Consider the following 54,878-nt stretch of genomic DNA (forward strand, 5'->3'; position numbering starts at 1 on the left):
ATGGGTCATGCTACAACCGGGCGTGAATGCGCCAGGAACCGCGAATAGGACGACTTTTTTGCCGTCGAAGATTTCTGCAGTTGTGATGTCCACAGGGCCTTCCGCGCCCATGGTTTTCAATTTGCATGCTGGGATCGAATCGCCTACTTGAATGGTCATAGAGTACTCCTCAATTGTGAATGATAGTTGCCGCGGGATTGTAAATGATTTTCGTTCTCTGTTGCCGCCCTAGAGTGCATGATTCGACAACTTTTTCCAAGCTTACGTGTTTTTATGAGAGCTAGATCACAACTTAGTTTTACCTGCTTGTAATAAGTAACTAGACTTCATTGTTGAGTATCGACAGACTGGGGCAGTTAAACTTTGCGAAAAAGCGTTCACTTAAGGTTGCCTACGCAACCGGCAGCTCTTTGGCTGCTGGCGTTGTTGTGTACCCTAATGATGCTGAGCAATGAGGTTTATGCGCAGTCTGGTAGTGTTCGTCTCAGTCTCTCGCAGCTGAGCGAACCAATGGCAATTAAGCGTGATTGGCAGCGTCAGATTGGAGATTCACCAAGCTATGCTGCGGTAGATTACGATGACGCCAGCTGGGAACAGCTCCCCTTAAATGCAGTCTGGCCCAGAGGTGGATTTCCCGAATCCCAACAGACCGCGTGGTACCGCTTGACGGTCGATTTTGGACGGCAGGCGCGGCAAAATCCACAATTCTTAGGTAACTTGGGACTAAAGATAGGCCGAGTGTACAGCGCTTTTGAGCTTTATGCCGGCGGGAAGCTGATTGGATCGCGGGGACATCTGCCTCCGAATGCCTCGCCCGACTGGGATCGAGATTTGGTCGTGCGTGTGCCACCCGAGGCCGTAAGTACCGACGGATCTTTGGTGCTTGCGCTTCGTGTCTGGGGCGGCCCAGAGGCCGTAACGTCGCGTTGGGGGGGTGGCGTTTACGGTGACACGCTATGGTTAGGTGATTACTTCACCCTCGCTTCCGAGGACTTCAAAACTGCCTTGGCGCCGATGTTTATGGCCGCCTTGTTTCTCTTGAGCGCGCTGTTCTCATTTTACGTGTACAGCCGCAGTGCGAGTTTGCTGTCGTACCTGTGGTTTGCCTTACTGTCGAGCGCCCTGGCTCTGTATTGCTATTCACTGTCGGATTTGCGTTTCATGGTGCCGCTTGATTTTGTGACATACGAAAAAATCGAGTACGCCTCAGTGTGCTTCGTGGCGCCCTTGTTGGTGCGTACGGTATGGTCGATTCTGGATGTCGAACTCACAGCGTTCATGCGGGCCTTGACGATTGCTTGCGCAGGCTTGGGTGCCGCACTGGCCGTTGTGCCTGGCCTTGAAATTAATTTTGGTGCGATTGATATTTTTCGGGTCTTTGCCGCAGTGCTTGTTTATCAATATCTGCAAACGATCTACGGTGCATGGCGCGCAGGTGACGACAAGGCTTTTATCTTTATCGTCGGCAGTTTGGTCTTCATTACTACCTCGGTTCACGACCTGTTTGTGACTTTGCTCTTTGATGTTGCGCCGGGCAAGATGTTGTCAATGTATGGATTTTTCTCGTTGGTTGTCTGTATGGCTGTGCTGCTCAGCAGACAATATGCTGCGGTCTTGGATAATTTGGGCGAGTTGGTTAATGAGCGCACCCAGCAGTTGCGAGATGCCAATTCACGGCTGGCACGTCATGCCCGGGAAGATGCCTTGACGCAATTATTAAATCGGCGTGGGTTTCAAGAATCGGCTGAGCAAATAATCGCGAACGTGCAGGCACAGGGTTCGACGCTGAGTTTGATTCTGTGCGATGTCGATCACTTTAAGCGGATTAATGACCGCTATGGGCACGCCGTAGGGGATAGAGTGCTACAGCATTTGGCGCGACACTTGGGCCTGAATATTCGCGACGTTGATATTCTTGGCCGTTGGGGGGGCGAGGAGTTCATACTCGTGCTCCCCGATTTGAGTCTGTCAGGTGCACAGACGCTAGCGCAGCGTTTGTGCGATTCGTTACCCTCACAAATTTTTCGCATCGATGGCATTCGCTTAGGCTTAACCATGACGTTTGGCGTCGCCCAGTGGCGTCAGGGCGATACGCTCGAAAGCCTGATTGCGCGGGCCGATGTGGCGCTTTACGAGGGTAAAACTCGAGGGCGATGTCAGGTTGTGTCAGAGCGACCCAATGTCGCTCAGGGTGCCTTGTCATGATGAGACTGCTGGTGCTTCTATTCCTGGCACTTAGCGTTAAGACTAATGCCATGGACGTAGAGCGGGTCTTAGAGCACAGCATTGCCCTTAACGATGGTTGGGCATTTATGCCACAAGACGACTATCGCTATTCGGCGCTTGACTATGACCACGCCACCTGGCCGACACAAAATTTAACCGACCCATGGCCCAGCGCAGGCTATCCCGCGAGTGGTCATGTGATTTGGCTGCGCAAAGAATTACAGTTTGACCTACCGCTCGATTACGCCAGAGCGGCCCGTCTCGGCTTGCGGTTCGGCCCGATTAGGCAGGCCGCAGATGTTTACGCGGGTGGCATGAAACTGGGCTCAATTGGACAAGTTGAGGATGGGGGCGTCCCTGATTTTCGCAAGGTCAGTGTCTGGCGCATTCCGGTCGAAGCGATTACGACTGATGGTCGTTTGGTTATTGCCATTAGGGTTTGGGGTGAATCTTTACGTTTCAGTGACAATGCCGCTAAATTTGCTCCGCATTCTCAGCTCTTAGGCGATTACGTTGCGCTGAAGCGAGAATTGCGAGCGAGCAAGTTGCCCGCCTTATTCATCGCGTTCGTGCTGTTTCTTTTTTCTCTGTTCTCGTTTTACTTGTATCGGCGTGCACACGCTTTACGCAATTATTTCTGGTTCGGTGTGGTGACCTTGAGCACGAGTGTTTTTACGTTTGTTTTTCACGATTGGCGTGAGCTGTTTGGATGGTCGGTACAATTCTCTGAACGGCTGTTGTTTTTGTCTTTCACGGCCTTGGTGCTCGGGGGGCAGCGCTTGTTGTGGAGCTTACTTGTCGAGCCATTCCCGAAATGGCTTACTGTCTATCACCTCGTCACACTGGGCGCCTCTGTTGTGTTTGTGCTACAGCCTTCTCTCTCTGTGTTGCTGGGTGTAAGAGATGTGTTTTGGCTGGTGTTCTCTTTGTCGGTGCCTGCAGTTGCTACCTTGTTGTGGCAAAAATTGCGTGCCGGCGTAGGTGAAGCTAAGGTGGTTGTGGTGGCCGTTGTGCTATTTTTGCTCCTTGGTTGGCACGATATGGTGCGCGAGTTGTTTGCGTATCAGAGCACTTGGGCGGTTCTTTACCCCTACGGTTTTTTGATGTTGGCGGCCACCATGGCGATTTTAATTGCGAATCGATTTGGCGCACAGGTAGAGGTTTTGGAGGCCGCTGTTGCGGTTAAGCTGGCTGAGCTAGAGGATATCAATAGTAAGTTACGATCCTTGTCAGAGCGGGATAGTCTAACGCAGCTCGATAATCGTCGAGGTCTGGAGGACAAAGCGCGGTCCCTTTTGTCGCGTCCCGTCGATGTGAATAAGCCGGTGGTGGTCGCCCTGCTGGATATTGATCATTTTAAATTGCTCAACGACCAGCATGGTCATCAAGTAGGCGATCAGGTTTTGGCGGAGTTCGCTGAACGCCTGCGGGCATTTTGTCGCTCGCATGACTTGGTTGGGCGTTGGGGTGGTGAAGAATTCATGCTGATCCTAGAGGGTCTTGATCGTCAAGCTGCTCGAGCGCGAGTGCAAGAGTTGCATACGATGATTGGTTCTCGACCATTTTATTGCGAGGGCGAAGCGGCGCAGACCTTCTACGTCGACGTCACGGCAACTGTCGGTGTCGCATACTACCGTTCAGATGACACCTTCGATTCTGTGATCAGTCGCGCCGATCGCGCTCTGTATCGCGGCAAGGAGCAGGGCCGCAATCAAGTCGTTTATATCGATTAGCAGCCCTGCCAGTGACCTAGTGTAGACGTTTTTTATAATCTCGGTAGGCCAGCCCAGTCCAGCGACGAAATGCCCGATAAAACGAATTGGTCTCGTTGTAACCAAGCTCTGCTGCAAGACATTTTCCGGGTAGCCACTTTTTCGTGAGCATTTGTTCGCATCGATACTGCCTGACCCGATCACTTAAATGCGAGAAGCTGGTGTTGTCCTCTTTAAGTCTGCGCCTCATTGTGCTGGCGCTAATTCCCAGTGAACGAGCCACATGGGGCGCATCGCAAAAGCGCAGGTCATTATTCAGCAGTGCTTTAAGCACCGCTTGGGTTGTGTTATTAGCGTCGTAAGTACGTTTTACGTGTGGTGTGCGAATGATGGGTGCGGTGCTGCACAGAGTATCGCGCACACTTAAAGATAAACGCTGCATCGTAACCTCCTTGTCAACGATAGTGCGGTCTGGTGTTTAGGCTTCCTGCCTGTTGAACATGTTGCACTAAAATTCACTGGCCATGCAAGGGGGTGGATGAAATTGATGACTTTGCTTGGCTGTTATCGCGAATCGGGTAAACTGTTGTTAACCCAACAAGGAGCGGTGATATGGACTGGCTTACGCTATTGATTCCTCTAACGCTGACGGTCGTCGTTATTTGGTTGATTGCGACATACAACAACTTGGTCGCGCTCAAAAATCGTTACAAGAACGCTTTTGCGCAGATTGAGGTGCAGCTAAAGCGGCGGCACGATTTAATTCCCAATTTGGTTGAAACGGCGCGAGCTTATATGGCGCACGAGAGCGCTACTTTGGAAGCCGTAGTGGTAGCGCGTAATGAGGCCACGGCCGCACTCTCTGCCCTGACATCGGGTGGCGGTGTTGCGGCGCTAGCGGATGCTGAGTCGGTGCTTCAGTCCGCTTTGAGCAAGCTGAGTGTGACGATGGAGGCCTACCCCGATCTAAAGGCGTCGGCCAACATGCAGCAATTGACCGAAGAGCTCAGCAGTACCGAAAACCGGGTGGCCTTTGCCCGTCAGGGCTATAACGACAGTGTCCTCGCCTACAACACCTATCGCCAGGCCTTTCCCGCTGTACTTGTTGCCGCCAAGATAGGTCATGGCGTTGATGCAGAGCTATTGGTGTTTGCCGATTCCGCCGCAATTCAAGAGGCGCCGAAGGTCAGTTTTTAAAGTCTATGGATTTTTTTAAGGGTCAAGATCTGGCGCGACGTAATACTCGGTTGCTGGTGTTACTGTTTGTTGTTGCGTCTGCAGGTCTCATTCTGGCGGCGAATGTGTTTGTCTCGATCTTTGTGTTCATGGGATTGCCGAGTGGTTCGGCTGGTTGGGCAGACTATTTTACGACGCGTCAATTTTTGTTTGTAAGCGCTGCGATGATCATTTTAATTGGTATTGTGGTTCTGCTGCGTTGGACCCAGCTGTCGGCGGGCGGCGCGGCAGTTGCGGAAATGATGGGGGCTGTTCGTGTGCCACCCAATACCGGCGAGCCCAAATTGCGGCAATACCAAAATGTCGTAGCCGAAATTGCTCTGGCGGCAAATATGCCGGTGCCGGGTGTTTACTTGTTGCCTAGAGAGCGAGGTATGAATGCCTTTGCGGCTGGTATAGCACCGCGTGATGCGGTTATTTGTGTCACCGAGGGCCTGTTGGATCACTTGCGGCGCGACGAACTTCAGGCCGTTGTAGGGCATGAGTTTAGTCACATACTCGAGGGCGATATGCGGCTCAATATTCGTCTGGCCGCCACTTTGAAAGGAATTACCTTTATCGGTGACCTTGGGCGCATGTTAATGTGGTCGCGCCGCGGGTCGTATCGTTCACGGGAACGCAGCGCATTGCCATTTATTGGCCTCGGTTTGTGGGTAATAGGCGCCTTAGGGGTGGCTGTTGCGAGCTTGATACAGGCTGCGATATCGCGTCAGAGGGAGTTTCACGCCGATGCGAGCGCTGTGCAATTTACCCGTGACTCGGCTGCCGTGGCCGATGCCCTGAAAGTCATCGGTGGGTATTTACCGTCAACGCACGTGCAGCTACCCGAGGCGCGTGAGTTTGGGCACGCGTTTTTTGGTGCGGTAACACCTTCCTTTTGGTCTTGGACATCGACCCATCCGCCGATTGAGGAGCGAATAAGACGCATAAGTCCGCGCTGGGATGGGTGTTATCTAGAGCGTCCGATGATTCATTATCCTAAAGCGACAACGGGTGCCGATACGCCCGAGAAGGCGCGTATGGCGGCGGCAGCGCTGTTAGCAGGGGCGGATCCAGAGGTTGTATTGGCCGAGCGCTGGGAGGCGATGTCTGGCGACGCTCCCCCCGCCGATCCCGATAATTTTGCCGCCACAAATGAATCGCCACAGGTCTTGGGGGATGGTTTGGTTGAGCCATTGGTCGCGTGTGCTGCCTTAGTGGCCTTATTTTTGAGTCGAGACACCGAAGTGCGAGTTAAGCAGCTCGGTCTGGTTGCAGACGCTAACCTTGAGGGTTTGGCGTCTGAGCTGGTGCATATTGAGCGGCGTGTCACAACTCTGCCCAAGAATGACAGGTTGACGATGGTGGAGTTGGCGTGCGCTTCGGTTCGACAGTTATCTTACCCGCAGTACCAAAACTACAAGCTCTTATTAAAAGCGATCATTCGCGCTGATAGCGTGATCGATCTCACTGAGTGGGTATTGTTTCACCTGATTCTACATTACGTCGAGCCTGAATTCGTCAGGTCGGTGTCGAGGTCGCCCAGATACCGGCGACTACAGCAGGCTAGTAAGCAGGTGAGTTGCGTGTTGTCCTTGCTGGCTCATATGGGCAGAGGGGATCCGGAGCTCGCGTTCACCGCAGCGGCTCAAGACTTGGGGTTGCGCAACGCGAATCTATTGCCGCTTGCTGAGTGCTCGATCGCTGATTTCTCTAAAGCCGTTGACGATTTGAGCTTGTTATTTCCCCTTTTAAAGCCTCGCGTCTTGAAGGCGATGTCAATCGCCGCGCGTTGTGACGACGAGACTTCACCCTTAGAAAGGGAGCTTATCTACGCGGTTGCAGCAGTAATGGACTGTCCTGTTCCGATTCTGGAGCAATAAAAAATCAGATTGGATAGCCTCGAAAGGCTGAGAAAATGGAGCTGGCGAGAGGAATCGAACCCCCGACCGGCTGATTACAAATCAGCTGCTCTACCTACTGAGCTACGCCAGCCAAATGCGGATCGCAATGATAGGCAAAGCGGCCAAATGATGCAATCTTTCTGGATAAACTTTTTTAAGACTTTTTTGGTTGACAAACACCTGCGACGTCTGGAAAATGTGCCGCCTTTCGGAGGGGTTCCCGAGTGGCCAAAGGGATCAGACTGTAAATCTGACGCGAAAGCTTCGGTGGTTCGAATCCACCCCCCTCCACCAGATAAAAATTGTTTCGTTTTGCTGTGTGGTGGACCGGAACAGTGCGTGGAAGGTTAGTGTGGGGTCGAGCCACCTGGTTCGACCGAGCAGCCACTGAGGTGGTTGCGAAGGAGCGCCGCTTGCGGTGACCCGAAGGGCGAGAGCCGAAGGCTCGAGTAATCCACCCCCCTCCACCATATTCAGGCGTCTTGGTTTGCGCAGGCAAGTTCAGGACGTTGTAAAGTAATGCTGGTCGCGCAGCGACGGGTGTTGCAGAAAGCAAATTTGTTGTGCCCATGGCTTGGTAAATTTGAATAGACCCTGCCGTTGCTTCGGTGACCGCGGGGGTTGGTTGCAGATCAGCGAAAAGCTGTTCTGCAGCGGGAAACGGTAGTGCGGGTATAGTTCAATGGTAGAACCTCAGCCTTCCAAGCTGATGATGCGGGTTCGATTCCCGCTACCCGCTCCATAAGAATAGGAAGTTACAGGCTCATATAGCTCAGTAGGTAGAGCACTTCCTTGGTAAGGAAGAGGTCACCGGTTCAAATCCGGTTATGAGCTCCACTTCCGATAGAATGCAACGGTGGCGGTGCCAGCGTTGTTTTAACAGACGGTTTAGGCCGTTAAAACGTAGCTAGCAGCGCTGGTGCAAGATTTAGGAGACTGTCGTAATGGCAAAGGAAAAGTTTGAGCGTAGTAAGCCTCACGTAAACGTGGGCACAATTGGTCACGTAGACCATGGTAAAACGACTCTGACCGCGGCTCTGACTCGAGTTTGCGCAGAGGTATTTGGTGGACAAGCGGTTGCGTTTGACGGTATTGACAACGCACCGGAAGAGCGTGAGCGTGGTATTACGATTGCGACTTCACACGTAGAGTACGATTCATCGATTCGTCACTACGCGCACGTAGACTGCCCTGGGCACGCTGACTATGTTAAGAACATGATCACGGGTGCTGCACAGATGGACGGTGCGATCTTGGTATGTGGTGCGACTGACGGTCCAATGCCTCAGACTCGCGAGCACATTCTGTTGTCTCGTCAGGTAGGTGTACCTTACATCGTTGTGTTCTTGAACAAAGCTGACCTTCTTGCAGAAGACTGTGGTGGTGTTGGTACTGAAGAATACGAAGAGATGAAAGAGTTGGTTGAAATGGAACTTCGTGAGTTGTTGGACACTTACGACTTCCCAGGCGACGATACTCCAATCATCTGTGGTTCTGCGTTGATGGCCTTGAACGGCGAAGACGACAACGAGCTTGGCACGAGTGCCGTTAAAGCATTGGTTGAAGCTTTGGATACCTATATTCCTGAGCCAGAGCGTGCGATTGATCAGACGTTCTTGATGCCAGTAGAAGACGTATTCTCGATCTCAGGTCGTGGTACGGTGGTAACGGGCCGTGTTGAGCGTGGCGTGATCAAAGTGGGTGAAGAGATCGAGATCGTTGGTATCCGTGACACCACCAAGACAACTTGTACGGGCGTTGAGATGTTCCGTAAGTTGTTGGACGAGGGTCGTGCTGGAGAGAACGTTGGTGTTTTGTTGCGTGGTACTAAGCGTGAAGACGTAGAGCGTGGTCAGGTATTGGCGAAGCCCGGTAGCGTTAAGCCGCACACTAAGTTTGAAGCAGAAGTTTACGTATTGAGCAAAGATGAAGGTGGTCGTCACACGCCATTCTTTAAAGGTTACCGTCCTCAGTTTTACTTCCGTACGACGGACGTAACGGGTGCGTGTGAATTGCCTGATGGCGTAGAGATGGTAATGCCAGGTGACAACATTCAGATGGTTGTTACGTTGATTGCACCGATTGCGATGGAAGACGGTTTGCGATTTGCGATCCGTGAAGGTGGTCGTACGGTTGGTGCTGGCGTTGTAGCCAAAATCATCGAGTAATCGATACCAGCCCTGGGTTGGGGTGTTGCCCCAACCCGCTGAGCCGAATGGCTGCTTGCAGTTATTCGGCTTTGTTGTCTGATTTGATTGTGTCAGGCAGCGATAAGTCGCTTAGCCTTCTCGGCACTAAGAGAGGGTGTTAAGCGGTATCAAATTTGTCGTAGATGGCTGTTGCCCTCTACGCGAAGATGATAGGCCAGTAGCTCAATTGGCAGAGCGGCGGTCTCCAAAACCGCAGGTTGGGGGTTCGATTCCCTCCTGGCCTGCCATTTATGGCAGTTAATGTTTGGGTTTGACGGGAAATAAAATGAGTTCTGAAATCGCAACGTCAAGATTTGATGGGCTGAAGTGGGCGGCGGTGGCGCTGATCGTGGCGTTAGGCGTCTACGGTAATAGCTACTTTGCGGACCAGTCTCTGTTGTACCGTGTTCTCGGCCTGTTGGTCTTGGCAGCGGTGGCTCTAGCGATTGCCTTACAAACCGAAAAAGGGCACAGCGCTTGGTCTTTGATTCGCGGAGCCCGCACTGAAATTAGAAAAGTCGTTTGGCCGACGCGTCAAGAGACTGTGCAAACAACACTGATTGTTGTTGCTTTTGTGTTGGTGGTGGCGCTGATTCTGTGGGGTTTAGATTCCCTGTTGGGTTGGCTTGTGTCACTCGTCATCGCGTAATAAAACGAGGTAATTGGCAATGTCTATGCGTTGGTACGTGGTACATGCGTACTCAGGTTACGAGAAGAAAGTTGCGACCGCGTTAAAAGAGCGCATTGATCTGCACGCGATGGGCGATCGATTTGGCGACGTTTTGGTCCCCACGGAAGAAGTGGTAGAGATGAAAAACGGCCAAAAACGTAAGAGCGAGCGCAAATTCTTCCCAGGGTATGTTTTGGTTCAAATGGAATTGGACGACGACACTTGGCACCTGGTTAAAGAAACCCCCCGCGTTATGGGTTTTATTGGCGGTAAAGCGGATGCTCCAGCACCCATTACGGATGCTGAAGCCCAAGCAATTTTGCGTCGCGTCGAAGATGGTACTGAGAAGCCTCGTCCCAAGACCTTATTCGAGCCAGGCGAAATGGTGCGCGTTGTGGATGGTCCCTTCAACGACTTTAATGGCGTTGTTGAGGAAGTAAACTACGAGAAGAGCCGCCTAAACGTTGCGGTTTTGATATTTGGCCGGTCGACGCCGGTCGAGTTGGAATTTAGTCAGGTCGAAAAGACCTGACGAGGGTTGAATGCCCTTGCGCATTCAGGAACGCGGTTAACCGCACGAAAACGGGGAGCTTAAAGCCGCAAGGTGAGTACAGCGTTAACACCCAAGAGAGGAAACTATGGCAAAGAAAGTACAAGCCTACATCAAGCTGCAAGTCGCAGCCGGTCAGGCTAACCCAAGTCCACCGGTCGGCCCAGCGTTGGGTCAGCACGGTGTAAACATCATGGAATTCTGTAAGGCGTTTAACGCTGAAACCCAGGGTATGGAGCCAGGCTTGCCCATTCCGGTGGTTATTACTGTTTACAGCGATCGCTCGTTTACCTTTATCAAGAAAACCCCTCCAGCCGCGGTTTTGTTGCGCAAAGCGATCGGTATTCCAAAAGGATCAGCGACGCCCAATACCCACAAAGTAGGTAAGGCAACTCGCGCTCAACTGGAAGAGGTCGCGACTCAGAAGTGGCCCGATTTGACGGCTGCCGATATGGATGCCGCGGTTCGTACCATTGCTGGTAGCGCGCGTTCTGCCGGCATCGAAGTTGAGGAGGCGTAATCATGGCTAAGTTGTCAAAACGTCAAAAAATGATCCGTGAAAAAATTGATGCGGATAAAGTGTATTCAATCGAAGAAGCTGTTGCTTTGTTGAAAGAGTGCTCAGCCGTTAAGTTCGTTGAGTCGGTAGAAGTCGCGGTGAACTTGGGTGTTGATGCCCGTAAATCAGACCAAGCGGTTCGCGGTGCTACGACATTGCCTCACGGCACGGGTAGCGAAGTTCGCGTTGCGGTATTCACCCAGGGCGATGCTGCGGAAAAAGCTAAGGAAGCGGGTGCAGACTTCGTTGGTATGGAAGACCTGGCCGACCAAATCAAAGGCGGCATGATGGACTTCGACGTGGTTGTTGCATCTCCAGATGCGATGCGCGTTGTAGGTCAGTTGGGTCAAATTTTGGGTCCTCGCGGCCTGATGCCAAACCCTAAGACTGGCACCGTGACACCAGACGTTGTAACTGCGGTTAACAACGCGAAAGCCGGTCAGATGCGCTATCGTACTGATAAGAACGGGATTATCCACGGCGGTATCGGCAAGATTTCGTTTGACGCCGAAGCGATTCGCGGCAACTTGACCGCGGTCTTGGCGGATCTCAAGAAAGCCAAGCCTTCGTCAGCCAAAGGCGTTTACATGAAGAAAGTTACGCTGTCGACCACTATGGGTCCGGGCTTAACCATCGATCACGGTGCGTTAGATTTTTAAGGATGTAGTTCGCTGCAACCTTATGAAGCCTCAAGGATGAGGCGTGACGGGTTCGCCCGTCGACTTTGAGGTCTTTAGATACAGTAAGTAGGTTTAGCTGCTCACTGAAGACCATCAAAGACCGTAGGTGCCGAGCAGTTTTCGGTTTAAAGGCGTTGTCCGCCTACGCAGATGGTGGAAGTTTTCACCAAATATGGGGTTGTGCTTCGGCACAACAGTTAATGTAAGCCAGGAGAAAACCAGTGGCAATTAGACTCGAAGACAAAAAAGCGATCGTAGCTGAAGTTAACGAGACAGCCACCAGCGCGCTTTCATTGGTCATTGCGGATGCCCGCGGTGTCACAGTGGATGCGATGACAGCCCTGCGCAGTCAAGCACGTGAGAACGGCGTAACTCTACGAGTTGTTAGAAATACGTTGGCCAAGCGTGCGTTAGAAGGTACGGATTACGAGTGTGTGAATAGCACTTTGGTTGGTCCTTCATTGTTTGGATTTTCGATGGAAGATCCAGGCGCTGCAGCAAGATTGTTCAAAGACTTCGCTAAGGAGAATTCCAAATTCGAAGTTAAAGCGTTGGCGGTAAGCGGTCAGTTACTGGGTGCAGATCAATTGGATGTGTTGGCGAAACTACCGACCCGAGATCAAGCTCTATCAATGTTGATGAGCGTGATGAAGGCTCCGGTAACCAAGCTGGCTCAGACCATGAACGAAGTGCCTGGAAAACTGGTGCGTACGTTAGCAGCAGTCAAAGATCAAAAAGAAGCAGCGTAATTCGTTGTCTTTGAAAACTTTTAAGTAAACAGGAGAAAAGCAATGGCTTTATCTAAAGACGAAATCCTAGATGCAATTGCCGAAATGTCGGTAATGGACGTTGTTGAACTGATTTCAGCAATGGAAGAAAAATTTGGTGTTACTGCAGCGGCAGCTGTGGCTGTAGCGCCTGCGGCAGCTGGCGGTGACGCTGGTGCAGCGGCAGCGGCAGAGCAGACTGAGTTCGATGTAATCTTGACCTCAGGCGGCGAGAAGAAAGTTAACGTGATCAAGGTTGTTCGCGCGGTAACTGGCTTAGGCTTGAAAGAAGCGAAAGGTTTGGTTGACGGCGCTCCTGCCCCAGTCAAAGAAGGCGCGTCTAAAGACGAAGCTGAAGACATCAAGAAGCAGATTGAAGAAGCTGGCGGTACGGTCGAGCTTAAGTAAGTTTGTGACGAACCCTCGTATTAACAAGGGTTCGGATTGGGCTGGCAAGCGTTATAGGTTGCCGGCCTTTTCCTGCTTATAGCAGGACTATTTTGTGGGTGCGGCGATAGCGTGCACCGAAACGCCTGAAAAGGTGATCGCGAGCCGAATGTTCGGCCGCAGAGGCAAAGAGGCTGGAGAGTACTGATGGCTTACTCGTATACAGAGAAGAAACGTATTCGAAAAGAGTTTGGATCCCTTCCCAACGTGATGGATATTCCCTATCTGTTGGCGATCCAGTTGGATTCCTACAAAAAATTTACGCAGCAGGGTGTGCCGGTCGACCAGCGTGGCGACTACGGTTTACATGCTGCATTTCAGTCGGTATTCCCGATTGCGAGTTACAGTGGCAACGCAGCGTTAGAGTATGTCGACTACCAGCTTGGTGTCCCGGCATTTGACGTTGCCGAGTGTCAGCTGCGCGGCGTGACCTACGCCTGCGCCTTGCGCGTTAAAGTGCGTTTAATCATTTACGATAAGGACTCGTCCAGTAAAGCCATCAAAGACATCAAAGAGCAAGATGTCTATATGGGCGAAATCCCGCTAATGACCGAAAACGGTACCTTCGTCATCAACGGTACCGAGCGTGTTATTGTGTCGCAGTTACACCGCTCACCCGGTGTCTTCTTTGATCACGACAAAGGGAAGACCCACAGCTCAGGTAAGTTGCTGTACTCTGCGCGTATTATCCCTTACCGTGGTTCTTGGTTAGACTTTGAGTTTGACCCTAAAGATCAAGTCTTTGTGCGTATTGACCGCCGCCGTAAGCTACCTGCTACTGTATTGCTTCGTGCCTTGGGTTACAGCTCCGAAGAAATCTTGGATATGTTCTTTGACGTCAACGAGTTTCGCGTTAACAATGCGACCACGCTGACCATGGCGCTCATTCCCGAGCGTTTGCGTGGTGATGTTGCGAGCTTTGATATCAAGATCGGCAAAAAAGTCATCGTTGAGCAGGGGCGCCGTATCACCGCCAGACACATCCGTGAGTTGGAAAAAGGCGAGGTCTCGGAGCTGGAAATTCCAGTTGAGTATCTGTACGGTCGGGCGCTCGCTAAGAACTTCGTTGATGAGAAGACCGGAGAAGTCTTAGTTGAATGTAACACTGAGTTGTCGGCCGACACAGTGAAAATTATGTTGGATGCAGGCGCGACTAAGATCGAGACCCTGTATACCAACGACTTAGATTGCGGACCCTTCTTGAGTGACACTTTGCGCCAAGATGCGACTCGTAATGAGCTGGAGGCTCTGGTCGAAATCTACCGCATGATGCGTCCAGGCGAGCCGCCAACCAAAGAATCTGCCGAGAACCTATTCCAAAACTTGTTCTTCTCGCCTGACCGCTACGATTTGTCGACCGTAGGCCGCATGAAGTTCAATCGTCGTCTGGGTCGAGAGGATGTCATCGGTTCGGGCGTATTAGATCGCGATGATATCGTCGACGTATTGAAAATGCTGGTGTCTATCCGCAACGGTAAAGGCGTGGTGGATGATATCGATCACTTGGGTAACCGTCGTGTCCGTTCAGTCGGCGAAATGGCGGAAAACCAGTTCCGGGTTGGCTTGGTTCGCGTAGAACGTGCGGTGAAAGAGCGTTTGTCAATGGCGGAAAGCGAAGGCTTAATGCCCCAGGATCTTATTAACGCTAAACCTGTATCGGCTGCGGTTAAAGAATTCTTTGGTTCTAGCCAGTTATCGCAGTTTATGGACCAAAACAATCCGCTGTCTGAAGTCACTCACAAGCGCCGAGTGTCAGCCTTGGGCCCTGGTGGTCTAACGCGAGAGCGTGCGGGTTTTGAGGTTCGGGACGTGCACCCGACTCACTACGGTCGCGTGTGTCCCATTGAAACGCCTGAAGGCCCAAACATTGGTTTGATCAACTCGTTGGCGACCTATGCGCGCACCAATGAGTACGGCTTCTTGGAGTCGCCTTATCGTCGTGTGGTTGATGGTCAGGTCACTGATGATATCGAGTATTTGTCTGCCATTAACGAAGCCGAGCACGTGATTGCGCAGGCGTCGGCAACCGTTGACGAGAATGGACGCTTTACCGATGACTTAGTCGCGGTGCGTCACATGAACGAATTTACGGTGATGCCACCCGAGCGTATCGACTACATGGACGTATCGCCCAAGCAGGTTGTATCGATTGCGGCGGCTTTGATTCCGTTCCTTGAGCACGACGACGCTAACCGAGCTTTGATGGGTTCTAACATGCAGCGTCAGGCGGTCCCCACGTTGGTGAGTGATAAGCCCCTGGTTGGTACTGGTATGGAGCGCTACGTCGCTCGCGACTCTGGTGTGTGTGTGGTGGCGAAGCGAGCTGGCGTGGTCGATTCTGTCGACGCGAGCCGGATTGTGGTTCGAGCGAGTGCCGAAGAAGCTGACGGCAATGAAGCGCCAGTGGATATCTACAACTTAGTGAAGTACACCCGATCTAACCAGAATACCTGCATTAATCAGCGGGCCATCGTGAGTAAAGGCGATGTGGTTGAGCGCGGTGATATTTTGGCTGATGGTCCCTCCGTTGATATGGGTGACTTGGCGCTTGGGCAAAATATGCGTATCGCGTTCATGCCCTGGAATGGTTACAACTTCGAAGACTCGATCCTGGTATCTGAGCGTGTCGTTAAAGAAGATCGTTTCACATCGATTCATATCCAAGAACTGACCTGTATCGCCCGCGACACCAAGCTGGGATCCGAAGAAATTTCTGCCGATATTCCAAACGTTGGTGAAAGTGCGTTATCGAAGCTTGATGAGTCCGGTATCGTCTATATCGGTGCGGAAGTCGAGCCAGGTGACATCTTGGTGGGTAAGGTCACACCCAAAGGCGAGACTCAGCTAACACCAGAAGAAAAGCTGCTTCGTGCAATTTTCGGTGAGAAGGCATCAGACGTAAAAGATACGTCGCTGCGCGTACCCTCAAGCACCAAGGGAACCGTAATTGACGTTCAGGTCTTCACCCGCGATGGTTTGGAAAAAGACTCGCGAGCGCGCGAGATCGAAAACCACCAGTTGAACGAGTTCCGTAAGGATCTGAAAGAAGAGTATCGGATCTATGAGGAAGCGGTCTACGCTCGTTTGGCGTCTCAGTTAGTCGGTAAGAAGACACTTAGCGGTGCGGGTCTGAGCAAGGGCACAGTGTTGTCTGACGAGGTGCTTGCCGAGCTCGATCGCGAGCAGTGGTTCAAAATTAAGACCGATGACGCTGATGTCAATGCATTGATTGCCTCAGCAGAAAAGCAGTTAGAGGAAGAGAATCGTCAGTTAGAAGAGCGTTTCGAAGATAAGAAACGTAAGCTTCAAACTGGGGATGACCTGGCCCCTGGTGTTTTGAAAGTGGTCAAGGTTTACCTTGCGATCAAACGCCGTATTCAACCAGGCGATAAAATGGCAGGGCGTCATGGTAACAAGGGTGTTATCTCGGTGATCATGCCGGTAGAAGACATGCCCTACGACGCCAACGGTGAGCCCGTCGATATCGTTCTTAACCCACTCGGTGTGCCATCGCGCATGAACGTTGGGCAGATTTTAGAGACGCACTTAGGTATGGCGGCGCGCGGTCTTGGTGAAAAAATTAATACCATGATCGAAGAGCAGCGCGAAGTGGCTGAACTGCGTGAATTTTTGCACAAGATTTACAATAACGGCGCGGGTCGTTCGGAAGATCTTGATTCGTTAACAGACGACGAAATTCGCACTCTGGCCCAGAATCTACGCAAGGGTGTGCCGATGGCAACTCCGGTGTTTGATGGCGCGGCTGAAAGCGAGATCAAGGCCCTGTTAGCCTTAGCTGATATGCCTGAAAGTGGCCAGTTTACTCTGTTTGACGGTCGCACCGGTGACCAATTTGAGCGTCCTGTAACCGTCGGTTATATGTACATGCTGAAGTTGAACCACTTGGTGGATGATAAGATGCACGCGCGTTCAACAGGCTCGTATTCTTTGGTGACGCAGCAGCCTCTGGGCGGTAAAGCCCAATTCGGTGGTCAGCGCTTCGGAGAGATGGAGGTGTGGGCACTTGAGGCTTATGGTGCTGCATATACCTTGCAAGAAATGTTGACGGTTAAGTCTGACGATGTGGCTGGCCGTACCAAAATGTATAAAAACATCGTCGACGGTGATCATCGTATGGAGCCGGGCATGCCCGAGTCCTTTAACGTGTTGGTCAAAGAGATCCGCTCTTTGGGGATCGATATTGAGTTAGAAAACGACTAGTACGTTGAATTTGGGTGGGCGCGTAAGCGCCCCGGCACTAACACCCTCGTGGAGGAATAGCCTTGAGAGACTTACTTAACATATTAAAGTCACAGGGACAGACAGATGAGTTTGATGCAATCCGCATTGGCTTGGCGTCGTCTGAAATGGTTCGCTCTTGGTCTTATGGCGAAGTTAAAAAGCCCGAGACCATCAATTACCGTACGTTCAAGCCTGAGCGTGACGGTTTGTTCTGTGCCAAAATTTTTGGCCCAGTGAAAGATTACGAATGCTTATGTGGTAAATATAAGCGTTTGAAGCACCGCGGTGTCATTTGTGAGAAGTGTGGCGTTGAAGTTGCATTGGCGAAAGTACGTCGTGAGCGTATGGGACACATTGAGCTTGCAAGCCCGGTCGCTCACATCTGGTTTTTGAAGTCACTGCCCTCACGTATTGGCTTGCTGTTGGATATGACTCTGCGTGATATCGAACGTGTCCTATACTTTGAGTCATACATCGTCACTGACCCCGGTATGACGTCGTTAGAGTATGGCCAGCTGTTGTCGGATGAGCAGTACTACGAAGCCATGGAAGAATTCGGTGACGAGTTCGTCGCAAAAATGGGTGCTGAAGCCATCCAAGATATGATGAAGCAGCTAGATCTGGAGCGCGAAATTGCAAAATTGCGTGAGGAGATTCCTGCGACTAACTCCGAGACGAAAATTAAAAAGCTGTCTAAACGTCTTAAGTTAATGGAGGCGTTTGCTAGCTCGGGCAACAAGCCTGAGTGGATGGTCTTGAATGCGTTGCCAGTATTGCCGCCTGATCTGCGTCCGTTGGTGCCGCTAGAAGGTGGGCGGTTTGCAACGTCTGACTTGAATGATCTGTATCGTCGCGTCATTAACCGTAACAACCGTTTGAAGCGTCTATTGGATCTTAATGCGCCTGATATCATTGTTCGCAACGAAAAGCGTATGCTGCAGGAAGCGGTTGACGCTCTGTTAGATAACGGTCGTCGTGGTCGTGCTATTACCGGTTCGAACAAGCGCCCCTTGAAGTCGCTGGCCGACATGATCAAGGGTAAGCAGGGTCGTTTCCGTCAGAACTTGTTGGGCAAGCGCGTAGATTACTCGGGACGTTCGGTAATCGTGACAGGGCCCGCATTAAAGCTGCACCAATGTGGTCTGCCTAAGAAGATGGCATTAGAGCTGTTCAAGCCTTTCATTTTCGGCAAGCTTGAGCACCGTGGCTTGGCAACAACCATCAAAGCTGCGAAAAAGATGGTTGAGCGCGAGCCGCCAGAAGTTTGGGATATCTTGGCTGAGGTAATTCGTGAGCACCCAGTGCTACTGAACCGTGCGCCAACGCTTCACCGTTTGGGCATTCAGGCTTTCGAGCCAGTGCTGATTGAAGGTAAAGCGATTCAGTTGCACCCACTCGTGTGTGCGGCTTACAACGCTGACTTCGACGGGGACCAAATGGCGGTACACGTGCCGCTGACCATTGAGGCGCAGCTTGAAGCTCGCGCTTTGATGATGTCGACTAACAATATTTTGTCGCCTGCGAGTGGTGACCCAATTATCGTGCCGTCTCAGGACGTGGTGTTGGGCTTGTATTACATGACGCGTGACCGCATCAACGCCAAAGGCGAGGGTCGTATCTTTGCGAACGTGAGTGAAGTGCATCGCGCTTATCACAGCGGCGAAGTCGGTCTACAGGCGAAAGTAAAAGTGCGTATCCACGAATCTGTCGTTTCTGATGATGGTGATCGTAGCGAGCGTACCTTTATCGCTGACACCACCGTCGGCCGTGCGCTGTTGTGGGAAATCGTACCTGAGGGTATCGCCTACGAGATGGTGAACCAGCCCATGGTGAAGAAAGCGATTTCGCGCATCATTAACCGCTGCTACCGTGTGGTTGGTCTGAAAGCTACTGTAATCTTTGCTGACCAATTAATGTATACCGGCTATGAGTACTCGACTCGATCGGGCGCGTCGATCGGTGTGAACGACTTCGAAATTCCGGCGGAAAAAGCGCGTATCATTGAAGGCGCTGAGGCCGAAGTGAAAGAGATCGAAGATCAGTACGCCGCAGGTCTGGTGACTCAGGGCGAGAAATACAACAAAGTAATCGATATTTGGTCTCGTGCTAACGATTTGGTGTCAAAGTCGATGATGGACGGTTTGTCGAAAGAAACCGTGATCAACAAAGACGGCGAAGAGGAAGAGCAGGCGTCATTCAACTCAGTCTACATTTACGCCGACTCAGGTGCGCGTGGCTCACCAGCCCAGATTCGTCAGCTGGCGGGTATGCGTGGCTTGATGGCTAAACCCGATGGTTCGATTATTGAAACACCCATTACCGCGAACTTCCGTGAAGGTCTGAACGTACTGCAGTACTTTATTTCGACGCACGGCGCTCGTAAAGGTTTGGCGGATACCGCGTTGAAAACCGCAAACTCCGGTTACTTGACGCGTCGTTTGGTCGACGTGGCGCAAGATTTGGTTGTGACCGAAGACGATTGTGGCACCGACAAAGGCATCCTGATGACGCCTGTGATCGACGGTGGCGACATCATCGAAACCCTGGGTGATAGGGTCTTGGGTCGAATTGTTGCGCGCGATGTTATCCGTCCAGGAACGGATGACGGAATCGCTGTAACGGCGGGTACCATGCTGGATGAAGCTTGGATTCGTCGCTTAGAGGAAATGGGTATCGACGAAGTTGAGGTGCGCTCGCCGATTACTTGTGAAACTCGTCACGGTATTTGTTCGACCTGTTACGGTCGAGACTTGGCGCGCGGCCACAAAGTGAACATTGGTGAGGCGATCGGTGTTGTCGCGGCGCAGTCTATTGGTGAGCCTGGAACGCAGCTGACCATGCGTACCTTCCACATTGGTGGTGCGGCATCACGAGCTACTGCGGCGGATAACATTCGCGTGCTCAATGACGGTACGGTGCGGCTGCACAACCTTAAAACGGTACAGCGAGTCGATGGTTCATTGGTCGCTGTGTCGCGTTCAGGTGAGTTGTCGGTACTTGATACCAAAGGCCGCGAGAAGGAGCGCTACAAGTTACCTTACGGTGCCAATTTGGTCGTCAATGATCATGCCTCAATCACCGCGGGTGACGTGGTTGCAACTTGGGACCCTCACACACACCCAATCGTGACGGAAGTGGCAGGTACGGTTAAATTCGTGGGTATGGAAGACGGGATCACCGTTAAGCGTCAAACAGATGAGCTGACCGGTCTATCCAGTATCACCGTTATGGATGCAGGTGAGCGCCCAGCGGCGGGCAAAGACATTCGCCCGGCTGTCACCTTGATCGATGAAGAGGGTAACGAACTCTGCTTAGCCGGTACCAATGTGCCTGCACACTACTTCTTGCCCGCCGGTGCGTGGGTATCTTTGGAAGACGGTGTTCGCATTGAAATCGGTGACGTTATTGCTCGTATACCTCAGGAAGGTTCGAAAACACGCGACATCACTGGTGGTCTGCCACGTGTTGCCGACCTTTTCGAAGCGCGTCGTCCAAAAGAACCTGCGATCTTGGCAGAAATCAGCGGTACTGTGAGCTTTGGTAAAGAAACCAAGGGCAAGCGTCGTCTGATGATTACGCCGACCGATGGTTCTGTGATGCCTGATGGATCTACGCATTACGAAGCGTTAATTCCCAAGTGGCGCAACTTGTCGGTATTTGAAGGTGAGTTGGTCGAGAAAGGCGAAGTGGTATCAGAAGGGCCATTGAGCCCACATGACATCTTGCGTCTAAAAGGCATCGAAGAGCTTGCGAAGTATATCGTTAATGAGATCCAGGAAGTTTATCGCTTGCAGGGTGTAAAAATTAACGATAAGCACGTTGAAGTTATTGTGCGTCAGATGTTGCGTAAAGTGATCATTACGCATTCGGGTGACTCCACTCTGATTAAAGGTGAGCAGGTCGAGTACGTGACCTTGTTGGAAGAAAACGAGCGTCTGTTGGCTGATGGTCTCGTCCCCGCGTCTGGTGAGCGTGAGCTTTTGGGTATTACAAAGGCATCATTGGCCACCGAAAGCTTTATTTCAGCGGCCTCGTTCCAGGAGACGACCCGAGTGCTGACTGAAGCGGCGGTGACCGGTAAGCGCGACTATCTGCGTGGTCTGAAAGAGAACGTGGTCGTGGGGCGTTTGATCCCAGCGGGTACGGGCTTGGCCTACCACGAAGCGCGACGCAAGAAACGTGCGCAAGGCGATGAAATGCGCGTCAGTGCACAGGATATCGAAGCTGCATTAACCGAAGCCCTGCGGGCGGATGTTGGCGCTTCGGAAGATGAGCTTGAGTAACGAGAGTCACTGGGCTTGACGGTAAGAGGCGGCCTCTATAGAATGCCGCCTCCTTATTTTAGCTGCCCGTATTGGGCAACCAAGATCTGGCGAAAGTCAGAGCGAACAATCGGAGTTTTATTGCATGGCAACGATTAACCAGCTTGTGCGCAAGCCGCGCAAGCGTAAAGTGGTAAAGAGCGACGTACCTGCATTGCAGGCGTGTCCTCAACGTCGTGGAGTGTGTACTCGTGTATACACCACCACTCCTAAAAAACCTAACTCGGCGTTGCGTAAAGTATGTCGTGTTCGCTTGACCAACGGTTATGAAGTTTCTTCATACATCGGCGGTGAAGGTCACAACCTGCAAGAGCACAGCGTAGTGTTAATTCGTGGCGGTCGTGTAAAAGACTTGCCAGGTGTGCGCTATCACACCGTTCGCGGTAGCTTGGATACTTCAGGCGTAGCGAATCGTAAGCAAGCCCGTTCTAAGTACGGTGCGAAACGTCCTAAGTCATAGGACAGTAACAATCTGGTGCTACCCTGCAGGGTAGCGAAAAGTAAGGCCAAGTCTCTGCCTCTCCCACCTTAAATAAGTGGCAGGTCGGTACTTGGAATACCTGAAGAGAGAATAGTATGCCAAGAAGACGCGTTGTCGCAAAACGTGAAGTTTTGCCAGATCCCAAGTTTGGAAATGTCACCCTAGCTAAATTCATGAACCACGTCATGATTAGCGGTAAAAAATCGGTTGCCGAAAGTATCGTATACGGTGCTTTGGATATCGTTCAGCAAAAACTGAATAAAGATCCACTCGAAGCGTTTGATGAAGCATTAGAAAACATCGCGCCCATGGTGGAAGTTAAGTCTCGCCGCGTGGGTGGTGCGACCTATCAGGTGCCTGTCGAGGTTCGTCCAGCTCGCCGAACTGCGCTTTCTATGCGTTGGTTGGTAGAGTACGCACGTAACCGCGGTGAGAAGTCGATGCGTCAGCGTTTGGCTGGTGAAATCATTGACGCCTCTCAAGGTAAAGGTAATGCGGTTAAGAAGCGTGAAGACGTGCACCGTATGGCTGAAGCCAACAAGGCGTTCTCGCACTTCCGTTTCTAATACAAGCGGTTGTGTCATCGATTTTGGTGAGGATATATTGTGGCTCGTAAGACTCCCATAGCTCGCTATCGGAACATCGGTATTTGCGCTCACGTTGATGCGGGTAAAACCACAACAACGGAGCGCGTGCTTTTTTACACGGGTCTATCTCACAAAATCGGTGAGGTTCATGATGGCGCTGCCACTATGGACTGGATGGAGCAAGAGCAAGAGCGTGGTATCACGATTACCAGTGCTGCTACCACGTGCTTTTGGGCTGGTATGAACCAGCAATTTGACGAGCACCGCATTAATATTATTGATACGCCCGGACACGTCGATTTTACGATTGAAGTTGAGCGTTCGCTGCGCGTACTTGATGGTGCTGTGGTGGTCTTGTGTGGTTCCTCGGGCGTTCAGCCGCAGACGGAAACCGTTTGGCGTCAAGCCAACAAATACGAAGTGCCTCGCATGGTCTTTGTTAACAAAATGGACCGAGCAGGGGCGAGTTTTGAGCGCGTTGTGCAGCAGTTGCGCGACCGTCTGGGTGCCAATGCGGTGCCCCTCCAAATGACGATTGGGGCAGAAGACGAGTTCAAAGGCGTCGTCGACCTGATCAAGCGTAAAGCCATCATTTGGAATGAAGCCGACCAGGGTATGACTTTCGAATACCAAGATATTCCTGAGGATATGGTCGACGAGGTCGAAGAAATGCGAGAGTTCATGGTTGAAGCGGCCGCCGAGGCAAGCGACGACCTGATGAACAAATACCTCGAAGGCGAAGAGCTTAGCGAAGAAGAGATTAAGCAAGGTATCCGCGCTCGGACTTTGGCGAACGAAATCATTCCCGTGTTGGGTGGATCTGCCTTCAAGAATAAGGGTGTTCAAGCTGTCTTGGATGCTGTTGTTGAGTACATGCCATCGCCCACTGAGGTCAAAGCCATCGAAGGGACATTGGAAGATGGCGAAACGGTTGACACCCGCGAAGCTGACGATAGCGCACCTTTTGCAGCGCTGGCATTTAAAATCGCCACAGATCCTTTCGTCGGCACGCTGACTTTCTTCCGCGTGTATTCCGGTAAGTTGGAAAGCGGTACGGCTGTTTACAACTCAGTTAAAGAGAAAAAAGAGCGTGTCGGCCGCATGGTGCAAATGCATGCGAACAGCCGAGAAGAGATTAAAGAGTGTTTGGCGGGGGATATCGCCGCCGCAGTGGGTCTTAAAGATGTCACCACCGGTGACACCTTGTGCGCCATTGATAAACCGATTGTACTTGAGCGCATGGAGTTTCCTGAACCCGTGATTTCGGTGGCGGTGGAACCCAAGTCGAAGGCCGACCAAGAAAAAATGGGAGTTGCTCTCGGTAAGCTCGCCCAAGAGGATCCGTCATTCCGCGTTAAAACGGACGAAGAGACTGGTCAAACGATTATTTCTGGGATGGGTGAGTTGCACCTCGATATTATCGTTGACCGTATGCGTCGTGAGTTTAGCGTTGAAGCAAATATTGGCAAGCCGCAAGTCGCTTATCGCGAGCGCATCCGTAACAAGGCCGAGGTTGAGGGCAAATTTGTCCGCCAGTCTGGTGGTCGAGGTCAGTACGGGCATGTCTGGGTTCGATTCGAACCGGCAGAAGATCAAGGCGCTGATGGGCTAGAGTTTGTCAATGAAGTCGTCGGTGGGGTTGTGCCTCGCGAGTATATTCCGGCTGTGCAAAAAGGCATTGAGGAGCAGATGCAAAACGGCGTTTTGGCCGGTTACCCGTTGTTGGGCCTTAAGGCAACGTTATACGACGGTTCGTTTCACGATGTTGACTCGAATGAAATGGCATTTAAAATCGCCGCGTCGATGGCGACTAAGAAGTTAGCTCAAGTCGGTGGGGCGGCATTGCTCGAACCCATAATGAAGGTCGAAGTCGTAACGCCGGAAGAAAATATGGGCGACGTAGTGGGTGATCTTAATCGCCGTCGGGGTCTCATTTTGGGTATGGATGAAAGCGTAAGCGGTAAGGTGATCAACGCTGAGGTGCCTCTTGCAGAAATGTTTGGGTACGCGACGGATTTGCGATCAGCAACTCAGGGGCGGGCGACCTACACAATGGAGTTTGCAAAGTATTCGGAAGCGCCGAGTAATATTGCAGATGCCATCGTTGCGAAAAACGGGATTTATTAACTTAGCGAAAGCTATCAATTGAGAGGTGTTTTAAAGTGGCAAAGGAAAAGTTTGAGCGTAGTAAGCCTCACGTAAACGTGGGCACAATTGGTCACGTAGACCATGGTAAAACGACTCTGACCGCGGCTCTGACTCGAGTTTGCGCAGAGGTATTTGGTGGACAAGCGGTTGCGTTTGACGGTATTGACAACGCACCGGAAGAGCGTGAGCGTGGTATTACGATTGCGACTTCACACGTAGAGTACGATTCATCGATTCGTCACTACGCGCACGTAGACTGCCCTGGGCACGCTGACTATGTTAAGAACATGATCACGGGTGCTGCACAGATGGACGGTGCGATCTTGGTATGTGGTGCGACTGACGGTCCAATGCCTCAGACTCGCGAGCACATTCTGTTGTCTCGTCAGGTAGGTGTACCTTACATCGTTGTGTTCTTGAACAAAGCTGACCTTCTTGCAGAAGACTGTGGTGGTGTTGGTACTGAAGAATACGAAGAGATGAAAGAGTTGGTTGAAATGGAACTTCGTGAGTTGTTGGACACTTACGACTTCCCAGGCGACGATACTCCAATCATCTGTGGTTCTGCGTTGATGGCCTTGAACGGCGAAGACGACAACGAGCTTGGCACGAGTGCCGTTAAAGCATTGGTTGAAGCTTTGGATACCTATATTCCTGAGCCAGAGCGTGCGATTGATCAGACGTTCTTGATGCCAGTAGAAGACGTATTCTCGATCTCAGGTCGTGGTACGGTGGTAACGGGCCGTGTTGAGCGTGGCGTGATCAAAGTGGGTGAAGAGATCGAGATCGTTGGTATCCGTGACACCACCAAGACAACTTGTACGGGCGTTGAGATGTTCCGTAAGTTGTTGGACGAAGGTCGTGCTGGAGAGAACGTTGGTGTTTTGTTGCGTGGTACTAAGCGTGAAGACGTAGAGCGTGGTCAGGTATTGGCGAAGCCCGGTAGCGTTAAGCCGCACACTAAGTTTGAAGCAGAAGTTTACGTATTGAGCAAAGATGAAGGTGGTCGTCACACGCCATTCTTTAAAGGTTACCGTCCTCAGTTTTACTTCCGTACGACGGACGTAACGGGTGCGTGTGAATTGCCTGATGGCGTAGAGATGGTAATGCCAGGTGACAACATTCAGATGGTTGTTACGTTGATTGCACCGATTGCGATGGAAGACGGTTTGCGTTTTGCGATCCGTGAAGGTGGTCGTACGGTTGGTGCTGGCGTTGTAGCCAAAATCATCGAGTAATCGATACCAGCCCTGGGTTGGGGTGTTGCCCCAACCCGCCGAGCCGAATAGCTGCTTGCAGTTATTCGGCTTTGTTGTTTATACGTGCTGTAATTTGCTCATTTGGCACGATCCTTTTGCTAGCTCCCCGGATCTGAAAGACACATGCAGCCACAATCAAGGCCGTACCGCTGAGCGTGTTTAGACTGATGCTTTCGTCAAATACAATCCACCCTAAGGCAGCGGCCCAGATGAAAGCAGTGTATTCTAGCGTTACCAAGCTCGCAGTGACTGCGTGTCGGTAAGCGTATGAAAAGCAGATAAGGGCACCTAAAGCCAAGCTTGCTGCCGTTGCGGCAAGAACGCCTGCGCCAAAATTGGGTAATGGCTCTGCCCACCAGGGTGCGAGTAATGCGAGGCCTACAAAGGTGACTAGTGTCTGATAAAAGCTGATTTCAAGTGGCTGCGCTATGAGGGCTTGTTGTCTCTGTAAAATCAGATTGTAAGCATACATTACGGCCGAGAGAAGAACGGCGCCGCTACCTAACAGCGATTGCATTTCAAATTTTAAAAGCTCCTCAAGTAAGAGCACACCGACGCCAAGAAGCGCGATTACTGAGGCAATATAATCGTTCGGGACGATCGGCTCGTTAATGAGCCACGCCGCCAGAAACAGGGCAATGATTGGGGCGATAAAGGAAAGCCCCACCGCCTGCGCCAGCGGGATCTGTGTGAGTCCCCAAAAAAACAGCGATGCCATGACCAGCGTGAGCGCCCCTCGTTTGACGTGAAGGCGGAGGGTTTGGCGTGAGGGCTTACTCGGTCTGCCGATGAGATAGAGTGCGCCGATAATGATGATCCCGAAACTCATACGCCAAAACATGGCGTTATAAACACCATGTTGAAGCGACAATGATTTCATGGTCGCATCCATGCCAGAGAACAGTGCGACGCCGGCGGCGCCGGCTAAGAGGGCGAGTCTGCCGGGTGCGGGTGTTACCACGCGCGGCGTTGCGCGTTTTCTTGGGTGATCTGCTCGTTCAGGGTATACAAATCATAGAGCCACCCTAGCAAGAACAAGCCACCAGTGAAGAGGTACAGTAAGCCCGTGAATATTTTGCCCATGTAAAAGCGATGAACTCCGAAAATCCCTAGAAAGGTCAAGAAGATCCACGCCAGGCTGTAATTGATAGGGCCATCAGTGAAGCGCCAGTCAGCTTGCTTGTCCATACTGGGAATTAAAAATAGGTCAACGATCCAGCCCACAAAGAACAAGCCCAGGGTAAAAAACCAAATGGTACCGCTCACCTGCTTGCCGTAATAGAATCGGTGAGCGCCCATGAACCCAAAAATCCACAATAAATAGCCCATTAACATCGAATGCGTATTGGTATTATTAGAAGGTGCCATAAAAAGATCCTCGTTTTAGAAGCGTCTAGCTTCTTCTATTTGCGGACTTTGGGCAACTGTCCGCGCGCTGAATTGATGGGGGCTTGAGCTGGAAAGAGGCAAAAGGTCCACTGTCAGGTAATTTTCCACTTCTCCCGAACTTTTTGTCTTTTCGCTGTAAGTACGCTTGACAGCGCTTGGCCGCGTCTTTAGAATTCGCGTTCCTTTTTCGGGGGTCTCCTTGCGAGCTCTCGGTTATTTATATTTTGGAGACTAGTCACGTGCAAAACCAACGCATTCGTATTCGCCTGAAAGCTTTTGATCACCGTTTGATTGATGCTTCAACGCAAGAGATTGTTGAAACCGCGCGTCGCACTGGGGCTCAGGTTCGCGGACCTATCCCTCTGCCGACTCGTAAAGAGAAGTTTACTGTGTTGATTTCGCCTCACGTAAACAAAGATGCTCGTGACCAGTATGAGATTCGTACCCACAAACGGTTGCTCGACATCGTGGAGCCAACAGAAAAAACGGTTGACGCTTTGATGAAGCTCGACTTAGCAGCAGGTGTGGAAGTACAGATTAGTCTTGGTTAACGACAATTCGTAGCAAGACCTGCCCGCAGTACTCCAATCTGCGGGCGTGTAACGTTCAGCGATGGACGGCCATAGAGGGTTAGCCCCGTACACTGAGAGGTTAGAAAAATGACTATTGGTTTAGTCGGCCGTAAAACCGGTATGACTCGTGTTTTTACCGAAGACGGCGTATCAATTCCAGTAACCGTAGTGGAGGTGTCTCCAAACCGCGTTACTCAGATCAAAGAGCTTGATGCCGATGGGTATCGTGCTATTCAGGTAACAACTGGAACTCGCAAAGCAAGTCGCGTCAATAAATCTGCTGCCGGGCATTACGCTAAGGCCGGCGTTGAGGCGGGTGTTGGTTTGTGGGAGTTTCGCCTTGAAGCTGGTGAAGACGCGCCTGAAGTGGGTGCAGAGCTGACCGTAGGTCGATTCGAAGTGGGTCAAAAAGTTGACGTCGCTGGAAAGTCGAAGGGTAAGGGCTTTCAGGGTGGTGTGAAGCGTTGGAACTTTAAGATGCAGGACGCAACTCACGGTAACTCTTTGTCGCACCGTGCGCCAGGTTCTATCGGTCAGTGTCAGACACCGGGTCGCGTATTTAAAGGGAAGAAAATGGCAGGCCAGATGGGTAACGTCGCTGTTACTACCCAGGGTCTCGAGGTTGTGCGTGTCGATGCAGAGCGCAACTTGTTATTAATCAAAGGTGCGGTTCCAGGTGCGCCAGGCGGTGATGTCGTAGTGCGTCCCGCTGTAAAGGCATAAGTTAGGGGATTCGAACGTGGAATTAAATGTATTGAAGCCCGGGAATGCGTCAGCTGGCACAGTGTCTGTGTCCGACGTTGCGTTTGCTCGTGAATACAATGAAGCTTTGGTTCACCAAGTTGTAACTGCCTACTTGGCAGGTGCTCGTCAGGGTACGCGTGCTCAGAAGACTCGTTCAGAGGTGAGTGGTGGTGGTAAGAAGCCGTGGCGCCAGAAGGGTACGGGCCGCGCCCGAGCCGGAACCATTCGTTCGCCAATCTGGCGTACCGGTGGTGTGACTTTTGCGGCTAAGCCCCAGGATCACAGTCAAAAAGTGAATCGTAAAATGTATCGCGCGGCAATCCGCTCGATTCTGTCAGAGCTGGCTCGTCAAGAGCGTCTGTTGGTGGTTGAGTCAATGGATGTCGAGGCGCCCAAAACCAAGTTGCTGGTCAAGCAGTTGGGTGAGTTTGGTTTGGATAACGTGCTGATCGTTGCATCTGAAGTAAACGAAAACCTGTACCTTGCGTCTCGTAACTTGCACACGGTTGACGTGCGTGACGTTGAGAGCGTGGATCCAGTGAGTTTGATTGCATATGACAAGGTTGTGGTAACTGTCGATGCTGTGAAAAAGTTTGAGGAGATGCTCGGATGAACCAGGAGCGATTGTTTCAAGTAATTAGAGCGCCTCACGTTTCTGAAAAGGCTGCGGTTGTTGCTGATATCAACAACCAGTACGTTTTCCGTGTAGCGCTCGATGCGAGCAAGGCAGAAGTTAAGGCGGCTGTCGAAAAGTTTTTCAAAGTAAACGTAGAGTCTGTAAGCACCTTGCGCGTTAAAGGTAAAACCAAGCGTAATCGCTTCGGTTTTACGACTAAGCCAAGCTGGAAAAAGGCTTACGTTACGTTGGCGCAGGGTCAAGAAATTGACTTTGCTACCGTGGAATAAGGGGTAGGTCATGGCTGTATTAAAAAGTAAACCCACGTCTGCCGGCCGCCGCCATGTTGTGCGCGTCGTCGAGCAGGATTTGCACAAGGGTGCACCCCATAAGCCTTTGCTGGAAAGCCAAAGTAAGTCGGGCGGTCGCAACAACAATGGTCGTATCACGACACGTCATGTCGGTGGTGGTCACAAGCAGCATTATCGCATCATAGACTTTAAGCGTAACAAAGACGGTATGCCTGCGAAGGTTGAGCGCTTGGAATATGATCCAAACCGTACCTCGCACATTGCGTTGATTTTGTTCCCCGATGGCGAGCGTCGTTACATTCTGGCGCCCAAGGGTCTCAAGGCGGGTGATGTAGTACAAAACGGTCCGGCAGCGCCGATCAAGGCGGGCAACTGCTTGCCCATCCGAAACATTCCTGTCGGCTCTGTGATCCACGCGATCGAGCTTAAGCCTGGCAAGGGTGCTCAGTTGGCGCGCTCGGCAGGTGCAGCAGTGCAGTTGGTTGCTCGTGAAGGCGCGTACGCAACCATTCGTTTGCGCTCTGGTGAAATGCGTAAGGTGCTGAGTGATTGTCGCGCGACTATCGGCGAAGTGTCCAATTCAGAACATAGCCTGCGCAAGCTGGGCAAAGCCGGTGCGAAGCGTTGGCGAGGTGTTCGTCCTACCGTACGCGGTGTGGCGATGAACCCGGTAGATCACCCGCATGGTGGTGGTGAGGGTAGAACGTCTGGTGGACGTCACCCTGTTAGCCCATGGGGTACTCCGACTAAAGGTTATAAGACGCGTTCTAACAAGCGTACCGATAAATTGATTGTTCGCCGTCGCGGCAAGAAGTAAGCGACTAGGTCGATAGGATAGAGGATAGTATTGTGCCCCGTTCATTAAAAAAAGGCCCCTTCATTGATCTGCACCTGCAGAAAAAAGTAGAAGCCGCACTTGAGAGCAACGACCGTCGTCCAATCAAAACCTGGTCGCGTCGTTCAATGGTATCGCCCGATATGGTTGGTTTGACCATCGCCGTTCACAACGGACGTCAGCATGTGCCTGTCTTGATCAACGAAGACATGGTAGGTCACAAGCTGGGTGAGTTCGCAGTCACGCGTACTTTCAAAGGGCACATCGTAGATAAGAAGGCGAAGCGTTAAGCGTCGCGTAGGAGAGGTAAGCAACCATGGAAGTGGCAGCAAAATTACGAGGAGCGCGAATCTCGGCACAGAAAGCCCGTTTGGTGGCTGACCAGGTTCGCGGCTTGCCCGTAGAAAAGGCATTAGACGTGCTTGCGTTTAGCCCTAAAAAAGCGGCGCATATAGTGAAAAAGGTGCTGGATTCCGCAATCGCAAACGCGGAAAACAACGAAGGTGCCGACGTGGATGAGTTGAAAGTATCAACCATCTTTGTGGATGAGGGTATGACAATGAAGCGCTTGCGTCCTCGCGCTAAAGGTCGTGCAGATCGTATTTTAAAGCGCACTTGTCACATCACTGTGAAAGTCGCAGACGGCGAAGGTTAGGAGAAGACCATATGGGTCAGAAAGTACATCCAACCGGTATTCGGTTAGGTATTGTTAAAGACCATAACTCAGTATGGTACGCGGATTCGAAAAATTACGCGCGTCAGCTGATCACTGATTTAGAAGTACGCCAGTACATCGAAAAAGTGCTAGACAATGCCTCTGTAAGCCGCATTTTGATCGAGCGTCCTGCACAGACAGCGCGTATTACGATTTCAACTGCGCGTCCAGGTATCGTTATTGGTAAGAAAGGCGAAGATGTTGATAAGTTGCGCAAAGATTTGAGCGCACGCATGGGTGTGCCTGTGAATATCAACATCGAAGAAATTCGTAAGCCCGATCTTGATGCAAAATTAGTCGCTCAAAACGTTGCTCAGCAGCTCGAGCGCCGCGTCATGTTTCGTCGCGCTATGAAGCGTGCGGTTCAAAATGCACTCCGTCAGGGTGCAGAGGGCGTAAAAATCCAGGTCAGTGGCCGTTTGGGCGGCGCTGAGATTGCACGGGCGGAATGGTACCGTGAAGGTCGAGTGCCGCTGCACACTTTGCGTGCGGACATCGACTATGCAACATACGAAGCTTCTACGACTTACGGCATTATCGGCGTTAAGGTGTGGATTTTCAAAGGCGAGGTCATCGGCGGACAAGAGTCTGCGCAAGATGGCGGCAAGAAACCAGCGGCTAATTAAGGTTCGGTGCTATGTTACAGCCTAAGCGTACAAAATTTAGAAAAATGCAGAAGGGCCGCAACCGCGGTTTAGCTCTGCGCGGTAGCAAAGTCAGTTTCGGTGAGTTTGGTCTGAAAGCGGTAGGTCGCGGTCGTATTACGGCGCGTCAAATCGAGGCTGCTCGTCGTGCAATGACACGTCACATCAAGCGTGGCGGTAAAATCTGGATTCGTGTGTTTCCAGACAAACCTATCACTGGTAAGCCTTTAGAGGTTCGTCAGGGTAAAGGTAAGGGTAACGTCGAGTACTGGGTGGCTCAGGTGCAGCCTGGCAAAGTACTTTACGAAGTGCAGGGTGTTTCTGAGCAGTTGGCGCGTGAAGCGTTTACCTTGGCGGCAGCAAAGATTCCTGTGGCAACAAAATTTGTTAAGCGATCGGTGATGTGATGAAAACGAGTGAGTTGCGAGAAAAATCGGCGCAAGAACTCAATGAGACTTTGTTGAGTTTGCGTGAAGAGCAGTTCAAGTTGCGTATGCAAAAGGCAACCGGCCAGCTCGGACAGACACATTTATTGAAAGATAACCAGCGAGCGATTGCGCGTGTTAAGACGCTGCTCACTGAGAAAGGCGGTGAAGGCTGATGGCAACGACAGAAAAACGTATTCGTACGGCTACCGGCAGGGTAGTTAGTGACAAAATGGACAAAACAATCACAGTGTTGATTGAGCGTCGCGTTAAGCACCCAGTGTATGGCAAGTACATCACGCGCTCATCAAAGATCCACGCACACGATGAAGCAAACGAGTGTTCGATCGGAGATACAGTGGTTGTTCGTGAGAGTCGCCCTTTGTCAAAGTCTAAAACGTGGACTTTGGATCAAGTGGTAGAAAAGGCTGCGGAACTTTAAGTCAGCAAGAAACCGACCGTCAGGTCTTTCGGAGTAGAGCATGATTCAAACTCAGTCATATTTAGAAGTTGCTGACAACAGTGGTGCGCGTCGCGTGATGTGCATCAAGGTGTTGGGCGGCTCAAAGCGTCGATACGCTCGTGTTGGTGACTTGATTAAGGTTACCGTCAAAGAGGCGATTCCTCGCGGTAAGGTTAAAAAAGGTCAGGTAATGACCGCGGTTGTCGTTCGCACTCGCAAGGGTGTTCGTCGACCCGATGGTTCGTTGATTAAGTTCGACGACAACGCGGCGGTGTTGTTAAACAACAACCAGGCGCCGATTGGTACGCGTATTTTTGGCCCCGTAACACGTGAATTGCGTGGCGAGAAGTTTATGAAGATTATTTCGCTTGCGCCGGAAGTTATTTAACCCGGCAGCAGACGACGAGGATTAGACATGAAAATTAAACGAGATGACGAAGTCATTGTACTTGCCGGTAAAGATAAAGGTAAGCGTGGCAAGGTGCGTAAGGTAATGGGTAGCGATCGTTTGATCGTAACCGGTATCAATCGCGTTAAGAAGCACACCAAGCCTAACCCGCAGGCGGGTATTGCTGGTGGTATTGTGGAGCAGGAAGCCTCTATTCATGTCTCCAATGTTGCGATTTACAACGCGCAAACAAACAAGGCGGATCGTGTTGGTTACAAGGCCGAAGATGGCAAGAAAACGCGGATCTATAAATCAACTGGCGAAGCGATTGACGCGTAGCGCGAGCTGCGAATTGAGGTTGAAATAAATGGCCACTTTGAAACAAAAATATCGGGACGAAATCGCGCCAGCTCTTAAAGAAGAGTTAGGCTTGCGTAATGTTATGGAAGTCCCGCGCATAACCAAAATCACTTTGAATATGGGTGTGGGTGAAGCTGTCGGTGACAAAAAGGTGTTGGAAAACGCTGTTGCTGACATGACCAAGATCTCTGGTCAGAAGCCTATCATTACCAAAGCTCGTCGTTCGATTGCAGGCTTCAAGATTCGTGACGGTTGGCCGATCGGTTGTAAGGTCACTTTGCGCTCGGATCGCATGTACGAATTCTTGGATCGTTTGATTGGTATCGCCATCCCCCGTATTCGCGACTTCCGCGGTATTACGCCGAAGGCGTTTGACGGTCGCGGTAACTTTGCGATGGGTGTGACTGAGCAGATCATCTTCCCTGAAATTAACTACGATGAAGTCGATAAGTTGCGTGGTATGGATATTACCATCACAACAACGGCGCGCACTGACGACGAAGGTCGTGCATTGCTCCGCGCGTTCAACTTCCCGTTTAAAGGCTAAGAGGTAGATCCACATGGCAAAGAAATCCATGATTGCGCGCGAAACCAAGCGTACGCGAACCGTCGCTAAATTTGCGGCAAAGCGCGCCGAGTTGAAAGCGATTATTGCAGACGTCAATGCTTCAGAGGACGCGCGTTGGGATGCACAAGTCGCATTGCAAAAGCTGCCTCGCAATGCAAGCCCAGTTCGCCAGCAACGTCGCTGTCAGATAACGGGTCGTCCGCACGGTGTTTACCGCAAGTTCGGACTGTGTCGTAACAAGTTGCGCGAAGCTGCCATGCGTGGTGATGTGCCTGGCTTAGTTAAGTCTAGCTGGTAACAAGAGAGATTCGATTATGAGTATGCAAGATCCATTGGCTGATATGCTAACGCGAATTCGCAATGCACAAATGGCCGGCAAAAAAAGCGTTGAAATGCCAGCGTCGAAACTGAAAGCGGCTGTCGCGGCAGTATTGGTGGGCGAAGGTTACATTGAGAGTGTTGAGACTCTGGAGCAGGACGGTAAAAAGCGCCTGGCGTTAACCTTGAAGTACTTCAACGGCAAGCCCGTGATCGCCGAGATCGACCGTAAGAGTCGACCTGGTTTGCGTCAATACGCTGCGCGTGACGAATTGCCAAAGGTTCGCGGCGGTTTGGGTGTGGCCATTGTGTCCACTTCTAAGGGTGTAATGAGCGATCGCGCTGCGCGTGCTGCGGGTGTTGGTGGCGAAGTACTTTGCACCGTATTTTAATTTGATATTGAAGAGTTGGTTCTATGTCTAGAGTCGCAAAATCCCCAGTAAACGTGCCGAAAGGTGTTGAGGTCACGTTGAATGATCGCGCGCTAAGCGTTAAAGGTGGCAAAGGTTCTTTGTCGCTAGCGCTTACCGACGGTATTCAAGTGTTACAAGAAGGCGAAGAGTTGACGGTCAGCTACGACAGCGACGCGCACAAAGCCATGGCAGGTACGACACGTATGTTGGTGAACAACATGGTTGTTGGTGTCAGTACTGGCTGGCAGAAGAAATTGGTTTTGAACGGTGTGGGTTATCGTGCAAAAGCGGAAGGCAGCGTCTTAAACCTGACCTTGGGTTTATCGCACCCTGTTAATTACGAGCTGCCCGAGGGCGTTAGCGCCGAGACACCGACTCAAACAGAAGTTGTGGTGAGCGGTATCGACAAGCAAGCCGTTGGCCAGGCCGCAGCAGAAATTAGAGCGTTTCGTCCGCCAGAGCCTTACAAGGGCAAGGGTATTCGCTACGCTGATGAACACGTACGTCGTAAAGACGCTAAGAAGAAGTAGGTAAGCGCAAATGAATGAGAAGACAGTATCACGCCTGCGCCGTGCACGTAAGTCACGTGCTCGTATGAAGGCTGCAGAAGCGGTTCGCTTGACGGTTCACCGAACACCGCGCCACATTTACGCTCAAGTGTTAAACGCGGCGGGTGACAAGGTGTTGGCAGCGGCGAGCACGCTGGATAAATCACTTCGTGACGGCGCGACCGGTAACCAAGCCGCTGCTGCGGAAGTGGGTAAGTTGATTGCGCAGCGCGCCAAAGATGCTGGTGTAACACAAGTGGCATTTGATCGCAGTGGCTTCCGCTACCACGGTCGCGTTAAATCGCTTGCTGACGCAGCACGCGAAAACGGTTTGGAATTCTAAGGGCAGGCACGAATATGAGTGATCAAAGAAAACAGCAAACTGAAGGCGACCTGCAAGAGAAGCTGGTACAGGTTAACCGTGTTGCGAAAGTGGTCAAAGGTGGTCGTATTTTCAGTTTTACTGCCTTGACGGTTGTAGGCGACGGCAATGGTAAAGTCGGCTTTGGTCGTGGTAAGGCGCGCGAAGTGCCAGTCGCGATCCAAAAAGCGATGGAAGCAGCTCGTCGCAACATGATCCAGGTCGAGCTTGATGGCGGCACTATCCAGTACCCCATTAAAGCAAGACATGGGGCTTCAAAAGTTTACATGCAGCCTGCATCAGAAGGTACCGGTGTTATTGCTGGTGGTGCGATGCGTGCCGTATTGGAAATTGCTGGTGTTGAGAACGTATTGGCGAAGTGCTACGGCTCAACCAACCCAGTAAACGTTGTGCGTGCGACCTTTAATGGTCTACGTGATATGGCCTCTCCCGACGACGTTGCTGCTAAGCGTGGCAAAACCGTCGAAGAGATCTTGAATTAAGCATTGGTATAGGGTGGTCGCATAGCCATGGCTAAATCGACAGTAAAAGTTACACAGATCAAGAGCCGTCACGGTCGTCATCGCACTCATCAAGCTTGCTTGGCAGGTTTAGGTTTGCGTCGAATTGGACACACAGTTGAGGTGGAAGACACCCCCTCAACGCGTGGCATGATCAACAAAGTGGCCTACATGGTCAAAGTTGAGGAGTAAAACAATGTCTGACGTGATGCGTTTAAATACACTCAGTCCAGCGGATGGTTCTCGTCCTGACGGGAAGCGTGTGGGCCGCGGTATTGGTAGCGGTTTAGGTAAAACGGCGGGTCGTGGCCACAAAGGTCAAAAAGCTCGCTCCGGCGGACGAGTTCGTCCGGGTTTTGAAGGCGGTCAGATGCCTTTGCAGAAGCGATTGCCGAAGTACGGCTTCAAATCACGCGTTGGCATGAAAACCGCGGAAGTGCGTTTGGGTGACCTAGCTCGCTTGACGGGTGACGTGGTTGATATGGACGCCCTGAAGGCGGCAGATTTGGTGCGCAATGACATGACGCGTGCTCGTATCTTCTTGGCAGGCAGCGTTGATCGCGCTTTGACGGTTAAGGGTCTGGGCGTTTCAAAAGGCGCGCGTGCTGCGATCGAACAAGCTGGCGGCAAGGTCGAGGACTAAATGGCTAACGGGCAGCAGGTTCCAGGCATGAATACAGCCGGGTTAGGCGAGCTTTTTGCTCGCCTACGGTTCGTTTTGGTCGCGCTGATTATTTATCGTATCGGCACACATATTCCTGTGCCGGGTATTGATCCTGCGCAGTTGCAAGCCCTGTTCAATTCAAACCAAGGCACCATTTTGGGCTTGGCAAACATGTTCTCTGGCGGTGCGCTAGAGCGTATGAGTATTCTTGCGCTTGGCATTATGCCCTACATCTCTGCGTCAATTATTATGCAGTTGATGTCGGCCGTAACTCCATCGCTTGAGCAGTTGAAGAAAGAAGGCGAGTCGGGTCGACGCAAAATTTCGCAGTACACCCGCTACTTGACGGTTGGTTTAGCGATTATCCAGGCGACCGGCATGACGGTCGGCATGGCCAACCAAGGTATGGCGTACAGTGTTTCGCCTGTATTTTATGTGATCGCGATTACGTCGCTCGTGACTGGCGCTATCTTCATGATGTGGTTGGGTGAGCAGATTACTGAGCGCGGCGTTGGCAATGGTATTTCATTGCTGATATTTGCAGGCATCGTGGCGGGTTTACCTTCGGCAATCGGTCAGTCTTTGGAACAGGCCCGCCAGGGCGAGCTCAATATATTGGTGTTGCTCGGTATTTTAGCCCTAGCGATCGTCGTAATTTATCTGATCATCTTCATAGAGCGTGGTCAGCGTAGGATAACCGTTAATTACGCCAAGCAGCAGCGCGGTAATCGTATGTACCAGGCGCAAAGTTCGCATTTGCCCCTGAAGGTGAATATGGCGGGTGTCATCCCGGCGATATTTGCGAGCAGTATTTTGTTGTTCCCTGCATCGATTGCGCAGTGGTTTGGTAGCGGTAACTCGTCAGATTGGTTGCAAGACTTGGCTGTGGCGATTGGACCGGGACAACCCTTGAACATTCTGCTGTTTACCGTATTCATTGTGTTTTTCTGTTTTTTCTACACGGCGTTAATGTTTAACCCAGTTGAAGTCTCCGATAACCTGAAACGTTCCGGGGCTTTTATTCCAGGTATTCGTCCTGGGCAGCAAACTGCCAACTTTATTGACGGTGTGCTGACGCGTTTGACTGTTTTTGGTGCGGCTTATATCGCACTCGTTTGTTTGCTGCCACAGTTTTTGGTAGTGACATGGAACGTGCCCTTTTACTTGGGTGGTACCTCTTTACTGATTGTTGTTGTGGTCGTGATGGACTTCATGGCTCAGGTTCAAAGCCACATGATGTCGCAGCAGTACGATTCAGTGATGAAGAAAGCCAACCTGAAAAATTATGGGTCTGCCGGCCGCGTTCGGTAAGACTTGTTGTAACGGAGAGAAGTGATGAAAGTTAGAGCATCAGTTAAGAAAATTTGCCGCAACTGCAAAGTGGTCCGCCGCGCAGGTGTGGTACGGGTGATTTGTTCTTCAGACCCACGCCATAAGCAGCGTCAGGGTTAAGGCAAGTCTTGAGTTGATTTTTAAGAGCGAAGTCGATAAACTGCCGCGCCTTTTGACGAGTGTCATGCGATTAGCGGTTTTAGCGATCCTTCGCACAATAGTAAAGTAATTTGGAGAAAGATGGATGGCACGTATCGCCGGCGTCAACATACCCGATAACAAACACGCTGTTATTTCTTTGACCTACATCTACGGTGTAGGTAAGACCAAAGCAAAAGAGCTTTGTGCAGCGACGAATATTGCAGAAGACACCAAAATCGGTGACTTGAGTGAAGCTCAAATGGACGAACTTCGCGGCAAAGTTGGCGAAATGATGGTGGAAGGTGATTTGCGCCGGGAAGTGTCTATGAACATCAAACGTTTGATGGACTTGGGCTGTAACCGTGGTTTGCGTCACCGTAAAGGTTTGCCCTTACGCGGTCAGCGTACGAAAACCAATGCGCGCACGCGTAAAGGTCCTCGTAAGCCCATCCGCAAGTAAGTAGGTAGTATGGCGAGCGCCTTGTGCGCTCACTTAGTGTAGCTACACCGCAGTGTAGTGTTGATATTAAAAGTAGGACGATTTTATGGCTAAGCCAAGCGCGAAAGCACCGCGTCGTAAGATTACCAAAACCGTCGTGGACGGTGTGGCGCACATCCATGCGTCATTTAACAATACCATTGTCACTATCACTGACCGTCAGGGTAACGCTCTCAGCTGGGCGACAGCTGGTGGCTCTGGGTTCCGTGGTTCTCGTAAAAGCACGCCGTTTGCGGCTCAGGTTGCTGCAGAGCGTGCAGGCGAGGCAGCAAAAGAATACGGCCTTAAAAACTTGGACGTCCAAGTCAAAGGTCCTGGTCCCGGTCGTGAGTCTGCGGTTCGTGCGCTGAATGGTTGTGGTTATAAAATCACTAACATTACCGACGTAACCCCGATTCCTCATAACGGATGTCGCCCACCCAAGAAGCGCCGCGTGTAAGGGCATAGGAAGGAACTAGCATGGCTCGATATATTGGACCAAAGTGTAAATTAGCTCGCCGCGAAGGCACTGATCTGTTTTTGAAAAGTGGTGCGCGTGCGTTAGAAAGCAAATGTAAATTGGAAACTGCCCCAGGTATGCACGGCGCTCGACGCGGTCGCTTGTCTGACTACGGTGTTCAGTTACGTGAAAAGCAAAAAGTGCGTCGTATCTACGGCATTCTTGAAAAGCAATTCCGTGGCTACTATAAGGAAGCAGCGCGTCGTAAAGGTGCGACCGGTGAAAACCTCCTGCAGCTGTTAGAAAGCCGCTTGGATAACGTGGTCTATCGCATGGGTTTTGCGTCAACTCGCGCTGAAGCACGTCAGTTGGTGTCTCACAAAGGTGTTTTGGTAAACGGCAGTGTTGTAAACGTGCCTTCTTATCAAGTGCAGCCTGGTGACGTCGTTGCTGTTCGTGAAAAAGCGAAGAAGCAGTTGCGTATTCAGTCGGCTGTGGCGCTCGCGGGTCAACGCGCGGACATCGAATGGATCGACGTCAATACTGACAAATTAGAAGGTGTATTTAAGGCTCGCCCAGAGCGCGCTGAGCTTACTTCTGAGATCAACGAAAACTTGATCGTTGAATTGTACTCGAAGTAATACATCCGATTAATCTGACTGACAGGTGGCTACATGCAAAGTGCAGTAAATGAATTCTTGACTCCACGCGTTATCACCGTGGACGAAAAAAGTAATACGCGAGCTCTAGTGACTTTAGAGCCCCTAGAGCGTGGCTTTGGCCATACGCTTGGCAACGCGCTGCGCCGTATTCTGTTATCGTCTATGCCAGGCTGCGCAATTACCGAAGTGCAAATTGATGGTGTTTTGCATGAGTACAGCACCATTGAAGGCGTTCAAGAAGATGTTATTGAAATTCTTCTTAACCTCAAAGACGTTGCTGTGGTACTGAACGGCAAAGACGAAGCGGAATTGACTTTGTCGAAGAAAGAGCCCGGTCCTGTTACGGCGGGTGATATCACGCTGGATCACGATGTTGAAATCTGCAACCCAGACCACGTCATCTGTAACGTTACAGGTGGATCGGGTGTGAATCTGAAGCTGGTTGTGAGTCGTGGACGCGGATACTCTCCAGCAGATTCGCGTGGAAATGAAGAAGACGAGACTCGTGCGATAGGCCGATTGCAGTTGGATGCGACGTTTTCGCCCATCCGCCGCGTGGCCTATGTGGTCGAATCCGCCCGTGTCGAACAACGCACTGATTTGGATAAATTGGTCCTTGATTTGGAAACGAACGGAACAATTGATCCAGAAGAAGCAATTCGTCGCGCTGCGACGATCTTGCAGCAGCAGTTGGCGGTATTCGTTGACCTCGAGAGCGAAGGCGAAGCTGAAGCAGTCGTTGAGGAAGATGAGGTTGATCCGATCTTGTTGCGCCCCGTCGATGATTTGGAGTTGACGGTGCGTTCGGCAAATTGCTTGAAAGCAGAAAATATTTATTACATCGGTGACTTGGTGCAGCGTACTGAAGTCGAGCTTCTGAAAACCCCAAACCTGGGCAAGAAGTCGCTTACCGAAATTAAAGACGTGCTGGCGTCCCGCGGTTTGTCGTTGGGTATGAGACTCGACAACTGGCCACCTGCAAGTCTGAAAAATGATGATCGAGTCTTAAGTCTTTAGTACTCGGAAACAGTTTGAATAGCTGCCACAACGGCACACGAAGTAAAGGAAAATAGTCATGCGTCATCGTCACAGTGGACGTCAGTTAAACCGTAATAGCTCGCATCGCAAAGCGATGTTCCGCAACATGACGGCGTCTTTAGTTAAGCACGAGCTGATTAAGACGACTCTACCAAAGGCTAAGGAGCTGCGTAGCTACGCTGAGCCGATTATCACTTTGGCGAAGGAAGATAGCGTCGCAAACCGCCGTCTTGCTTTTAATCGCCTGCGTGATAAAGAAGTGGTTGGTAAGTTGTTCAGCGAAATTGGCCCTCGTTACCAGGCTCGTCCGGGCGGTTATTTGCGTATCTTGAAGTGTGGTTTCCGCGCTGGAGATAACGCGCCAATGGCTTATGTAGAGTTAGTGGATCGTCCAGTTGTCGAAATTGATGATATGGATGACGGCGAAGAATAAGCCGACCCAGATGCCAAAAGCCGCACTCTGTGCGGCTTTTTTTTGCCCGATCGCCCCGCGTATCGCCGTTCCGCTATCACGTCGAGCCCGTGGATCTCGGGTTGAAGTTAGCTGATCTGTGCCCGCTCTAAGATAGGCTTCAAGAAGCGGCCGGTATGACTTTCTGGTACCTCGGCGACGGTCTCAGGAGTGCCCTGCGCGATGATCTGTCCTCCGCCACTGCCGCCCTCGGGGCCTAAATCGATAATCCAGTCTGCCGTTTTAATCACGTCAAGGTTGTGTTCTATGATAACGACCGTATTGCCGTGACGTCGCAGCCGGTGCAAGACCTCGAGCAACTGACGGATATCTTCAAAATGCAGGCCGGTTGTCGGTTCGTCTAAGATATACAGTGTTTTGCCTGTATCGCGTTTAGACAGTTCCCGAGATAACTTCACCCGTTGCGCTTCACCTCCGGACAGTGTGGTAGCGGCCTGCCCCAGCCGGATATAGGACAAGCCCACATCCATCAGCGTCTGCAGCTTTCGCGCGATGGCAGGTACCGGTTCGAAGAATATCAGCGCATCTTCAACCGTCATTTCAAGTACTTCGTAGATGTTCTTGCCCTTGTATAAGACGTCCAGTGTTTCTCGGTTATAGCGTTTACCTTTGCACTCATCGCAAGGCACGTAGATATCGGGTAGAAAGTGCATCTCTACTTTTGTGACCCCGTCGCCTTGGCACGCTTCGCAGCGGCCACCGCGAACGTTAAAACTGAAACGTCCCGGCTTATAACCTCGGGCACGGGCTTCTTGGGTTCCCGCAAAAAGTTCACGCACGGGCGTGAAGATACCGGTATACGTTGCCGGATTGGACCGTGGTGTACGACCGATAGGGCTTTGGTCGATATCAATGCACTTATCGATAAGACTCAGTCCGCTAATGCTGTCGTGCGCAGCCGCGGTGAGTGTGGTTGCGCCATTGAGTTCGGTCGCTGCGAGGGGATAAAGCGTGCTGTTGATCAACGTTGATTTGCCGGAACCTGAAACCCCAGTGATGCACGTCAGTAGCCCAAGCGGTATGTCGAGATCAACATTCCTTAGATTATTGCCACGGGCACCCCTCAAACTCAGTAGGCGAGTGTTGTCGGCTTGGTAGCGATGTTTGGGCACTTCGATTTGCATGCGTCCTGACAAGTAAGCACCCGTGGTAGACTTCTCGCAGGCAATAATTTCATCATAGGTGCCGGCAGCGACGATCTCACCGCCATGCACGCCAGCCCCGGGCCCTACGTCAATGATGTAGTCTGCTGCTCGAATGGCATCCTCGTCGTGTTCGACGACCAATACCGTATTGCCGAGGTCGCGAAGGTGGTTCAGGGTCTTTATGAGGCGCTCGTTATCGCGCTGATGTAGACCGATGGAGGGCTCGTCAAGAATGTACATAACACCGACTAAGCCAGCGCCAATTTGTGAGGCTAGGCGAATGCGTTGTGCCTCCCCTCCTGATAGGGTCTCGGCGCTCCGGTCGAGCGACAAATAATTTAGGCCGACGTCGACTAAGAAGCGATAACGCGCTCGAATTTCCTTGAGAATTTTGCTGGCGATTTCACCTTTTCGTCCCGTTAAATTCAAGGTGTCAAAATAGTCCGATGCCTCTCCAACCGGCATGGCGGTAATCTCGGGCAATCGAAGGTCATTGACGAACACATGGCGAGCGTCTCTGCACAGACGTGTGCCATGGCAGTCGGGGCAGGGCTGGCTGGCAATAAACTTCGCAAGCTCGTCGCGAACAGATTGCGATTCTGTATCCCGGTAGCGGCGCTCAAGGTTCGGGATAATACCTTCAAACACGTGACGGTTTTTAAAAACAGTGCCGCGATCATTGACGTAGCTGAAGGCGATTTCTTCTTTGCCAGAGCCGTACAGAATGGTTTTTTGAATGTCCGCCGCCAGTTGATCAAAGGGCGTGTCAATTGAAAATCCGTAGTGCTTCGCTAGCGACGATAACATGTGAAAATAGTAAACGTTCCGTCTATCCCAGCCCCGTATTGCACCCTCTGCTAGACTTGCCTCAGGGTGCATGACGACGCGATCGGCTTCGAAATATTGTTTGACGCCAAGGCCATCGCAGCTAGCGCAAGCCCCCGCGGGGTTGTTGAATGAAAACAACCTTGGCTCTAAGCTATCAATACTGTGGCCGCATTCGGGGCAGGCAAAGCGCGAGGAGAATACGATTTCGTGATCGTCATCCATCGAGACGATACCCGCTAATCCGTCGGTTAGCTCCAGGGCGGTCTCAAATGATTCGGCAAGGCGCTGAGCTAAGTCTTCGCGCACTTTGAAGCGGTCTATCACCACTTCGATCGTGTGTTTTTTCTTTTTATCCAGTTCTGGCGCATCGTCTAAATCCGTCACGATGCCATCAATGCGCGCCCGAACGAATCCCTGGCCGCGCAGGCTATCTAGCAGGTGTAAGTGCTCACCTTTGCGGGCTTTTACTACGGGGGCAATCAACATCCAGCGACTCTCAGGTGCTTGTGCGAGCACCGTGTCTACCATTTGGCTCACTGTTTGTGCAGCAAGAGGTAGGTCGTGGTCCGGGCAGCGTGGTTCGCCGACTCGCGCAAACAACAGGCGGAGGTAGTCGTAGATTTCGGTGATGGTGCCTACCGTGGACCGGGGGTTGTGCGAGGTAGATTTTTGCTCGATTGAAATGGCAGGCGACAAGCCTTCGATGTGATCGACATCGGGCTTCTCCATCATGGATAGAAATTGTCTAGCGTAGGTTGACAATGATTCAACGTACCGGCGCTGGCCCTCGGCGTACAAGGTGTCAAAGGCAAGCGATGATTTGCCAGACCCCGAGAGGCCCGTGATCACAACCAGCTTATCTCTGGGAATATCCAGATCGATATTCTTGAGGTTGTGAGTGCGCGCGCCGCGAACGTGAATGGTATCCATGGTGTTCCTTCCGAGTGCAATCCGCCAGTATAATTGCCCTAGGGCACGCTGACAAAAGCTGTTTGTGCTTATTTCGTGTTATCATAATGACTTTGTCGTCAGCAGAACGCCGTGTGATTACTCAAACCCCCTTCACTCAAAATGAACGCCGTTCAGTCTTTGGTCTGGCGTCGTTATACAGCGTTCGGATGATCGGTTTGTTCATGGTTTTGCCCATTCTGGTGGTTTACGGGCAAGAACTGCCCGATGCATCGCCTGCTCTGCTGGGGTTGGCTTTGGGTATCTATGGCTTGACCCAAGCCTTGTTACAAATACCACTGGGGGCCTTGTCAGATCGAATTGGTCGAAAGCCAGTGATTCTGGGCGGGTTGCTGGTGTTTGCAGCGGGCTCGGTTTTAGCCGCTTATGCGAGCTCAGTTTGGTGGCTAGTGTTAGGGCGTGCGCTGCAGGGCGCCGGCGCCATTGCCGGTGCAGTTATGGCGCTGCTGGCCGATTCTACTCGCAGCGAGCAACGAACAAAGGCTATGGCGATCGTTGGAATGTCTATTGGTGCATCGTTCGCTGTTGCTCTAATGCTGGGGCCAGTGCTGGCGGCATGGGGTGGTTTGCGCTTGGTCTTCTTGGTGACCGCAGGTCTGGCCATCTTGGGCGTTCTTATTACTGTGTGGCGTATCCCTGCTGCGCCGGTCCTCGCTGACGTCATCGATGAGTCTGACGCACGAGTATGGTACAAAAACGCCGATTTGTGGCGCCTGAATGCTGGTGTGTTTGTCTTGCATTTCACATTGACAGCGGCATTTATGGTCGTGCCTCTATTGCTTCTAAACGGTCTGTCGTTGTCGAAAGAACTGCATTGGCAAATTTACGCGCCGGTGCTGGTGGCGTCGGTCATTGGTTTGGGGCTTTTGATGCGGTTAAGTGAGCGCGCGGGATATCCTAAAATAGCCTTTGGTTTGGCGGTGTTGTGCTTGAGTGTAGCTCTGTGGGCCTTTGAGTCCCGATTAGGTCACACTTACATCGGCGTGATTGGTGCTCTGTGGTGCTTTTTTGTTGGATTCAATTTCCTCGAGGCCTCACTTCCCTCACTCTTAAGTAAGCGTGTGACCCAGCAGCGTCGTGGTGCTGCAATGGGCAGTTTTTCGACCGCTCAGTTTGCCGGCGCCTTTTTGGGGGGCTCTGGCGGCGGGTTGCTGCTACAAAACACCAGCGCAGCAACCTTGCTTTTGGTTTGTATTGCCCTGCTTGTGGCCTGGTTTTTGTGGCTCATACAAAGCTTGGTATTGTTGGATAATGCTCTCAAGTGATGTGTAAATGCACTGCACAATAGGTGCTTTTGAACAGTGCAATTGCTATGATCTGTGCACTGATAGTAGATAAGAGAATCGAGGGAAACTATGGCGACACGTGGCGTAAATAAGGTAATTTTGGTGGGCAATCTGGGTAATGACCCTGAGACCCGATTTATGCCCTCCGGTGGCGCGGTTACGAACGTCAGTCTTGCTACCTCAGAAACTTGGAAGGATAAGCAAACCGGACAACCACAAGAGCGTACCGAATGGCACCGAGTCGTATTTTTTAACCGCCTAGCTGAAATCGCGGGCGAGTATCTTAAAAAGGGCTCTAAAGTATACGTCGAGGGCGCATTGCGTACTCGAAAATGGCAAGATCAATCGGGCGCCGATCGATACTCCACAGAAATTGTCGCCAGCGAGATGCAAATGCTTGATAGTCGTGGTGACGGAATGGGTGGAGGTATGAGTGGAGGTATGAGCGGCGGCAACCAGAGCCAAGGCTATGCGCCTCGCCAGGCCGCTGCGCCAGCGCCTGCTTCGCCTTCACAACCGCCTGCAGATTTCCCTGATTTCGACGACGATATTCCGTTTTAAACGCGGTTGCGGTTAAAGCGGGAGGTACAGCAGGTTGAGAGTGTTGATTTTAGGTGGCGATACCCCTTTGGGTATGGCCTTGCTACGTATTCTGGATCAACAGCAGCGTCATAGATACGAGGCCATCACGGTCTCTGACAGTCGTTTCAAAAGCGAGCGGGTGGCGAAAAAGACAATAAAACGCCTCTCGCCCGAGTGTCTAATTGACCTGCGCTTGGATGCCCTCTTAGAAACCAGAGAGAGCATAAGCGATGGAGATATCCAGCGCACGCGATGGTTTGGTAAAGCGTGTCTGAGGAACGACATCGTTTATTTGTTTCAAAGCAGTGCTTGGGTATTTTCTGGCACTGTGGAAGACGCTCCCTGGACCGAGAGTGATCAGCCCGATGAAGAGTCAAATTTAGGGCGGGTTCGTCGAGCAGCGGAGCAAGCGGTCAAAGATATGACCAGCAACTCCATTATTTTACGCTTGTCTCCCACTTACTCGGCACAAGGCGAAGGGGTGTTGGTAAAAATGCTGCAGCGTTTTGGCCGGGGGGAAAGAATAGCTTTATCAGACAGCCAATACTTTAACCCGATATCCGCTGATGACGGGGCACGTGTGATCGCTGCAATCCTCGACCAAGTAGGCAGTGGCTCGAATAATCGCGGTGTATTTCATTACGGGAGTAATGAACGTGCCTCTTACTATGAATTTGGTGAGGCGGTGTTTGCGGCGGCGAGTCAGTTCGCAAATATTGACTCGGGCGGTGTGGCGCGGTCATCGGACGCATCTCAACCTCAAGGTGATTGGACCTTGAGTACCCAAAGGATTTTCGATAGCTTTGGTGTTCACTCAACCTCTTGGCGACGCTTATTAGCACCCGCCGTCAAAGCGTTCTATCAGCATCAAAAGGTGAAAGCACATTATGAGTAATACTGGAGTCGCTCAACGTTTAGGTGTGGCGGTATTGACGATATCCGATACCCGCAGCATCGAAACCGATACATCGGGGCAGTATCTGGTAGAGCAGCTCAAGGCTGCCGGCCATTCGCTGCAGGATCGTCAAATTGTCATTGATGACGTCTATCAAATTCGGGCTAAAGTGTCCGCTTGGATAGCCGAGCCGGCAGTGCACGTGATTTTAACGACGGGCGGAACCGGATTTTCGGGTCGTGATTCTACTCCCGAAGCGCTAGCTCCTTTGTTTGATAAGCACATCGAAGGCTTCGGAGAGGTGTTCCGGGCCTTATCTTTGCAAGAAATAGGCAGTTCGACAGTGCAGTCTCGTGCATTGGGTGGTATGGCGAATAGAACCGTTATTTTTTGTATGCCGGGTTCTACCGGTGCCTGTCGCACCGCTTGGGAGGGTATTTTAAAAGAGCAACTCGATGCGACTCACAAGCCCTGTAACTTTGTGGGTGTTTTGAATACAGCGCGGACATGAATCAGCTGATTCCTTTAGAGGAGGCGCTCGAGACAATATTGGCGGGCATCACTCCTGCGTGCCAGACCGAACGCCTTGAGGTGACGCAAGCTCTAGGTCGTATCTTGGCTGAGCCTTTTATTGCGACAATCGATAGCCCGCCCTACACCAATTCCGCTATGGACGGCTTTGCCTTGAGAGCATCTGACTCAGGTGGTGTGCTGCAGGTTTCGCAGCGAATTGCGGCGGGTCAGGTACCTGAGCCCTTAGCGTTTGGCACCGCGGCGCGTATTTTTACCGGCGCACAGTTGCCTGATGGCGCCGATACTGTCGTGATGCAAGAGGAGTGTGAGGTTGAGGGTGATCGGGTCCGAGTCCCTGCAAGGCGTGAGGTTGGCGACAATGTGCGTTTGCGTGGCCACGAAATTAAAGCGGGCGAGTTACTGTTAGAGGCTGGTGAGCGCTTGGGTCCGCCCGCCCTAGGTTTGTTGGCATCTCAAGGTTTGGCTAATGTTTTGTGCGCTAAAAAACCGAGAGTCGCGTTATTGCAGAGCGGCGATGAACTGGTTGAACCCGGTAGCACCACTTTACCCGCGGGTGCAATATACAACTCCAATCGAAGCTTACTTGAAGGTCTCGTTCTGCAAGCAGGCGGTCAAGTGGTCGGTGTTTGGCATTTGGCCGACACCTTTGACGCGACCTCTGAGGCTCTACAGCAAGCGGTTGACGCGGCAGACGTGGTCATTACAACGGGTGGTGTGTCGGTGGGTGAGGAAGATCACGTTAAGCCCGCAATTGCTGCCCTGGGCGAACTACACCTCTGGCGTTTGGCCTTAAAGCCAGGCAAGCCTTTTGCGTTTGGGCGAATTGCTGGCAAGCCAATTATCGGGCTGCCCGGCAACCCGAGTTCGGTGCTGGTCACTTTTTCGTTACTTGCAAGACCCATACTCTTGGCTCTGCAGGGAGCACGTGATTTGGCCCCGTTTTCTCTGTGGCTGACGGCAGGTTTTGAGCGAAGAGGTGGTTTGCGAGCCGAATATCTGCGGGGTTCCATTGTGAGCGAGGGCGGGGTTTCTAAGGTTTATCCTATTGCGAACCAAAGTTCAGGTGCCTTATACGCGGCAACACAGAGCGACGTGCTTATTGTCGCTCCGGTTGGTCAGGATATTGCAGAAGGTGACTCTGTCGAGGTTATTCCCCTGAAGTCCCTGTTTTAGTCGCGATAGCGCTGGAATACAAGTGACGCGTTGGTGCCGCCAAACCCAAAGCTGTTAGACATAATGCGATCTAGCGTTACGTTATCCATGCGTTCGCGCACGATCGGCATGCCCGCTGCGTCAGGATCCAAGTTCTCTATATTGGCCGATGCAGAAATGAATCCGTTCTGCTGCATCAATAACGCATAAATCGCTTCCTGTACGCCGGCCGCTCCAAGTGAGTGCCCTGATAGCGACTTGGTGGAGTTAATGTAGGGGATATCTTTGCCTTCAAACGCGGCTCTAACCGCCTTAATTTCTTGGATATCGCCAGCGGGAGTACTGGTTCCATGTGCGTTGATGTAATCGATCGGGCCATCCACGGTGGCAAGCGCTTGTTGCATGCAACGCATAGCGCCCTCGCCCGAAGGCGCTACCATATCGTAACCGTCAGAGGTGGCACCGTAGCCCACTAATTCGGCGTAGATTTTTGCACCACGCGTTAGCGCATGGTCCAGTGATTCAACCACCAGCATACCGCCACCGCCGGCAATGACGAAGCCGTCTCTGTCGGCATCGTAGGCTCTAGAGGCTTTGCTGGGTGTATCGTTGTATTTGGTCGACAGGGCACCCATAGCGTCGAAGAGACTGCTCATGGTCCAATGCAATTCTTCCCCGCCTCCAGCAAACACAATGTCTTGCTTGCCGAGTTGAATTTGCTCGGCTGCGTTGCCAATGCAATGTGCGCTGGTAGAGCACGCAGAGGATATCGAGTAGTTGACGCCTTTAATTTGGAAAGGCGTTGCCAAACAGGCTGAGACCGTGCTGCCCATGGTCTGTGTAACACGGTAAGGGCCTACGCGCCGGATACCTTTCTCACGAAGAATATCAGCGGCTTCGGTTTGGCTGGAAGCCGATGCTCCGCCAGAGCCCGCAATAATTCCCGTACGCACGTTCGAGATTTGCTCTTGGGTGAGGCCAGAGTCGTCGATGGCCTGCTGCATGGCGATGTAGGCATAGGCTGCCGCATCACCCATAAAGCGCAGCTGCTTACGGTCGATATGTTCGGCGAAATCGACCGTGGGGCGTCCAGAAATGTGTGAACGCAAGCCCATTTCGATGTGGCTCTCGTCGGTTTGTATGCCAGAGGTGCCATTGAACAGCGACTCAGTGACGGTTTTCGCGTCATTACCCAGACACGATACAATTCCTAGGCCGGTAATAACGACTCTTTTTGTCATGGTTTAAAAACTCTCGGTCGAAGTGAACAAGCCGACCCTAAGGTCTTTTGCGGTATAAATTTCCTTGCCGTCAACGCTCAAACTGCCGTCGGCGATACCCATGACGAGTTTACGTTCGATAACGCGCTTCATGGTGATTTTGTAGGTGACTTTGCTGGCCGTAGGTAGGACCTGTCCAAAGAATTTGACTTCACCGGAACCTAACGCACGACCACGTCCAGGGTTGCCGCGCCAGCCTAAAAAGAAACCCACTAATTGCCACATGGCATCAAGCCCTAAGCAGCCGGGCATTACGGGGTCGCTGGGGAAGTGGCAGTCAAAGAACCAAAGCTCTGGGTGAATGTCTAACTCGGCGATAATTTCGCCTTTACCATGCTCGCCACCTTCGTTGCTGATGTGGGTGATGCGATCTAGCATGAGCATGTTGTCAACGGGGAGGCGAGCATTACCTTCGCCAAAGAGACGGCCGTGGCCGCAATCAATAAGTTCTTCCTTGGTGTAGGAGGATTGCGCTGTCATTAATCTTTCCAATTTAAGTGCTAGGGTTGCCATGCTCTGCGGCTTGGTTTCTATCGCGCATTGTAAACGCTGCGACGGCGAAGTCCACTTTTGAATGACAAGAAGTTAAGTTTTGCGAGTTTCAAGCGAGCGCTTGAATCAGGTAAACTGCGTCTTTACCCGCAGTGTTTGAGGTTTTTGATGAGCGTGATTGTTCCTGTTGTATTATCTGGCGGCACGGGCAGCCGACTTTGGCCTGTATCTCGTGAAGGGCACCCGAAGCAGTTCCTTCCCTTAGTGACGAACGCCAGTTTGTTGCAGGATACCGTAAATCGCGTGAGTGGCATCACCGATCAAGCGCCAATCGTTGTGGGCAACGATGAGCATCGATTCATGTTAGCCGAACAGCTGCGTGCTATTGGCGTGACGCCAGCCGCGCTGATCCTCGAGCCGGCCGGTCGCAATACTGCGCCAGCCGTGGCCTTGGCGGCGTTGTATGCGCAGCGTTCAAATGCAGAGGACTGCTTGCTGCTGGTGCTGCCTGCTGATCACGCGATTAGTGATGTTGCCGCCTTTCAATCCGCTGTCGGTCAAGCGGCAGCGATAGCCGAACAGGGGCGCTTGACGACTTTTGGTGTGGTGCCAACGGCGCCTGAAACGGGTTATGGCTACATCAAAGCGGGTGCCGAGATTAACGGGTCAGCAAAAGCCATTGAGGCCTTTGTTGAAAAGCCGGACGTAGAGTCGGCGAACCAGTACCTGCGTAGCGGCGATTATTTGTGGAATAGCGGTATGTTCCTACTGCCTGCCAGCGTGTATCTCGACGAATTGCAGCGTTTGGCACCCGATATTTACCAGGCGTGTGCAGAGGCTATGGCGGGTGGGGCCCAAGACTTAGATTTTTGTCGACCCGATGCGCAAGCATTTGCGAACTCTCCCTCAGACAGTATCGATTACGCGGTGATGGAGCACACTGAGAAAGGTGCTGTCGTTCCCTTAGATTGTGGTTGGAGCGATGTGGGCGCCTGGTCAGCGCTGTGGTCGATTCAAGCCAAGGATGATCGGGGTAATGTGTCGCAGGGCGATGTTCTTTTGACCGATTGCGATAACTCGTACTTTCGATCGAGTGAGCGGCTAATTGCCGGTGTCGGCGTGCAGGACATGGTGGTGGTGGAGACTGCTGATGCCATTTTGGTGTCACACCGCGATCAGGTACAACATGTTAAAACCATTGTCAGTACGCTCAAGGCGCAAAAGCGCTCGGAAGTGTCACTGCATCAAGAAGTGTTTCGGCCCTGGGGATCCTACGAAACCCTCGTATTGGCTGATCGTTTTCAGGTAAAACGCATCGTCGTGAAACCAGGCGCTAAGCTGAGCTTGCAAATGCATCACCACCGCGCTGAGCATTGGATTGTGGTGAAAGGCACCGCCGAGGTGACCTGTGAAGACAAAGTATTTATGTTGGGCGAGGATGAATCGACCTACATTCCCTTGGGGCATAAACACCGACTGGCAAATCCTGGAAAGATTCCCTTGGAGTTGATCGAGGTGCAGTCGGGAAGCTACTTAGGCGAAGACGATATCGTTCGATTTGATGACACTTATGGGCGTGCCCCGCAAGGCAATGCATAAACCAAACAAGGATATTTCATGATCAAAAAATGTTTGTTTCCCGTGGCGGGCTATGGCACACGATTTTTGCCGGCGACGAAAAGTATGCCCAAGGAAATGTTACCTGTTGTCAATAAGCCACTCGTGCAATACGGGGTCGAAGAAGCGATTGAAGCAGGCATGACGACCTGTGCCATGGTGACGGGGCGGGGCAAGCGCGCGATTGCCGACCATTTTGATATCAACTACGAGCTTGAGCACCAAATTCAGGGAACCGGCAAAGAGATCTACTTAGAGAGCATACGTAATGTGCTCGACCAAGGTACTTTTACGATGGTGCGCCAGCGAGAAATGAAGGGTTTAGGACACGCGATCCTGACCGGTGAGTCGCTGATTGGTAATGAGCCTTTTGGCGTGATCCTATCCGATGATTTGTGTATTAACCCAGAGGGCGATGGCGTATTGGCGCAAATGGCAGCACTTTACCGCCAGTTCCGCTGCTCCATTGTGGCTATTCAAGAGGTGCCTGAAGACGAGGTTCACAAGTACGGCGTTATTGCTGGCGAACCTATGAAAGAGGGTTTGTATCGTGTTGAATCGATGGTCGAAAAGCCAAGCAAAGAAGATGCCCCCTCGAACCTAGCCATTATTGGGCGATATATCTTAACGCCCGATATTTTCGATATTATTCGAACCACTGAGCCCGGCGCCAATGGTGAAATCCAGCTAACCGACGCGTTGATGAAACAGGCGCAAATGGGTTGTGTCATGGCCTACAAATTCAAGGGGCGCAGATTCGATTGCGGCAGTGTCCCCGGTTTTGTAGAGGCCACTAATTACGTTTTCGAGAATATTTACGGCGGCTATTAATGGATGCGCGAGATCGCTTGTTGAGCTAGAGCGGTCAGCGCGTCTTTCATCTGGCCAGCCGGTAGTTTTGAAATTGCCTGCTCCGCCTTGTGTTGAAACTCGAGTGCGCGCTCGCGAGAGTAGGCGAGAGAACCACTCGCTTGGATGATTCTTACCACGTCACTGAGTAAAGATTTATCCTTTTCAGTGATGGCGGTTCGAATAAGATCCGCGTCCTGGGCTTTGGCTGTTTGAATTGCATGAATCAGGGGGAGTGTGGGTTTTCCCTCCGCCAGGTCGTCGCCCAAGTTTTTACCCATGGTGGCGGGATCGCCCTGGTAATCCAGGATGTCGTCGACGATCTGAAACGCAATGCCAAGATTGATGCCAAACTCCCGAAGCTCTTCGGCTTTGCGTTCACTGGCGCCCGACAGCAGTGCGCCGCCGTAACAGGCTGCTCCAAACAGCACCGCGGTTTTGGCTTGAATGACTTCGTAGTATTGGGTTTCGGTCGTGTCGGCGTCGCCAGCTCGCACCAGCTGCAGCACTTCGCCCTCGGCGATGCGATTGGTTGTATCAGCAATATCTTTAAGTATGCGCATGTCGCCGATATTCACCAGCAACTGGAAGGCGCGGCTGTAAATAAAGTCACCCACAAGCACGCTCGATGCATTGCCGTAAGCCGCGTTTGCTGTTGGGCGCCCTCTTCGCAGTGAGGAGACATCAACGACATCGTCGTGAAGAAGGGTCGCGGTGTGTAAAAATTCGATAACGGCGGCAAAATGTTTATGCGGCTGCGAGATGCCGCCTAAAGCGGCACCGGTGAGTAGCGCCAACAGTGGCCGCATACGTTTGCCCCCACCCGCCACAATGTATTGGCCAATGTCTTCTACGAGCCCCACATCCGAGCGTAACTGTTCTACGATCAGAGTGTTTACGTCTTCAAACGCGTTGGCAATGACGGGGATAGATAGGGGCATGGGTCAATTATAAATACACAACAGGTCGCGATGCTAGGCGTGTGAATCGGTGGTGTCAAGAAGGATCCATTGCTCAAACTTTGATTGCCTTAATGGCTTGTGTCGAGTCATTCACTGCTATATAATTCGCGCCCCTGCCCCTACGTGGGTATGTGAATTTTGTATAAACCGTGCCACGCTCTGCCCTCGAAATTGTCGAGTCTATGTATTTGCGAGATGGCTAACGAAGGAACAGATTATGTACGCAGTTATTGTAAGCGGTGGTAAGCAGCATCGCGTGGTAGAAGGCGAGACCCTGAAGCTGGAAAAAATCGAAGCAGCAACAGGCGAGTCGGTAGAGTTTGACCAAGTGCTTATGGTGGGTGGTGATTCGGTGAAAATCGGCACGCCAACGGTTGAAGGCGCGAAAGTAACGGCTGAAGTTGTGGCACAAGGTCGTCACGACAAGGTTAGAATCATGAAGTTCAACCGTCGTAAACACCACATGAAGCAAGCGGGTCACCGCCAGTGGTACACCGAAGTTAAAATCACATCGATTACTGCGTAAAGATATAGGAGCAGCACAATGGCACACAAGAAAGCTGGTGGTAGTACTCGTAACGGTCGCGATTCCGAGAGTAAACGCTTAGGTGTAAAACGTTTTGGTGGTCAGATCGTTTCAGCTGGAAGCATTATTGTTCGTCAACGTGGCACGAAAATGCACGCGGGTGACAACGTAGGTTGTGGCAAAGATCACACTTTGTTTGCAAAGATTGACGGTCGAGTCGAGTTTGTTGAGCGCGGCCCACAAAATCGAAAGTTCGTACAAATCGTCGCTGTTTGAGGTCGACGCGCGGTATGAACGCGAGCCTCGTCAGCAGACGGGGCTTTTTTTTTGGGCGCAAATTAAAGACGCCCTAGGATTGAAAAATG

Annotated in this window: 63 protein-coding genes and 5 tRNA genes (2 of these 68 cut by a window edge); 59 read left to right on the forward strand and 9 right to left on the reverse strand. The window is 51.7% G+C overall.

The annotated features are described in order from the left end of the window. A protein-coding gene (locus tag EYZ66_RS01755) for a peroxiredoxin (protein WP_009576869.1) crosses the window boundary here: on the reverse strand, nt 1-159 show its 5' end (the start). 321 nt of this gene lie to the left of the window's left edge; 159 of the gene's 480 nt are visible here — the first part of the coding sequence; the start codon lies at nt 157-159; its stop codon lies off the left edge, out of view. A 279-nt stretch (nt 160-438) separates the two neighbouring features. On the opposite strand from EYZ66_RS01755, the gene EYZ66_RS01760 reads away from it, so the two are divergent. Together EYZ66_RS01760 and EYZ66_RS01765 are read left to right on the forward strand one after the other, a co-directional pair. Then, complete coding sequence (locus EYZ66_RS01760; RefSeq protein WP_050793466.1) at nt 439-2,205, forward strand: GGDEF domain-containing protein; 1,767 nt, start codon at nt 439-441, stop codon at nt 2,203-2,205. Beyond that, on the forward strand, nt 2,202-3,959 hold the full coding sequence (locus tag EYZ66_RS01765; RefSeq protein WP_160195570.1) for a GGDEF domain-containing protein: 1,758 nt from the start codon (nt 2,202-2,204) through the stop codon (nt 3,957-3,959). The genes EYZ66_RS01760 and EYZ66_RS01765 overlap by 4 nt, the downstream gene beginning before the upstream one ends. A gap of 16 nt (nt 3,960-3,975) precedes the next feature. Here EYZ66_RS01765 and EYZ66_RS14265 read toward each other — a convergent pair whose 3' ends face one another. Beyond that, nucleotides 3,976-4,380 carry a helix-turn-helix domain-containing protein gene (locus EYZ66_RS14265; RefSeq protein WP_009576874.1) on the reverse strand — a complete coding sequence of 135 codons (405 nt, stop codon included), beginning with the start codon at nt 4,378-4,380 and terminating at the stop codon, nt 3,976-3,978. A gap of 170 nt (nt 4,381-4,550) precedes the next feature. Between EYZ66_RS14265 and EYZ66_RS01775 the strand changes: the two genes are divergently transcribed. Next, the gene (locus EYZ66_RS01775) at nt 4,551-5,135 is read left to right on the forward strand and encodes a LemA family protein (protein ID WP_009576875.1); all 585 of its coding nucleotides are present in this window, start codon (nt 4,551-4,553) and stop codon (nt 5,133-5,135) included. Nucleotides 5,136-5,140: 5 nt separating this feature from the next. Continuing rightward, complete coding sequence (locus tag EYZ66_RS01780; protein WP_009576876.1) at nt 5,141-7,036, forward strand: M48 family metallopeptidase; 1,896 nt, start codon at nt 5,141-5,143, stop codon at nt 7,034-7,036. Nucleotides 7,037-7,072: 36 nt separating this feature from the next. Here the strand turns inward: EYZ66_RS01780 and EYZ66_RS01785 are convergent. Next, nucleotides 7,073-7,148: transfer RNA gene (locus tag EYZ66_RS01785), tRNA-Thr, on the reverse strand. Between the two features lie 119 nt (nt 7,149-7,267). Between EYZ66_RS01785 and EYZ66_RS01790 the strand changes: the two genes are divergently transcribed. From EYZ66_RS01790 to tuf (EYZ66_RS01870), 17 genes are all read left to right on the forward strand, one after another. Continuing rightward, a tRNA-Tyr gene (locus EYZ66_RS01790) sits at nt 7,268-7,351 on the forward strand. A gap of 374 nt (nt 7,352-7,725) precedes the next feature. After that, nucleotides 7,726-7,799, forward strand: a tRNA-Gly gene (locus EYZ66_RS01795). Nucleotides 7,800-7,818: 19 nt separating this feature from the next. Then, a tRNA-Thr gene (locus EYZ66_RS01800) sits at nt 7,819-7,894 on the forward strand. A gap of 107 nt (nt 7,895-8,001) precedes the next feature. Further along, entirely contained in the window at nt 8,002-9,225 is a 1,224-nt protein-coding gene (gene tuf, locus EYZ66_RS01805; RefSeq protein ID WP_160195571.1) for an elongation factor Tu, read from the forward strand. A gap of 193 nt (nt 9,226-9,418) precedes the next feature. Further along, nucleotides 9,419-9,494: transfer RNA gene (locus tag EYZ66_RS01810), tRNA-Trp, on the forward strand. 38 nt (nt 9,495-9,532) lie between these two features. Next, nucleotides 9,533-9,895: a preprotein translocase subunit SecE gene (gene secE, locus EYZ66_RS01815; RefSeq protein ID WP_009576725.1), complete on the forward strand. Its 363-nt coding sequence runs from the start codon at nt 9,533-9,535 to the stop codon at nt 9,893-9,895. A 19-nt stretch (nt 9,896-9,914) separates the two neighbouring features. Further along, on the forward strand, nt 9,915-10,448 hold the full coding sequence (nusG, locus tag EYZ66_RS01820; RefSeq protein ID WP_160195572.1) for a transcription termination/antitermination protein NusG: 534 nt from the start codon (nt 9,915-9,917) through the stop codon (nt 10,446-10,448). 106 nt (nt 10,449-10,554) lie between these two features. Continuing rightward, nucleotides 10,555-10,986, forward strand: a complete 432-nt coding sequence (gene rplK / locus EYZ66_RS01825; RefSeq protein ID WP_009576727.1) for a 50S ribosomal protein L11 — start codon at nt 10,555-10,557, stop codon at nt 10,984-10,986. 2 nt (nt 10,987-10,988) lie between these two features. After that, on the forward strand, nt 10,989-11,684 hold the full coding sequence (gene rplA / locus EYZ66_RS01830; protein ID WP_009576728.1) for a 50S ribosomal protein L1: 696 nt from the start codon (nt 10,989-10,991) through the stop codon (nt 11,682-11,684). A gap of 242 nt (nt 11,685-11,926) precedes the next feature. Further along, on the forward strand, nt 11,927-12,454 hold the full coding sequence (gene rplJ / locus EYZ66_RS01835; protein WP_009576729.1) for a 50S ribosomal protein L10: 528 nt from the start codon (nt 11,927-11,929) through the stop codon (nt 12,452-12,454). A gap of 42 nt (nt 12,455-12,496) precedes the next feature. After that, nucleotides 12,497-12,880 (forward strand): 50S ribosomal protein L7/L12, encoded by a 384-nt coding sequence (gene rplL / locus EYZ66_RS01840; RefSeq protein WP_009576730.1) that lies wholly within the window; start codon nt 12,497-12,499, stop codon nt 12,878-12,880. A 186-nt stretch (nt 12,881-13,066) separates the two neighbouring features. Beyond that, the gene (rpoB, locus tag EYZ66_RS01845; RefSeq protein ID WP_009576731.1) at nt 13,067-17,140 is read left to right on the forward strand and encodes a DNA-directed RNA polymerase subunit beta; all 4,074 of its coding nucleotides are present in this window, start codon (nt 13,067-13,069) and stop codon (nt 17,138-17,140) included. 62 nt (nt 17,141-17,202) lie between these two features. After that, nucleotides 17,203-21,444, forward strand: coding sequence for a DNA-directed RNA polymerase subunit beta' (rpoC, locus tag EYZ66_RS01850; protein WP_160195573.1), 4,242 nt, complete (start codon nt 17,203-17,205; stop codon nt 21,442-21,444). Nucleotides 21,445-21,568: 124 nt separating this feature from the next. Then, the gene (gene rpsL / locus EYZ66_RS01855) at nt 21,569-21,943 is read left to right on the forward strand and encodes a 30S ribosomal protein S12 (protein ID WP_009576733.1); all 375 of its coding nucleotides are present in this window, start codon (nt 21,569-21,571) and stop codon (nt 21,941-21,943) included. 116 nt (nt 21,944-22,059) lie between these two features. After that, nucleotides 22,060-22,530, forward strand: coding sequence for a 30S ribosomal protein S7 (gene rpsG, locus EYZ66_RS01860; RefSeq protein WP_009576734.1), 471 nt, complete (start codon nt 22,060-22,062; stop codon nt 22,528-22,530). Between the two features lie 39 nt (nt 22,531-22,569). Next, entirely contained in the window at nt 22,570-24,678 is a 2,109-nt protein-coding gene (gene fusA, locus EYZ66_RS01865; protein WP_040817251.1) for an elongation factor G, read from the forward strand. Between the two features lie 35 nt (nt 24,679-24,713). Then, nucleotides 24,714-25,937, forward strand: coding sequence for an elongation factor Tu (gene tuf / locus EYZ66_RS01870; RefSeq protein ID WP_160195571.1), 1,224 nt, complete (start codon nt 24,714-24,716; stop codon nt 25,935-25,937). Nucleotides 25,938-25,998: 61 nt separating this feature from the next. Here the strand turns inward: tuf (EYZ66_RS01870) and EYZ66_RS01875 are convergent, their stop codons facing one another. Together EYZ66_RS01875 and EYZ66_RS01880 are read right to left on the reverse strand one after the other, a co-directional pair. Next, nucleotides 25,999-26,919, reverse strand: a complete 921-nt coding sequence (locus tag EYZ66_RS01875) for a DMT family transporter (RefSeq protein WP_050793494.1) — start codon at nt 26,917-26,919, stop codon at nt 25,999-26,001. Next, the gene (locus tag EYZ66_RS01880; RefSeq protein WP_009577348.1) at nt 26,913-27,326 is read right to left on the reverse strand and encodes an NINE protein; all 414 of its coding nucleotides are present in this window, start codon (nt 27,324-27,326) and stop codon (nt 26,913-26,915) included. Before EYZ66_RS01880 ends, EYZ66_RS01875 begins: the two co-directional genes overlap by 7 nt. 260 nt (nt 27,327-27,586) lie before the next feature. Between EYZ66_RS01880 and rpsJ the strand changes: the two genes are divergently transcribed. The 28 genes from rpsJ to rplQ all read left to right on the forward strand — a co-directional run bounded on the left by rpsJ (nt 27,587) and on the right by rplQ (nt 41,357). Beyond that, the gene (gene rpsJ, locus EYZ66_RS01885) at nt 27,587-27,898 is read left to right on the forward strand and encodes a 30S ribosomal protein S10 (protein ID WP_009577347.1); all 312 of its coding nucleotides are present in this window, start codon (nt 27,587-27,589) and stop codon (nt 27,896-27,898) included. A 108-nt stretch (nt 27,899-28,006) separates the two neighbouring features. Further along, nucleotides 28,007-28,642: a 50S ribosomal protein L3 gene (rplC, locus tag EYZ66_RS01890; RefSeq protein WP_009577346.1), complete on the forward strand. Its 636-nt coding sequence runs from the start codon at nt 28,007-28,009 to the stop codon at nt 28,640-28,642. Nucleotides 28,643-28,658: 16 nt separating this feature from the next. After that, complete coding sequence (gene rplD / locus EYZ66_RS01895; RefSeq protein ID WP_009577345.1) at nt 28,659-29,276, forward strand: 50S ribosomal protein L4; 618 nt, start codon at nt 28,659-28,661, stop codon at nt 29,274-29,276. Continuing rightward, complete coding sequence (rplW, locus tag EYZ66_RS01900) at nt 29,273-29,569, forward strand: 50S ribosomal protein L23 (RefSeq protein WP_009577344.1); 297 nt, start codon at nt 29,273-29,275, stop codon at nt 29,567-29,569. The genes rplD and rplW overlap by 4 nt, the downstream gene beginning before the upstream one ends. A gap of 10 nt (nt 29,570-29,579) precedes the next feature. Continuing rightward, nucleotides 29,580-30,407, forward strand: coding sequence for a 50S ribosomal protein L2 (gene rplB, locus EYZ66_RS01905; RefSeq protein WP_160195574.1), 828 nt, complete (start codon nt 29,580-29,582; stop codon nt 30,405-30,407). A gap of 32 nt (nt 30,408-30,439) precedes the next feature. Further along, on the forward strand, nt 30,440-30,715 hold the full coding sequence (gene rpsS, locus EYZ66_RS01910) for a 30S ribosomal protein S19 (RefSeq protein ID WP_009577325.1): 276 nt from the start codon (nt 30,440-30,442) through the stop codon (nt 30,713-30,715). A 26-nt stretch (nt 30,716-30,741) separates the two neighbouring features. Beyond that, nucleotides 30,742-31,080 carry a 50S ribosomal protein L22 gene (gene rplV, locus EYZ66_RS01915; protein WP_009577326.1) on the forward strand — a complete coding sequence of 113 codons (339 nt, stop codon included), beginning with the start codon at nt 30,742-30,744 and terminating at the stop codon, nt 31,078-31,080. Nucleotides 31,081-31,091: 11 nt separating this feature from the next. After that, on the forward strand, nt 31,092-31,766 hold the full coding sequence (gene rpsC, locus EYZ66_RS01920; RefSeq protein ID WP_009577327.1) for a 30S ribosomal protein S3: 675 nt from the start codon (nt 31,092-31,094) through the stop codon (nt 31,764-31,766). A gap of 11 nt (nt 31,767-31,777) precedes the next feature. Continuing rightward, nucleotides 31,778-32,191, forward strand: a complete 414-nt coding sequence (gene rplP, locus EYZ66_RS01925; protein WP_009577328.1) for a 50S ribosomal protein L16 — start codon at nt 31,778-31,780, stop codon at nt 32,189-32,191. Then, nucleotides 32,191-32,385, forward strand: coding sequence for a 50S ribosomal protein L29 (gene rpmC, locus EYZ66_RS01930; protein WP_160195575.1), 195 nt, complete (start codon nt 32,191-32,193; stop codon nt 32,383-32,385). Before rplP ends, rpmC begins: the two co-directional genes overlap by 1 nt. Further along, nucleotides 32,385-32,651 carry a 30S ribosomal protein S17 gene (gene rpsQ, locus EYZ66_RS01935; protein WP_009577415.1) on the forward strand — a complete coding sequence of 89 codons (267 nt, stop codon included), beginning with the start codon at nt 32,385-32,387 and terminating at the stop codon, nt 32,649-32,651. Before rpmC ends, rpsQ begins: the two co-directional genes overlap by 1 nt. 40 nt (nt 32,652-32,691) lie before the next feature. Then, nucleotides 32,692-33,060, forward strand: a complete 369-nt coding sequence (gene rplN / locus EYZ66_RS01940) for a 50S ribosomal protein L14 (RefSeq protein ID WP_009577414.1) — start codon at nt 32,692-32,694, stop codon at nt 33,058-33,060. A 27-nt stretch (nt 33,061-33,087) separates the two neighbouring features. Beyond that, on the forward strand, nt 33,088-33,399 hold the full coding sequence (gene rplX, locus EYZ66_RS01945; RefSeq protein ID WP_009577413.1) for a 50S ribosomal protein L24: 312 nt from the start codon (nt 33,088-33,090) through the stop codon (nt 33,397-33,399). 28 nt (nt 33,400-33,427) lie between these two features. Further along, nucleotides 33,428-33,967: a 50S ribosomal protein L5 gene (gene rplE / locus EYZ66_RS01950; RefSeq protein ID WP_009577412.1), complete on the forward strand. Its 540-nt coding sequence runs from the start codon at nt 33,428-33,430 to the stop codon at nt 33,965-33,967. Between the two features lie 13 nt (nt 33,968-33,980). Further along, nucleotides 33,981-34,286 carry a 30S ribosomal protein S14 gene (gene rpsN, locus EYZ66_RS01955; RefSeq protein ID WP_009577411.1) on the forward strand — a complete coding sequence of 102 codons (306 nt, stop codon included), beginning with the start codon at nt 33,981-33,983 and terminating at the stop codon, nt 34,284-34,286. A 16-nt stretch (nt 34,287-34,302) separates the two neighbouring features. Further along, a complete protein-coding gene (rpsH, locus tag EYZ66_RS01960; RefSeq protein ID WP_160195576.1) occupies nt 34,303-34,698 on the forward strand; it encodes a 30S ribosomal protein S8 in 396 nt (131 codons plus the stop codon). A 23-nt stretch (nt 34,699-34,721) separates the two neighbouring features. After that, the gene (gene rplF / locus EYZ66_RS01965) at nt 34,722-35,249 is read left to right on the forward strand and encodes a 50S ribosomal protein L6 (RefSeq protein WP_009574395.1); all 528 of its coding nucleotides are present in this window, start codon (nt 34,722-34,724) and stop codon (nt 35,247-35,249) included. Between the two features lie 10 nt (nt 35,250-35,259). After that, on the forward strand, nt 35,260-35,610 hold the full coding sequence (rplR, locus tag EYZ66_RS01970; RefSeq protein WP_040815727.1) for a 50S ribosomal protein L18: 351 nt from the start codon (nt 35,260-35,262) through the stop codon (nt 35,608-35,610). A 14-nt stretch (nt 35,611-35,624) separates the two neighbouring features. Next, complete coding sequence (gene rpsE / locus EYZ66_RS01975) at nt 35,625-36,131, forward strand: 30S ribosomal protein S5 (RefSeq protein WP_009574397.1); 507 nt, start codon at nt 35,625-35,627, stop codon at nt 36,129-36,131. A gap of 27 nt (nt 36,132-36,158) precedes the next feature. After that, nucleotides 36,159-36,341: a 50S ribosomal protein L30 gene (gene rpmD, locus EYZ66_RS01980; protein WP_009574398.1), complete on the forward strand. Its 183-nt coding sequence runs from the start codon at nt 36,159-36,161 to the stop codon at nt 36,339-36,341. A gap of 16 nt (nt 36,342-36,357) precedes the next feature. Continuing rightward, on the forward strand, nt 36,358-36,792 hold the full coding sequence (rplO, locus tag EYZ66_RS01985) for a 50S ribosomal protein L15 (RefSeq protein ID WP_040815749.1): 435 nt from the start codon (nt 36,358-36,360) through the stop codon (nt 36,790-36,792). Then, nucleotides 36,793-38,124, forward strand: a complete 1,332-nt coding sequence (secY, locus tag EYZ66_RS01990) for a preprotein translocase subunit SecY (protein WP_009574400.1) — start codon at nt 36,793-36,795, stop codon at nt 38,122-38,124. A 24-nt stretch (nt 38,125-38,148) separates the two neighbouring features. Then, nucleotides 38,149-38,265 (forward strand): 50S ribosomal protein L36, encoded by a 117-nt coding sequence (rpmJ, locus tag EYZ66_RS01995; RefSeq protein WP_083814305.1) that lies wholly within the window; start codon nt 38,149-38,151, stop codon nt 38,263-38,265. A gap of 124 nt (nt 38,266-38,389) precedes the next feature. Then, on the forward strand, nt 38,390-38,746 hold the full coding sequence (gene rpsM / locus EYZ66_RS02000; protein WP_009574402.1) for a 30S ribosomal protein S13: 357 nt from the start codon (nt 38,390-38,392) through the stop codon (nt 38,744-38,746). Nucleotides 38,747-38,831: 85 nt separating this feature from the next. After that, entirely contained in the window at nt 38,832-39,224 is a 393-nt protein-coding gene (gene rpsK, locus EYZ66_RS02005) for a 30S ribosomal protein S11 (RefSeq protein ID WP_009574403.1), read from the forward strand. Nucleotides 39,225-39,244: 20 nt separating this feature from the next. After that, complete coding sequence (gene rpsD, locus EYZ66_RS02010) at nt 39,245-39,865, forward strand: 30S ribosomal protein S4 (protein WP_009574404.1); 621 nt, start codon at nt 39,245-39,247, stop codon at nt 39,863-39,865. A gap of 33 nt (nt 39,866-39,898) precedes the next feature. Beyond that, nucleotides 39,899-40,903, forward strand: coding sequence for a DNA-directed RNA polymerase subunit alpha (locus tag EYZ66_RS02015; RefSeq protein ID WP_009574405.1), 1,005 nt, complete (start codon nt 39,899-39,901; stop codon nt 40,901-40,903). 58 nt (nt 40,904-40,961) lie between these two features. Further along, nucleotides 40,962-41,357, forward strand: a complete 396-nt coding sequence (gene rplQ, locus EYZ66_RS02020) for a 50S ribosomal protein L17 (protein ID WP_009574406.1) — start codon at nt 40,962-40,964, stop codon at nt 41,355-41,357. A 107-nt stretch (nt 41,358-41,464) separates the two neighbouring features. Here the strand turns inward: rplQ and uvrA are convergent, their stop codons facing one another. Further along, a complete protein-coding gene (gene uvrA, locus EYZ66_RS02025) occupies nt 41,465-44,299 on the reverse strand; it encodes an excinuclease ABC subunit UvrA (protein ID WP_009574408.1) in 2,835 nt (944 codons plus the stop codon). A gap of 86 nt (nt 44,300-44,385) precedes the next feature. Between uvrA and EYZ66_RS02030 the strand changes: the two genes are divergently transcribed. The 5 genes from EYZ66_RS02030 (at nt 44,386) to EYZ66_RS02050 (ending at nt 48,808) form a co-directional block, all read left to right on the forward strand. After that, a complete protein-coding gene (locus tag EYZ66_RS02030) occupies nt 44,386-45,603 on the forward strand; it encodes an MFS transporter (RefSeq protein ID WP_235714603.1) in 1,218 nt (405 codons plus the stop codon). Between the two features lie 90 nt (nt 45,604-45,693). Further along, nucleotides 45,694-46,185: a single-stranded DNA-binding protein gene (ssb, locus tag EYZ66_RS02035; protein ID WP_009574410.1), complete on the forward strand. Its 492-nt coding sequence runs from the start codon at nt 45,694-45,696 to the stop codon at nt 46,183-46,185. Between the two features lie 40 nt (nt 46,186-46,225). Further along, nucleotides 46,226-47,101, forward strand: a complete 876-nt coding sequence (locus EYZ66_RS02040; protein WP_040815730.1) for a sugar nucleotide-binding protein — start codon at nt 46,226-46,228, stop codon at nt 47,099-47,101. Beyond that, complete coding sequence (gene moaB / locus EYZ66_RS02045) at nt 47,094-47,612, forward strand: molybdenum cofactor biosynthesis protein B (RefSeq protein ID WP_009574412.1); 519 nt, start codon at nt 47,094-47,096, stop codon at nt 47,610-47,612. Before EYZ66_RS02040 ends, moaB begins: the two co-directional genes overlap by 8 nt. After that, nucleotides 47,609-48,808 (forward strand): molybdopterin molybdotransferase MoeA, encoded by a 1,200-nt coding sequence (locus EYZ66_RS02050; RefSeq protein WP_009574413.1) that lies wholly within the window; start codon nt 47,609-47,611, stop codon nt 48,806-48,808. Before moaB ends, EYZ66_RS02050 begins: the two co-directional genes overlap by 4 nt. Here the strand turns inward: EYZ66_RS02050 and fabB are convergent. Both fabB and fabA read right to left on the reverse strand, forming a co-directional pair. Then, a complete protein-coding gene (gene fabB / locus EYZ66_RS02055; RefSeq protein WP_009574414.1) occupies nt 48,805-50,028 on the reverse strand; it encodes a beta-ketoacyl-ACP synthase I in 1,224 nt (407 codons plus the stop codon). The two genes, EYZ66_RS02050 and fabB, sit on opposite strands and share 4 nt — an antisense overlap. A 3-nt stretch (nt 50,029-50,031) precedes the next feature. Then, on the reverse strand, nt 50,032-50,547 hold the full coding sequence (gene fabA, locus EYZ66_RS02060; protein ID WP_009574415.1) for a 3-hydroxyacyl-[acyl-carrier-protein] dehydratase FabA: 516 nt from the start codon (nt 50,545-50,547) through the stop codon (nt 50,032-50,034). 186 nt (nt 50,548-50,733) lie between these two features. On the opposite strand from fabA, the gene EYZ66_RS02065 reads away from it, so the two are divergent. Together EYZ66_RS02065 and galU are read left to right on the forward strand one after the other, a co-directional pair. Next, complete coding sequence (locus EYZ66_RS02065) at nt 50,734-52,158, forward strand: mannose-1-phosphate guanylyltransferase/mannose-6-phosphate isomerase (protein ID WP_280525412.1); 1,425 nt, start codon at nt 50,734-50,736, stop codon at nt 52,156-52,158. Nucleotides 52,159-52,176: 18 nt separating this feature from the next. Continuing rightward, nucleotides 52,177-53,007 carry a UTP--glucose-1-phosphate uridylyltransferase GalU gene (gene galU, locus EYZ66_RS02070; protein ID WP_009574417.1) on the forward strand — a complete coding sequence of 277 codons (831 nt, stop codon included), beginning with the start codon at nt 52,177-52,179 and terminating at the stop codon, nt 53,005-53,007. Here galU and EYZ66_RS02075 read toward each other — a convergent pair. Further along, nucleotides 53,004-53,966: a polyprenyl synthetase family protein gene (locus EYZ66_RS02075; protein ID WP_009574418.1), complete on the reverse strand. Its 963-nt coding sequence runs from the start codon at nt 53,964-53,966 to the stop codon at nt 53,004-53,006. The genes galU and EYZ66_RS02075 overlap by 4 nt on opposite strands. 238 nt (nt 53,967-54,204) lie before the next feature. Here EYZ66_RS02075 and rplU point away from each other — a divergent pair, with 238 nt between their 5' ends. From rplU to cgtA, 3 genes are all read left to right on the forward strand, one after another. Further along, nucleotides 54,205-54,513 (forward strand): 50S ribosomal protein L21, encoded by a 309-nt coding sequence (gene rplU / locus EYZ66_RS02080; RefSeq protein ID WP_009574419.1) that lies wholly within the window; start codon nt 54,205-54,207, stop codon nt 54,511-54,513. Nucleotides 54,514-54,531: 18 nt separating this feature from the next. Continuing rightward, nucleotides 54,532-54,789, forward strand: coding sequence for a 50S ribosomal protein L27 (gene rpmA, locus EYZ66_RS02085; protein WP_009574420.1), 258 nt, complete (start codon nt 54,532-54,534; stop codon nt 54,787-54,789). 86 nt (nt 54,790-54,875) lie between these two features. Next, nucleotides 54,876-54,878, forward strand: the start of a protein-coding gene (gene cgtA, locus EYZ66_RS02090; RefSeq protein ID WP_009574422.1) for an Obg family GTPase CgtA. 1,185 nt of this gene lie beyond the right edge of the window; the window shows 3 of its 1,188 coding nt (coding positions 1-3); the start codon lies at nt 54,876-54,878; its stop codon lies off the right edge, out of view.

Origin of the sequence: Aequoribacter fuscus (assembly GCF_009910365.1) — a bacterium.
In the GTDB taxonomy this organism is placed as follows: domain Bacteria; phylum Pseudomonadota; class Gammaproteobacteria; order Pseudomonadales; family Halieaceae; genus Aequoribacter; species Aequoribacter fuscus.

Excerpts from the sequence above, each read along its gene's own strand:
- EYZ66_RS01760 (WP_050793466.1), top strand. The coding sequence starts at position 439 with ATGATGCTGAGCAATGAGGTTTATGCGCAGTCTGGTAGTGTTCGTCTC.
- EYZ66_RS01765 (WP_160195570.1), top strand. The coding sequence starts at position 2,202 with ATGATGAGACTGCTGGTGCTTCTATTCCTGGCACTTAGCGTTAAGACT.
- EYZ66_RS14265 (WP_009576874.1), bottom strand. The coding sequence starts at position 4,380 with ATGCAGCGTTTATCTTTAAGTGTGCGCGATACTCTGTGCAGCACCGCA.
- EYZ66_RS01775 (WP_009576875.1), top strand. The coding sequence starts at position 4,551 with ATGGACTGGCTTACGCTATTGATTCCTCTAACGCTGACGGTCGTCGTT.
- EYZ66_RS01780 (WP_009576876.1), top strand. The coding sequence starts at position 5,141 with ATGGATTTTTTTAAGGGTCAAGATCTGGCGCGACGTAATACTCGGTTG.
- tuf (WP_160195571.1), top strand. The coding sequence starts at position 8,002 with ATGGCAAAGGAAAAGTTTGAGCGTAGTAAGCCTCACGTAAACGTGGGC.
- secE (WP_009576725.1), top strand. The coding sequence starts at position 9,533 with ATGAGTTCTGAAATCGCAACGTCAAGATTTGATGGGCTGAAGTGGGCG.
- nusG (WP_160195572.1), top strand. The coding sequence starts at position 9,915 with ATGTCTATGCGTTGGTACGTGGTACATGCGTACTCAGGTTACGAGAAG.
- rplK (WP_009576727.1), top strand. The coding sequence starts at position 10,555 with ATGGCAAAGAAAGTACAAGCCTACATCAAGCTGCAAGTCGCAGCCGGT.
- rplA (WP_009576728.1), top strand. The coding sequence starts at position 10,989 with ATGGCTAAGTTGTCAAAACGTCAAAAAATGATCCGTGAAAAAATTGAT.
- rplL (WP_009576730.1), top strand. The coding sequence starts at position 12,497 with ATGGCTTTATCTAAAGACGAAATCCTAGATGCAATTGCCGAAATGTCG.
- rpoB (WP_009576731.1), top strand. The coding sequence starts at position 13,067 with ATGGCTTACTCGTATACAGAGAAGAAACGTATTCGAAAAGAGTTTGGA.
- rpsL (WP_009576733.1), top strand. The coding sequence starts at position 21,569 with ATGGCAACGATTAACCAGCTTGTGCGCAAGCCGCGCAAGCGTAAAGTG.
- rpsG (WP_009576734.1), top strand. The coding sequence starts at position 22,060 with ATGCCAAGAAGACGCGTTGTCGCAAAACGTGAAGTTTTGCCAGATCCC.
- EYZ66_RS01880 (WP_009577348.1), bottom strand. The coding sequence starts at position 27,326 with ATGGCACCTTCTAATAATACCAATACGCATTCGATGTTAATGGGCTAT.
- rplC (WP_009577346.1), top strand. The coding sequence starts at position 28,007 with ATGACTATTGGTTTAGTCGGCCGTAAAACCGGTATGACTCGTGTTTTT.
- rplW (WP_009577344.1), top strand. The coding sequence starts at position 29,273 with ATGAACCAGGAGCGATTGTTTCAAGTAATTAGAGCGCCTCACGTTTCT.
- rplB (WP_160195574.1), top strand. The coding sequence starts at position 29,580 with ATGGCTGTATTAAAAAGTAAACCCACGTCTGCCGGCCGCCGCCATGTT.
- rplV (WP_009577326.1), top strand. The coding sequence starts at position 30,742 with ATGGAAGTGGCAGCAAAATTACGAGGAGCGCGAATCTCGGCACAGAAA.
- rpsC (WP_009577327.1), top strand. The coding sequence starts at position 31,092 with ATGGGTCAGAAAGTACATCCAACCGGTATTCGGTTAGGTATTGTTAAA.
- rplP (WP_009577328.1), top strand. The coding sequence starts at position 31,778 with ATGTTACAGCCTAAGCGTACAAAATTTAGAAAAATGCAGAAGGGCCGC.
- rpmC (WP_160195575.1), top strand. The coding sequence starts at position 32,191 with ATGAAAACGAGTGAGTTGCGAGAAAAATCGGCGCAAGAACTCAATGAG.
- rpsQ (WP_009577415.1), top strand. The coding sequence starts at position 32,385 with ATGGCAACGACAGAAAAACGTATTCGTACGGCTACCGGCAGGGTAGTT.
- rplN (WP_009577414.1), top strand. The coding sequence starts at position 32,692 with ATGATTCAAACTCAGTCATATTTAGAAGTTGCTGACAACAGTGGTGCG.
- rplX (WP_009577413.1), top strand. The coding sequence starts at position 33,088 with ATGAAAATTAAACGAGATGACGAAGTCATTGTACTTGCCGGTAAAGAT.
- rplE (WP_009577412.1), top strand. The coding sequence starts at position 33,428 with ATGGCCACTTTGAAACAAAAATATCGGGACGAAATCGCGCCAGCTCTT.
- rpsN (WP_009577411.1), top strand. The coding sequence starts at position 33,981 with ATGGCAAAGAAATCCATGATTGCGCGCGAAACCAAGCGTACGCGAACC.
- rpsH (WP_160195576.1), top strand. The coding sequence starts at position 34,303 with ATGAGTATGCAAGATCCATTGGCTGATATGCTAACGCGAATTCGCAAT.
- rplF (WP_009574395.1), top strand. The coding sequence starts at position 34,722 with ATGTCTAGAGTCGCAAAATCCCCAGTAAACGTGCCGAAAGGTGTTGAG.
- rplR (WP_040815727.1), top strand. The coding sequence starts at position 35,260 with ATGAATGAGAAGACAGTATCACGCCTGCGCCGTGCACGTAAGTCACGT.
- rpsE (WP_009574397.1), top strand. The coding sequence starts at position 35,625 with ATGAGTGATCAAAGAAAACAGCAAACTGAAGGCGACCTGCAAGAGAAG.
- rpmD (WP_009574398.1), top strand. The coding sequence starts at position 36,159 with ATGGCTAAATCGACAGTAAAAGTTACACAGATCAAGAGCCGTCACGGT.
- rplO (WP_040815749.1), top strand. The coding sequence starts at position 36,358 with ATGCGTTTAAATACACTCAGTCCAGCGGATGGTTCTCGTCCTGACGGG.
- secY (WP_009574400.1), top strand. The coding sequence starts at position 36,793 with ATGGCTAACGGGCAGCAGGTTCCAGGCATGAATACAGCCGGGTTAGGC.
- rpmJ (WP_083814305.1), top strand. The coding sequence starts at position 38,149 with ATGAAAGTTAGAGCATCAGTTAAGAAAATTTGCCGCAACTGCAAAGTG.
- rpsM (WP_009574402.1), top strand. The coding sequence starts at position 38,390 with ATGGCACGTATCGCCGGCGTCAACATACCCGATAACAAACACGCTGTT.
- rpsK (WP_009574403.1), top strand. The coding sequence starts at position 38,832 with ATGGCTAAGCCAAGCGCGAAAGCACCGCGTCGTAAGATTACCAAAACC.
- rpsD (WP_009574404.1), top strand. The coding sequence starts at position 39,245 with ATGGCTCGATATATTGGACCAAAGTGTAAATTAGCTCGCCGCGAAGGC.
- EYZ66_RS02015 (WP_009574405.1), top strand. The coding sequence starts at position 39,899 with ATGCAAAGTGCAGTAAATGAATTCTTGACTCCACGCGTTATCACCGTG.
- rplQ (WP_009574406.1), top strand. The coding sequence starts at position 40,962 with ATGCGTCATCGTCACAGTGGACGTCAGTTAAACCGTAATAGCTCGCAT.
- uvrA (WP_009574408.1), bottom strand. The coding sequence starts at position 44,299 with ATGGATACCATTCACGTTCGCGGCGCGCGCACTCACAACCTCAAGAAT.
- EYZ66_RS02030 (WP_235714603.1), top strand. The coding sequence starts at position 44,386 with ATGACTTTGTCGTCAGCAGAACGCCGTGTGATTACTCAAACCCCCTTC.
- ssb (WP_009574410.1), top strand. The coding sequence starts at position 45,694 with ATGGCGACACGTGGCGTAAATAAGGTAATTTTGGTGGGCAATCTGGGT.
- moaB (WP_009574412.1), top strand. The coding sequence starts at position 47,094 with ATGAGTAATACTGGAGTCGCTCAACGTTTAGGTGTGGCGGTATTGACG.
- EYZ66_RS02050 (WP_009574413.1), top strand. The coding sequence starts at position 47,609 with ATGAATCAGCTGATTCCTTTAGAGGAGGCGCTCGAGACAATATTGGCG.
- fabB (WP_009574414.1), bottom strand. The coding sequence starts at position 50,028 with ATGACAAAAAGAGTCGTTATTACCGGCCTAGGAATTGTATCGTGTCTG.
- fabA (WP_009574415.1), bottom strand. The coding sequence starts at position 50,547 with ATGACAGCGCAATCCTCCTACACCAAGGAAGAACTTATTGATTGCGGC.
- galU (WP_009574417.1), top strand. The coding sequence starts at position 52,177 with ATGATCAAAAAATGTTTGTTTCCCGTGGCGGGCTATGGCACACGATTT.
- EYZ66_RS02075 (WP_009574418.1), bottom strand. The coding sequence starts at position 53,966 with ATGCCCCTATCTATCCCCGTCATTGCCAACGCGTTTGAAGACGTAAAC.
- rplU (WP_009574419.1), top strand. The coding sequence starts at position 54,205 with ATGTACGCAGTTATTGTAAGCGGTGGTAAGCAGCATCGCGTGGTAGAA.
- rpmA (WP_009574420.1), top strand. The coding sequence starts at position 54,532 with ATGGCACACAAGAAAGCTGGTGGTAGTACTCGTAACGGTCGCGATTCC.